The following is a 57671-nucleotide window of genomic DNA, read 5'->3' as shown; positions in this document are numbered from 1 at the left end:
GTGAAAGCTACCCCGAGGGACTTGCCTTCCTGCAGGCGGCGGGGTTCACAAGAAACTACACGGCGGCTGCAATGAACCGCTCGCTCATCGATTTCCGCGTACCGCCGGACGTAGCGGAGCTGAAGCGGCAGCGCGAGAACGAGGGCTTTACGTTTGGAGCGGCTTCCGACAGCGATCTGGTGGAGCTGATTTCTTTTGCCACGGACGTATTTAATCCCGATTGGGGCCGGGCGATCCGCGAGGGGCTGCTTCAGCGCTTGAAGCTGGATCAGATTCTGATTGCGAGGGACCGGGGGAAGCTGGTCGGTTTTTGCCTCCATGGCGGGTACGAAGGGGTTGCCGAGCGCTTCGGCCCGTTTGGCGTCGATCCTTCCATGCAAGGCAAGGGGCTTGGAAAAATTCTGCTGTACGACTGCCTGGCCCTAATGCGGGCGCAGGGACTCCACGGCGCCTGGTTTTTGTGGACCGGCGAGCAAAGCCCGGCAGGGCATCTGTATCGGAGAGCGGGATTTCAGATCACACGCCGGTTTGACATTATGAGCAAGTCATTGCATTAGATCGTACGCGAACGATAAGGGGAGGACTTATGATGACGGAAGCGAACCAGCACCACATTCTGGCGATCGGCGGTCACGCGGGAGATATGGATCTGACAGCAGGCGCGGTTATTGCTAAATATACGCAGGCAGGACATAAAGCGACATTTTTGCATCTGACACCTGGAGAAAAGGGGCATCCCCGTATGACTCCCGAAGATTATGCAAAGCAGAAGATAGAGGAGGCGCACCAATTCGCTGATATCGTCGGGGCCGATGTCCGGTTTCTTGCCTATAAGGACGCAGAGCTTCCGCTCAACGAGGAGGTCAAGTACCAGGTTGCCGATGTCATCCGGGAAGTGAAGCCGGATATCATCATTACCCATTGGAAAGGGAGCATTCATAAAGATCATTCCAATACGCATTACATTGTGGAGGACGCCCGCTTTTATGCCGGCCTGAAGACGATCGAGCGCGAGCTGCCTTCGCATTATGCGCAGCATTTGTACTACGCCGACAACTGGGAGGATCCGTACGATTTTCATCCCGAGGTGTTTATCGATATTCCGGATGAAGCCTACGAGACATGGGTCAAGGCCATGAATGTATATGCCTATGCGCGCGGAGAAACCTATGGCTTTCCGTTTATTGAATATTACAAGGCGCTGACCATCGTTCGGGGTGCCCCGAACAACTTCAAGCGGGCGCAGGCATTCGCCGTACCGCAAGGGGCTTTAACAAAACGATTGCAATTTTTCTGAATGAGGATTATGCAAAAATCCAAAAGAGCGACTTTCAATCAGCGATATATTGAGCGAAACGGTTTAATTCGTCTATATATCGTACCCGGGAGCGGCTGGAATCAAATTTTGCATAATCCTGAAAAAATATGCTATACCATCCATCGATCTGGAAGATTAACTAATAAAATCGTAAAAAAATTGTGAGAAATGACAAATCACTCGCTGACATAGTTCTTATCTTCTGGTATAATGGTCTCTGTTACGGGGGAACACGTACGGAATCATATAGAGAATACAACAAGGGAGGCCTTCCATTTCGGAAGGCCTCTTTTCCTTTTTAAGTCGGCAGGGTGCCGTTCAGGGACTGGAAGCCCGTATGGATCCGTAATGGAGCATGTGCTTGTTCACTTGTTTAAAATAGGTATTTCTCCAAGCAAATTTTTCAAATATATGGCGTCCCACGGCATATGCTCCGTTATACCTAGTCCTACGACATCCGTTTCCTCAGATAGCTCTTTCAATAGTTTAAGCAGTTGAGGCAGTTGCATGGTTCCGGCAGGAGACAGATCAAAGGGATCTTCAGGATTTGCGAATAATAGAGAACGAAATGCTTTTGGATCAAGCACGTCTAGATCAAGATGAATCGCCAGGTGCTTAATGCCGTGCTCTTTGATCCATTTTTTGATCGGTTCCGTACTGTTCGCTAACTCTTCAGAACTGGCCGTTCGAATACCTAATCGTTGGATGACCTCTGTATCTGCTTCTGCAGTAGTTATTCCCAGTCTTTGAAATGCCTCTGAAATCACTTCCGCTTCTTGCTCTGTAGGCGCCGCTAATCCGGCGATAAAGACATGATCAGGCTTTAGCGGGACTTTTACATGTTGTGCGAAATCCTTATCTCCTTCTCCCAAAAGATTTCCGAGCGGCAGCGCATGTCCGTTATCGTACCCGACGTAATTAACCAAATCAGAGTGAGCATCGATCCAAATTAAACCTAATTCGCCGCCATATCGTTCGTTTAAATAGGCAAACGGGGCTTGTTCCACTAAACAGTCGCCGCCAAACATGACAATGCGATCCGGTTTATGAGCATCAATGAGATGCTGTGCGGATTTTAATTGTTCGAGCAGCTGGGTTCTTCCATGCATGCCGTTCTCCTTCTCAAGCGGAGTTCCATCATATGCTTGAACAGGCACATGAATAAGGGGCTGGTCATTGTCGGGAGCCAGCCAGGCAAGCAGCTCTGCTCCAAAAGAGTAGTTAGGGTTATTGCCTCCTTGCCATTGCGGCATTAACAGACGAATGGTTTTTTGAGTCATGTTTTTATCTCCTTTACTTCAAAGTAAGGCAAGTATAAAATGAGCACAAATAAAAATGTAGTACGCACAAATATGATAGGTACTACCCGAAAGGATAGTGTGAAGATGAGCATGGCTGAATATAAAGGCAAGGTGAAGCATATTCAAGACACGCCATTTGGTTACACCTTGTCGGTGATTGGCGGCAAATGGAAAATGGTTATTATTTACCTTTTGGCAGAAAACCAACCGGTCCGGTTCAATGATCTGAAAAGGCAAATAGGAGCGATTACTTATAAAACATTGAGCTCCCAGCTAAAGGAACTGGAGGCGGACGGGTTGGTGAACCGGAAGGAGTATCCTCAGGTTCCGCCTAAAGTCGAGTACAGTCTTACTGCTAAGGCGGAAACGCTATTACCGGTATTGGAAGGATTATGCGAGTGGGGAGAGAAGAATCGCAGCCATTGAATCAAGGAGGCCTGCGAAGCCTCAAGAGAACGATAATCAGCGTACGGTACCGGATGCAGTAGGAGCCTGACCTTCCTCGAGTCCATTTCGCACTTGAAATTCATGAAATCCATGGTATGATTTAATTAAAGAATCTTGAATTAAAGATAATTAGTAAATGCTTTATGGGTATTCTATGAAAATAAGCTGAATGGACCGAAAGGAGATTTGTCATATGGAGCATCAACATATTTATCGGAAGGGCACGTCCGCCGAGGCGCCGACCCTGCTGCTGCTGCACGGTACCGGGGGAAACGAGGAGGATTTGCTGCCGCTGGCCGAGATGGTGTCGCCGGCCTCGAACGTGCTGGGCGTCCGCGGGAATGTGCTGGAGAACGGGATGCCGAGATTTTTCCGGCGTCTGGCCGAAGGCGTTTTTGATGTGGAGGATCTCGTAAAACGGACCCAGGAGCTGCATGCGTTTCTGGACTGGGCGGCGGAGAAGTATGAATTCGACCGCAGCCGGATCGTGGCCATCGGGTATTCCAATGGCGCGAATATCGCGGCCAGCCTGCTCTTCGACCGGGGGGATGCACTGCAAGGGGCAATCCTCCATCACCCGATGGTTCCGCTTCGCGATAAGACGCTGCCGGATTTGAGCGGCGTGCCGGTGTTCATTGCGGCAGGACGGCGCGATCCGATCTGTCCTCCGCAGGAGACGGAGGATCTGAATGAGCTCCTGAGCGGAGCGGGCGCCGACGTGAAGCTGCACTGGGAGAACGGCGGCCATCAGCTGAGCCGGTCCGAGGTCGGCATGGCGTCCTCATGGTTTAAAGAGAAGTTCCTGCAAGGGGAGCAAAGGTAAAAATTAAAGGGAATCTGATCAAAATACCGTCAATGCGTTGACGGTATTTTTTTTATACTGAAACCATCCGAAACAATCGAGGTGGTCGGACATGGCACGCACAATGAAAAGCTCGCCTCCTCCGGGCCTGCACGAGGCCGGCAACAACAGGGCCGGCACCAACAGGCGCAGGGGCTTCGGAAGGAGTCTCCGGCGGGGAGAGCAGCTATGGGGAATGGTTTTTATCAGTCCGATGCTGATCGGCGTCATGATTCTGGTCCTGTTCCCGATTATCGCAACGCTGGTGCTCGGTTTTGCCGATTGGAATTTCGTGCAGGGCTGGGACGGCATCCGGTGGGTCGGACTGCAGAATTTCCGCAGTCTGCTCGAGGATGATATCTTCTTAAAGTCCATCCGAAACAACATGATCTTTCTGCTGACGGTCCCGATCTATATGATCATCTCCATGGCGCTTGCGATCCTGATCGACCGGCATGTGTACATGAAGGGATACTTCAAGGTCGCTTACTTCATGCCGTACATTTCGAACATCGTCGCGGTTGCGGTCGTGTGGCAGGTGCTGTTCCAGCCTTCCTACGGTCCGATTAACGAGGTGCTGCGAAGTATCGGCATCGCGAGCCCGCCCAAATGGATCGCCGATCCGAACTATGCGCTCGTCTCGATCATGATGATCTCGGTGTGGATCTCGATCGGGTTCAATCTGATTATCTACATTGCCGGCCTGCAATCCATACCGAAGGACCTGTACGAGGCTGCCGAGATTGACGGGGCGAATGGATGGACCAAATTCAGGCGGATTACGCTGTCGCTGTTGTCGCCGACATCCTTTTTCCTGCTGGTAACGGGAATCATCTCGACCTTCAAGGTGTTCGACATTATCGCTGTCATGACCCAGGGCGGGCCGATCGGATCGACGACGATGATGGTCTGGTATTTGTACGACACGGCGTTTGTGAATTTGAAGGTTGGGTATGCATCGTCCATTGCGGCCGTGCTGTTCGGCTTCGTCATGCTGATCACGCTCGGGCAGTGGGCGGCCCAGAAGAAATGGGTCAACTACTAGAGAGGAGGAGGAAACCATGCACACGCTACTTCGGGCCGACTGGCGCAAGGCGTTCGTGACGGCGGTCATGTTCGCGGTCAGCATCCTGTTCCTGCTCCCTTTTGTCTGGATGCTCATCACTTCCTTCAAGGTGGAAAAGGACGTCTTCGTTTACCCGATCCAATGGATCCCGAGGGAATGGAACGCCATTGAAAATTACAAGGAGGTGTGGTTCGGCGATTACCCGTTCTACCTCTACTACTGGAATTCGATCAAGGTCAGCCTGCTGACCACCGCGATTTCGGCGCTGGTGTCGGCGCTGGCGGCCTACGGCTTCTCGAAAATCCAGTTCGCCGCAGGAAAATGGCTGTTTCTGATCGTACTTTTCACCTATATGATTCCGGGTCAGGCAATCCTCATTCCGCAGTTTATTTTGTACCGCAATATCGGTCTGTTCGATAACCATTTCGGCCTGATCGTGCTCGGCAGCTTTAGCGTGCTGGGAACGTTTATGCTGCGGCAATTTTTCATGGGCGTGCACCAGGAGTTTATCGAATCCGCGAAAATCGACGGAGGCAGCCATCCGCGCATTTTCTGGTCGATCGCGCTGCCGCTGGTCAAGCCAGCCGTTGCAACCTACGCCATTCTCCGGTTTATCTGGACTTGGAACGACTATCAGAATCCGCTGATTTTCCTGCGCACCGACGGGCTGTTCACCATTCCGCTGGCGATGCAGAAATTCACGTCATTAAGCGGCGAATTCTATTCCCTGATCATGGCCGCTGCGGTCTCGGCGATTTTTCCGCTGCTCATCGTGTTCATCATCGGGCAGAAGAGCGTCATTGAAGGCATTGCTTTAGGAGGCGTCAAGGGCTAAGGCCGAATCGGCCGGCCTGCAATAGATCAACAGCTACGACCCATCATCACGGGATCCAATCGAAAACATGGGGAGGTTGCAATCGAATGTTGAATAAGAAATGGCAAGCCGGCTTGCTGGCCGGCACGCTGCTGCTCGGGCTGCTGTCGGGGTGCGGCGGCGCGAAGGAGCAAACGGCGCAGGGAGAGAGCGGGCAAGAGGGCGGCAAGATCAATCTCAGACTGTATACGTACGGCACGGAGGAAGCTTACAATTGGAAGGAGACGCTGGCGGCGTACGAGGCGAAGACGCCCGGCGTGACAATCGAGCTCGTCCAGCTCAGCGAGAAGGGGGACACCCAGGAGGCCTTCAAGAAGCTGGATCTCGAAGCGGCATCGTCGGCGCAGATGGACATCCTCATGTTCAGCGACCCGGCCGGTTATGCCCAGCGGGTGGCGCTTGGGATGGCGGAGCCGCTGGATGAATATATCGCCAAGGACGGCTTCAGCGTGGAGGAGGACTACAAGGTCGACACCCGTCTGGATGGAAAAGTGTATGCGCTTCCCGGTAAATTCAATCCGTGGTACGTGCTGCTGAACAAGGACCATCTTAAGGAGGCGGGGCTTGCCGTTCCGACCGATTGGACCTGGGACGACTATGCGGATTACGCGAAAAAGCTGACCCAAGGCGAGGGCTCTGCCAAGCGTTACGGAACGTATTTTCACGGGCCGCAGGGCGGCGGATGGCTGGAGTTTCTGAAGCTCAAAATGGCGAACCAGCCGCAGGACACCGACTTTTTGAAAGCCGACGGCACCTCCAATCTGGATAACCCGACCTTCCGCGAGACGCTGGAGCTTCGGGTGCGCATGGAGAAGGAGGATCAATCCTCCGTGCCGTACACAGACATGATTTCGCAGAAGCTGAATTACCGGACCCAATTCTTCAATCAATCGGCGAGCATGATCACGATCGGCAGCTGGATGAACACGGAGATCGGAGGAACCGATAAAGTGCCCCTTGAGTTCGAGGTCGCCGTCGCCCCGTTCCCGAAAAACAAGGAGGGCGATCCGACCGGACTTACGCCGGTAACGACCGACTACGTAGCTGTTGCCGCCAAGTCCAAGCATAAGGAGGAGGCTTACAAGTTCGTCCGCTGGTACACGACCGAAGGTCAGGTTGTCCAAGGCAAGAACATTCCGGCATGGCAGGGTGTCAAGAGCGAGCAGGTCGAGAAAATCATCGACACCATTCTCGCCGGAACGAAAAGTCCGGAGAAGGTCGACAAGAAATCGCTCATCGATACCCTGGTTGCTTCCAAGGCTTCCGCCATCGTTCCGCCGGCTCCGTATCAAGCCGAGGTCTATGAGGCGATTAACGAGGAGTACGAGAAGCTCATTCTCGGAAATCAGGATATCGATCAGACGATCCGCAATTCCCAAGAACGTGTGAACAAAATTATCGAATCTAACCAAAAATGATCTGATATAATGACAGAAAAAACCAAAGGGGCGAAATCTTCGTCCCTTCTTGGCATCAACAGAAAGTTTGAGGATCTCGGGGTGAAGGACATGTTGACCCGGCTGAAGAGGTGGGTGCCGAGCTCCATCCGCCATAAGCTGATCTGGGCGTCGGTTGCCTGCATCGCGGTGCCGGCACTCGTCAGCTTAATACTCTACAATGCGATGACGAAGGAGGCTTTGAAGGAGCAGGCCGTACAGAATGCGAATGACGCGCTCCAGCTGATCCGCGGCTCGGTGACGAATCTGCTCTCAAGCAAGCTGAATATCGCCAATTACATTCAGGTGAATTCCACGTTGAACTCGTATTTCAAACAGGTCGCCTCCGGCAATGAGGAGGCCGATCCATACGATCGGTTCGTGGAATCCCGACGTGTGCTGGAGCATATCGAAAGCTTGACGGTCGTAGGCGAGCCCAGCTATGTCACGGTGCTGCTGACCAGCGGCGCCTATTACATGAACTATTCCGTAAGCGATTACAATCCGCTTGATTATATGGACCAGCCCTGGTTCGACCGGATCCACCGGCTTCAGGGGCTGGAGTCGCTCTGGGTTGGACCCGAGGAGACGGTATTTCGCTCCGACCGGATGGATCATCCGTATCAGCTGTCCGTCGTTCGAACGCTCCGGCTTCCGGATTCGGATATCTACGGGTATGTCATCGTAAGCTTTACGGAGGATCAAATCAGCCGGATCTTCGACTCCCTATCCGAAGGGAGCGACGTGCTGATGCTGGATGGCAGCGGCATGGTGGTATCCTCCCATCATCCTGAACGTATCGGTACGAAGTTCCCGTACGTGGAGGAATGGAGCGGATCGGCTCCTTACGCGATCATGCCGATGGACGGCGAGAAGCATTTAATGGTGGAGCAGGATATCCCCTTTGCCGGGTGGCGGCTGGTGCTGATGCAGCCTTATAAGGATGCGATCGTTAATATCAATGCGATCTTTAGCCGCGCATTTCTGCTTCAAATGGGCTCCTTTCTGGTTTTTCTCATGCTGCTGATCGGACTTGTACGTACGTTTACGAAACCGCTGGTCCGGCTCGGCAAGGCTGCGGCTGCCGTTCAGCGGGGAAACCTGGAGGTGCGCTCGCATGTTCGGGGCAACGACGAAATCGGGCGTCTGGGGCATCTGTTTGACGATATGCTGAGCCGCATCCAGACCATGATTTTCGAAATATCCGACAATCAATCGAGAAAACGAAAGGCTGAGCTGAAAATGCTGCAGGCGCAGATTCATCCGCATTTTTTGTTCAATGTTCTGAATTCGATCCGGATGAAGGTCATGAAGCGGGGGGACCCGGAAAGCGCCAGAATGATCGGCTCGCTGTCGATGCTGCTCCGGATGACGATCAGCCGGCAGGAGGATGAGATCGCCCTCCACGAAGAGCTTGAGCTGATCTCTCATTATCTGGCGCTTATGAATCTGCGACAGAAGGAGGAGGTCAGGCTGGAGCTTGACATCGCTTCGGAGGCTCTGCTGCTGAAGGTGCCCCGCTTCTTCCTGCAGCCGATCGTGGAGAATGCGCTCATCCACGGGCTGAACCGGCGGGCAAGGGTCATCTCGATCACGGCTGTGGTGGAGCCGGGGGGCATCATCCTGCGCGTGAAGGATGACGGTGCCGGCATGGACCCTTCGGTGCGGGAGCGGATCGCCCGCAGCTTGCGCCTCGGCGCGGGCGACGCCATTGCTGATGCGGAAGATGCCGCACGGGGCAGGCCGAGCGCGGTCGTCCCTGAAGGCTTCCAAGGGCAAGGGCAGACAGGGACGGGAGATCGTACGGTGACTGCGAGTTCTTCCGGCGCTGCCGGTGGCGATATGGCCGGTTCAGGTTCGGATAGGGGTTCGGATGCGGGTTCGGATTCGGATTCTCAAGCGCTTCGCACATCGTCTCCCATGGATGCGCCGGGGAGCGGCTTTTCCGGCATCGGCCTGTCCAACGTCATGGAACGAATGCGGATGGTGTTTGGTTCCGGGTTTCAATGCGCTGTTTACAGCGAAGAGGGTCAAGGGACGGTGATCGAAATGTATATACCGGAAAGAGGGAATGCCGATGTATAACGTGATGCTGGTCGATGATGATTATCCGGTGATCGAGCTGCTGTCGGAGACGATATCGTGGGAGGAAATGGGCCTCCGGCTGATGGGAAGCTACGACAACGGATTAAGCGCCTGGGAGTTTGCCAAGACGCAGCCGCCGGACATTCTGATCACGGATATCGGCATGCCAAGGATGAACGGATTGGAGCTGTCGGAACGGATTCGCGAGGTGAAGCCGGATGTGCGCATCGCCATTCTGTCCTGCCACAGCGAATTCCATTATGCGCAGCAAGCGATACGGCTAAGCATCCAGGATTATCTGCTGAAGGAGACGCTGGACCCGAGCGAGCTCGCCCGGCTGCTTGTGCGGTTCAAGCAGGGGATGGATGAGGAAGCCGAGCAGGGCTGGGAGAAGAGCCGGATGCGGCATCTGGCTTCCGAAGCTCAGGAGCTGCGGCGGGAGCAGCGCATGAAGGATTTCGTGCAACAGCCGCTTCTGTCCCCGGAAAAATGGCGGCATGAGCTGTCGGAATTCGGCGTGCTCCGGGGGAATGATCACTGCCTTCCCGTGATCGGCTATCTGGAGGAGCTGCGGCAGATCAAGCAGCGCTTCGCTTCGGAGCAGACCCTCCACTTCGCCCTTGGCAATGTGCTGCGCGAGGTGCTGGGGAGTCTGAAGCCGGAGGCCGTGCATATCCGGTATGACCCAAGATGCTCGCTGTTGCTGTTCTCCTACCGCCCCGGTCTCCGGCATAACGTTTACGATGAGGTCGGAGCCTGTCTAAGACAAGTGCAGTCCACGCTCTTCCGGATCCTGAAGATCCGCATGTCCTTCATCATCGGGACCGGCTGCGACAGCCCTCAGTCGCTGAAGCTGGGCCTCGGGGAGCTGCTGGGCAGCGAGCATCAGCGGTTTTATATGGAGCCCGGGACGATCGAGAAAATCAAGCCGAAGCAAGGCGGCGCCAAAGTGGGCAGCGCCTCCGGCCTGTACGACTGCTATGAACAGGCCAGCCGGGAACTGCTGGAGATGCTGCTTGGCAAAGCCGGGCCGAGCGATGAGGACACGGCGGACCGGTGGATCTCGCGCATCCGCGAAGCCGAGTACGCTCCCGAAGCCGTCAAGGACTGGCTACTTAAGCTCATGCTTGATCTCAAGCTGAAGCTGAGGCTCCATCTGCTGCCATCCATGCCGCAGACCTATGCGGCCGATACGCTGCATAAAGAGATGATGGACATGGATGCTTTGAGCGAGCTGCATGTCTGGCTGAAGGCGTATCTCGCATCGACGGCCCGCGAGGCCGGCAGAGGATGGGGAGGAAGCCGAAGAACCGAGGTCGCCGAGGCATGCAGGTACGTGTCCCTTCGGCTGGACCAGCGGATCTCGCTTGATGAGGTTGCGGGCTTCCTGCACCTGAATCCAAGCTATTTCAGCCGGATGTTCCGGAAGGAGACGGGAATCACCTTTATTGAGTATGTCACCCGAATGAAGATGGAGCGCGCGAAGGAACAGTTGCTGCGCACCGACCATACCGTCGGGGAAATATGCGAGAGCCTCGGCTATGATAATGTAAGCCATTTCGCGAAGACGTTTAAGTCCCATGCCGGGGTAACCCCGGTGGAGTATCGGAGCCGCTTGAGCGTTTGATTGTTTTGAGCATTTTAAGCGTTTGATGAAGGCTGGACGAAAATTGGAGGGGGAACGGTACACATGGAGAAGAATCGGGAGCTTGGCTCTATCGTTCGCGGGATGGCCCCGGCGGATCTGCGGCTCTATTACCCGGGCGGAGATCAGCGACGCTTCTGGCAAGGCGTCCTGAGCCATCCGGCATACCGGAGCGCGCTCCGGGAGATCGAAGAGGAAGGCGTGCGCTTGTCGCAGGATTCGATCCCCCAGCTGACCTATGGGCTGTTCGCGTTGTATGAACGGCAGGGGACGAGGCTCGAGTATGAGCGGGTTTACTTCGAACGCAGACGGAGAATGAACACGTTCGCGCTTCTGTCGCTTCTTCACCCGGAGCGGGAGGATTATTTGACGTCTCTGCACGACATCCTGTGGGCAATATGCGACGAATATACGTGGTGCCTGCCCGCGCATGTGGATGCCTCGTCTGCGGAGAAAATCCGGGGGACCATCGATTTGTTCAGCGCCGAGACCGGGTTCGCCTTGAGTGAAATCCGTCTGCTGCTCGGAGATATGCTGCCACCGCTGCTTCATTCAAGGATAGCTGACGAAGTGAACGAGCGGCTGTTCAAGCCCTTTCTGGATCACATGCACGGCTGGGAGACGGCGACCCACAATTGGTCCGCCGTGTGTGCGGGCTCTGTCGGCTCGGCCGCGCTATTGCTCGTGCAGGATTCGGAGCGGCTAACCCAAATCCTGAAGCGTACAGAAGCGAGCATGGCTTGCTATCTTCAGGGCTTCGGTGCGGATGGCGCTTGTCTGGAGGGTCTCGGCTACTGGAATTACGGCTTCGGTTATTTCGTTTATTATGCCGATCTGCTGCGCAAACGCAGCCGGGGAGCGATCGACTGGCTCCGGGAGGAAAAGGTTTCGAAAATCGCTTTGTTTCAGCAAAAATGCTTCCTTGGCGGCGGGGCGGTCGCAAACTTCTCCGATTCCCAGCCGCGTGCTGCCGTCCAGACCGGCTTGTCCCACTACTTAGCGGGAATCTATGAGGCGTTCGAATCTCCGCCCCTCTCCCTTTCGGCGGGGTATCGGGAGGATCATTGCAGCCGCTGGGCACCGGCCCTGCGGAACCTCATCTGGCTGGATCCCGGGAGAACGGGAAAGGAGTGGGGGGAGGCCGACTATTATTTGGAAGACGCCCAGTGGCTCATTTCCCGGGTCGCGTCCGGTCATGAGCGATACGGGTTCGCGGCCAAGGGAGGACGAAATGACGAGCCTCACAATCATAACGACCTCGGGCACTTTATCCTGTACGGTGCGGGGGAAGTATGGTGCTCGGATCTGGGATGCGGGGAATATACGGCCGACTACTTCGGCGAAGGGCGGTACGGCTATGATTGCAACGGTTCCCAGGGGCATTCCGTGCCGGTGATCAACGGCCGGGGGCAGAGCGAGGGGCCGGACAGCGAAGCGATCGTGCTCGAAGCGTCACTGGAAACGGAAGAGGATCGGCTGCGGCTCGATTTGACGAAGGCATATCGCGAACCCGAGCTGCTTGGACTTATACGGACGATGGTATGGAACAAAAGGAGGCCGCAGCCCGAGCTGACCGTCATCGACGAGTATCGCTTCAACCGGCCGCCGGACAGCCTGCTTGAGCGGATCGTTACCCGGGTGAAGCCGGACATCCGGCTCGTGGACGGGGAACATGCGGTCGTTCTGGGGGGCAGTAAAGGGAAAAGTGGATTGGTCATCCGATATGACGATGGTCGGCTGACGGCCGCCGTTCAGGCACGTACGTATCGTGATCATTACGGCAAGGAGGCGTTGTGGTATGCGGTTGATTTTGAGGTGAAGCAGCCCGAAACGGTCATGGCGCTGGCATTCGAGTTTCGATTCATTTAAGTCAAAATAGGCGAAGGAGAATGAAGATGAAGACGGAGGCGGCATTGGATTGGAAGACGGAAGCATGGATGAAGGCGCTGACGAAGACGCAGCGGAACGTCAAGCGCATTGGAGACGGCTTCCCGCATGCGAGCCAGAACGGAAGGTATGAGCTGGAGGCGCCGCATTGGTGGACTGCCGGCTTCTGGCCGGGCATGCTGTGGTTGCTGTACACCGGCAGCCGGGACGAGGAGCTGCGCGCTGCTGCAGAAGCCTGCGAACGGCGGCTGGATGACGTACTGAACGATTACGTGCGGCTGGATCATGATCTCGGTTTCATGTGGACGCTGACCAGCATGGCGTCCTATAAGCTGACCGGAAACGAGACGTCGAAGATTCGGGCGCTGAAGGCGGCGAATTATTTGGCCGCACGCTTTAATATTAAGGGCCGGTACATCCGGGCGTGGAACCCATGGATAGAAGGGGAGGACAACGCCGGGCTGGCGATTATCGACTGCTCGATGAACACGCCGCTGCTGTTCCTGGCTTCGGAGATCAGCGGAGATCCGCGGTACCGGCATGTGGCGGAAGCGCATATGGATACGGTCGTTCGTGACTTTGTCCGTCCGGACGGATCGGTCTATCATATTATCCGGTACGATCCGGCAACCGGCGAACGCCTGGAAGGCCTCGGCGGGCAGGGCTATGCGCCGGAATCGGCCTGGTCCCGGGGAACCGCCTGGGCGCTGTACGGCTTGACGCTCGCCTATCATCATACCGGAAAGCAAATTTATCTGGATACAGCGAAGACGGTCGCGCATTTCTTCCTGGCGAATCTGCCGGAGGATCATGTGCCGTATTGGGATTTCCGCGCACCGGATGAAGCGAGGATTTACCGCGATTCTTCCGCCGGCGCGTGCGCGGCCAGCGGTCTGCTGCTGCTCGCGGAGAAGGCTGGGGCCGTGGAGGCATCCATTTACCGAACACCGGCTCAGCGAATTCTTGAATCGCTGTACCGAAACTACGGTGCTTGGGACGATGACAACGAGGAGGGCTTGATCCTCCACGGAACAAGCCATGTGCCGGAGGGGCGCAATATCGACGTGCCGCTCATCTATGGGGACTACTTCTTTGTGGAAGGCTTGGCTCGGCTTCAGGGACAGGGGCCGTTTTACTGGGAGTAGCTTTATTAGGTAGCCGCGCCGTGCGTACGGCTTCCTATGGGTACGGTGTGTGGACGGTATGGTGTATGGTCTGAAGTAAAGCCGCTGCCCGGCCATATGCCCGGGCCCGGAAAGATGAAGCTTGGCGAAGGAGCGTGAAGCAAAATGAGTCTTCAAGGTAATATGAGCATAGATAGGACGAACTGGGCAGCCGGCGCTGGCCTGCACCCTGTTGCGGGGAATCCGCTAAAGACCCGGCAGGATATGTACCGTGCTCTCGGCGAGCTCCTTGCACCCCTGCAGCCGTATTACAGCAAAGGGTACGCGAGACTGTCAATCGGGAGCACAGGCACGGGGTATTCGGCGAATGTCGCCGAGATGGAGGGCTTCTCCAGGGTGCTCTGGGGACTTGTACCAGCCATTGCCGGCGGAGGTCATGAGGAGCTGTGGGAGCGGTGCCTGGACGGCATCCGCACAGGCACGGACCCGGAACATGAGGAGTACTGGGGAGAGGTCACCGATTATGATCAGCGGCTTGTCGAGATGGCGGTATTCGGTTTGGCGCTGGCACTTGTGCCGGACCGGATTTGGCATCCGCTGAACGAGCGGGAGCAAGCCAATCTGTACCAATGGTTGAATCAGATCAATAGGCACCCTTGTTATGACTGCAACTGGCTGTTCTTCAACGTGCTGGTTAACATCGGCTTCCGGAAGGCGGGCCTTCCTTACGATGAGGAGCAGGTGGAACGAAACCTGAACCGGATCGACGAATTCTATCTGTCAGGCGGGTGGTACAGTGACGGTATCGGTGGACACTGCGATTACTACGGGCCTTTTGCGATCCATTATTATGGTCTGGTCTATGCCCGGCTCATGGCAAATGAGGACCCGAAGCGCGCCGAGCGGTATCTGGAGCGGGCCGCTGCCTTTGCTTCGGACTTTGTCTATTGGCATGCGCCGGACGGTGCCGCCATCCCCTACGGCCGGAGCCTGACCTACCGGTTCGCGCAATCCGCCTTCTGGTCGGCGGCGGCATTCGCAGGTATGGACGGATTCAAGCCGGGCGAGCTCAAAGGCCTTGTACTGAGAAACCTCCGATGGTGGTTCCGGCAGCCGATCTTCGACCGCGGCGGCATCCTAACGATCGGGTATGCCTACCCGAACCAGATCATGTCCGAAAATTATAATTCGCCAGGCTCCTCCTACTGGTCGCTAAAAACCTTTCTCGTACTGGCGCTGGCCGAAAATGACCCGTTCTGGACAGCGGAGGAAGAGGAGCTTCCAGCGCTGGAGCGTATCTCCGTGCAGGAGCCGGCGCATCTGGTCGTCTGCCGGGAGCCGGAGACCGGTCATGTGACGGCTTTTAATACGGGGCATTTGTCCTCCAATGAGCATACGCACACGTCGGCCAAGTACGAGAAGTTCGCCTACTCAACTGCCTTCGCGTTCAGCGTTCCGCGTGCGGAATGGGGGCTCTCCCAAGGTGCCTTCGATTCCATGCTCGCCCTCAGCGAAGGGGATCAACTATTCAGGGTAAAGCGAAAGTGTGAGGAAGCATGGATTCAGGATCAGGTGTTGTATGCCAGATGGAAGCCTTGGGCGAACGTTGAAGTCCGTACCTGGCTGGTGGCGGGACTGCCTTGGCATATTCGGATTCACCGGATTCACACGGAAAGGCCGCTGGAGGCGGCTGAGGGAGGTTTTGCCTTAGGGCTTGGCGAGCGTGGTGTGGGCTTGACGGAAGGCGGGGGGGCTATCGTTGAGGGTCGAAGGGCTGCGGCCTCTACCCTCTGGGGCGGAAGCTCCGTGCACGGCCTGCTCGGATTTGACGCGGCTGAGCTGATCTATCCGCATGCAAACACGAATCTGCTGCATCCCCGCACCGTTATCCCAACGTTAAGAGCAAGGCTTGATCGAGGCACCCATTGGCTGGTTTCGGCCGTATACGGAAAACCGCGGGATCTTGGATCGACATCCGAGCAAGCGTGCCCTGGACCACGCTCCCATGGTGTCCATTCGGAGGTTATTGCTGGCAATGATCCTGCTGCGAAGCAGCAACGTTTCTCGTTGGTTGCAGGTGCTGATCAAGGTGCGGGTCAGGCTGCCGCGGAGAAGCTTGGAGTACGCATCGGGCAGGGGAACATTATTATCACTTCTCTGTCGGGAACCCCGATTACGATCGCGATGGATTAGGCGGAGTGTCACTGTCCAAACCAGATTACGACTACGATGGATTAGCGCAACGTCTCTAGCGGGTTGCAGGCATTTCACCTCTTGGCCGTTTATTTACAGTACGGGTGAGGTTACCCTTCCTGCAAAAAATATGTATGTATCGGGCCGGGGAACTCTCCGGCCTTATCTTTTTTTTGGAAGCTATCTGTTCTTTGAGAAATGGGGGATTGGAAATGTTTTTAGCATCTGCTGCACCTTGTTTTTCGCCTAGGTCAGAATCGTGCGTATGCGGGCGATCAAAATTGCTGCTTAGTCAACGAGGTCAAGGAGTCTCTTGTATTCCCCGATGGATATTATTAGAGGGACCAGCGGATTCCGGGCTGAAATTCGTGTAAAATGACCCGAGAAATTACGATGAAAAGTGTTACAATAGGAGAAATAAAAAAAGTTCAAGGGTAGAGATAAAGGCGATTTTGCCGCCCGGACGGTGAAGTGGAGTGAGAGAAGTGAAGGAATTGCAAGCTGAGCGCAAGGCCGTCAGCATGGAAGATATCGTACGCGCGCACCATGTGCTTCGCGAAGTGATCGTCCGCACCCCGTTGCAGCGGGATGCCGTATTATCAGCCAAATATAATTGCGATGTGTATTTGAAGCGAGAGGATCTGCAGGTGGTCCGGTCATTCAAGATCCGGGGCGCTTACAATATGATTCGCAGCTTGTCCGATGAGGAACGTCGTGCTGGCATCGTATGCGCCAGTGCCGGCAATCACGCGCAGGGCGTGGCATTCTCGTGCAATGCGCTCAACATCAAGGGCAAGATTTATATGCCAAGCACCACCCCGAACCAGAAGGTGAAGCAGGTGAAGCGTTTCGGCGGGGACAGTGTCGAGGTGATTTTGACGGGGGATACGTTTGATGATGCCTATCATGAAGCGATTAAGGCTTGCGAGGAGCAAGGAATGGCCTTTATCCATCCGTTTGACGAAGCGAAGATTATCGCCGGGAACGGAACGATCGGCATGGAGGTCATGGAGGACCTTGATGCTCCAGCTGATTATGTATTTGTGACCATCGGCGGCGGCGGACTTGCGGCCGGGGTGGCGACCTATGTGAAAACGGTGAGCCCATCGACACAAGTCATCGGTGTTGAACCGCTTGGCGCGGCCTCCATGCTTGAGTCGAAGAAGCAGGGCGAGGTTGTCACGATGGACGAAATCGACAAGTTTGTGGATGGAGCTGCGGTCAAGCGCGTCGGGCAGCTGACCTATGATATTTGCAATGAGCTGGTGGACGACATCGTGATGGTACCGGAGGGGAAAGCCTGCACAACCATCCTGGAGCTGTACAACGAGAATGCAATCGTTGTTGAGCCTGCCGGTTCGCTGGCGGTGGCTGCACTGGACATGAACCGGGATAAGATTCGCGGCAAAACCGTTGTGTGCATCATCAGCGGCGGAAACAATGACATCGACCGGATGCAGGAGATCAAGGAGCGATCCCTGATCTATGAAGGGCTGAAGCATTACTTCATGATTAATTTCCCGCAGCGTGCCGGGGCTCTGCGCGAATTCCTCGAAGAGGTGCTCGGCCCTGACGACGACATCGCCCGGTTTGAATATACGAAGAAGCACAACAAGGAGAACGGGCCTGCGCTTGTAGGCATAGAGCTGCTTCGTCCGGAGGATTACGGCCCTCTCATCGAGCGGATGCAGCGCAAGGGTCTTGACTACACCGAGCTGAACAAGAACATGAATTTGTTCAACCTGCTGATCTGATGCGGGTTAGGTAAAAAAGGAAGCCTCGCGTTGAAAACGTGAGCTTGATGGAGCGGGGAAGGGGCAACCGCTGGTGAGCCAGAGGCGGAAAGTCCCTTTTGGGGACTTGTTGGTGCGTCGCGGCGGGAATTTCCGTGAACAAGTCCCTTTTGGGGACTTGCTGGTGCGTCGCGGCGGGAGATTCTGCAAACAAGTCCCTTTTGGGGACTTGTTGGTGCGTAACGGCGCGAAGTCCCGTGAACAAGTCCCTTTTGGGGACTTGTAAGTGCGTAGCGGCGGGAATTTCCGTGAACAAGTCCCTTCTGGGGACTTGTTGGTGCATCGCGGCGTGAAATCCCGTGAACAAGTCCCTTTTGGGGACTTGTTGGTGCATCGCGCGGCGCGAAATTCCGCGAGCAAGTCCCTTTTGGGGACTTGTTGGTGCATCGCGGCGTGAAATCCCGTGAACAAGTCCCTTTTGGGGACTTGTAGGTGCGTCGCGGCGGGAGATTCCGCTAACAAGTCCCTTTTTGCAGCTAGAATAAAAAGTGGACACCCCTTAGTGATAAAACGATAATGAAACAAAGCAGACGAGAGGGTGTCAAAAAAAATGAGTGGCAATAGACAACATTACAACGAGACATTTAAGCGTGAAACCGTAAAGTACGTGCAAGAACAGTCGAAGACGCTGGAGCAGATCGCCGATGAGTTGAACATTAATCCAGGCACATTACGCAACTGGGTCAAAAAGTATCGAACATTCGAGCACGAGCCTGTCAATCATGGGGAAACCTTACGTCAGCAAACCCAACTTATCGAAGATCAGAAACGCGAAATTGATGATTTGAGAGAAGAAATTGCGATCCTAAAAAAGGCCATGCACATCTTCAGCAAAGAAAAGAACTAAGGTTCCAGTTTATCGAAGATCATCGCTCCGAGTTTCGATTGGAGAAGATGTGCGTTCTCTTTCACGTGTCTCGGAGCGGTTATTACAAATGGCGTACCTCTGAAGCTTCTGAACGGGAAAAACGTAAGGCAACGCTGGCTGAACGTGTGAAATGGCACTTCTATGACTCCGATGAAACCTACGGCAGTCCCCGAATACGAAACGAGCTGGTGAAGGAAGGATGGACGGTATCGGAACGTACGGTGGGCCTCATTATGCGCGAACATGGCCTTCGTTCATGCATGGCCCGTAAGTTCCGAGTGGTTACGACCGATTCCAAGCATGATCTCCCGATTGCCCCTAACGTGTTGGAACAAAATTTCAAAGCCACAAAGCCCAACGAAAAGTGGGTCGCTGACATCACGTACATCCCCTGCCGCCAAGGGAAACTCTACCTTGCGAGCATCCTGGATCTGTACACCAAACAAATCGTCGGTTGGAAGCTAAGCGATCGGATGACCACAGACCTTACCCTCGATGCCCTAAAGATGGCGTATGCTGCTAAGAAGCCTCCGAAGGGATTGATTCACCATTCCGACCGCGGTTCGCAATATGCCGCGCTAAAGAGTACCGTGAACAGTTGAAGCAATTTAACATGAAGCCCAGTATGAGCCGCAAAGGAAACTGCTACGACAACGCCTGTATTGAAGCGTTTCACAGTATCCTAAAGCGAGAATTCATTTACAGCAAACCTAAGTTTAAAACAAAAGAGGAAGCCGGGCAGAAGCTGTACCGGTACCTTGAATTTTTTTACAACCGAAAACGTTCTAACAGTACGATTGGGTATATGTCCCCGGTGCGTTTTGAGCAGTGCTATTACGAGTGCATAGCTTAGCTTAGAGGTGTCTACTTTCTTGACAGAAGAGCATTTGGGGACTTGTTGGTGCGTAGCGGCGGGAAATCCCGCGAACAAGTCCCTTTTGGGGACTTGTTGGTGAGTCGCGGCGTGAAATCCCGTGAACAATTCCATTTTTGGAACTTGTAAGTGCGAAGCGTTGACTTGCGCTCACATTGAAAAGCCGGATTCCCCTTCCAGGAATCCGGCTTTTTGGTTGTACTCAAAGTGCTTAGCATAATGCAGTTAAACCAATTGGACACATAACAATTAGAACTTAAATCAGCAATTGGTATTCGTTTTCCTAAAGTGTAGGTAAGGTTCTTAAACTCAGCGAGAAAAAACCTTTCTTATCACACTGATTATTCCAGGAACAAGAAAAAAGATGCCAAAAAAGACAGTAAGTAAATTATATTGGGGCGTTTCGTAGAAATTAAACCATTCAGTGAAAATAGTAGAGTCAAGAATCCTTCCAAATAACGTTCCATCCGTATCTCTGTAGTTAAGTATCCAACCTGTTGCTTCAGATGTGAAAAAGAACATTTGTGATAATAAAAATACGCCAATAGTAGATACCCAATAGCTTTTCAAAAATGGTACAATCGTTTGTTTCCTAACCAAAGTAATCCCATCCTAATCAAGTTACTATTCTCTATATATTACAAAATAAATATGGCTATTTAAGAATTAAGTTCCAATCGCTTATTCCAGCGGGAACTCCTTTTGGCGGTAGTCCTCGACTTCCTTTGTCAGCTTGTCATTGTTGCTTTTAAGGACGTCGGACCAGGCTTTTAGCTTTTTCAGGAACGGGCTGTTCTCGATGTCATTGCGCTTCAAGGCTTGATCCAGCGCTTGGCGCACCTCGGGATCAAGGAGATTATCTTCATAAGCGAAGAGCGGCGTGTTGTTGTAGCCGTAGAACAGGCTGAACTCCATGAACCACAGCATGCGCTCCACTTCAGCGGCCCGGTTTGATTTAGGATGAGCTTTTAGGAAAGCTTCCTGGACCAGCCCCCGATCAATGACGTCCGACCAAGGAATAATGAGTGCACCATCGCTGACGGATACCTTCTCGGATTCAACCACCATGATGTCGATATAGGCTTGAATATCTTTGTTAATATACGGCTTGTAAGACACCAGCGACTTATAGTCGACGATCGGGAATACAACGCCTTCGGTCGTGAACAACCGGTAGCCGCTGTCGCGCAAATTGATCAGGACTTGTCTGAGATTGTCGTCCTTCGTGCGGCTGAGCGTAGCGCTGATGGGCTCATTGTATTTGTAAATGTTCATTAGTTTGTCTTGGATGCCGGTTTTATAGACGATGTCGGTCTTGGCTGACAGCTGCTTTTTCATCGCATTCTCCAGCTTCAATACAAGCATGGTCGCCTGATAACGGGTTACGCTGCGGATATGCTTGGTGATATACGTCTTGGCGTATGCGACGTCTTTCTCCTTCAGCAATTTGCTGGCCTTGTTGTATACGGCATTGCCGAAGGCAGTGGCTTTATTTGAGGCGGCTGTTGAAGCTGATTTGGTTTCCGAAGAAGGGGCTGCTCCCGCAATGATTCCCGTCTGAAGGGATAGAGCAAGGGCAAGGATCGCAGCCACGGCGGACTTTTTGGATTTCATAAAGAGATTTCCTCCTTTTACCACGCATTACCCTTATCCTACCACCTTCTACCGGACATTGGTTTACAATATTTTTGGAAAATATTAAAAAAATCTTCATGAACTATAACGAAATTGCGGCGATTTTGCATTATTTGCTCGAAAAAAACAGCTTCGTTCCCAAGAGTCCGATGACAAAAATGACAAGGCTGACCCAAGGCTGAATATGAAGCACCGGGAGCAGCCGCCCCAGCCACACGCCGCCGACAAGAATGACTACAGCGATAACGACGTAAATGCCCATATGGCGGATATTGATTTTGCGCCGCTCTTCTTCCGGCTGGAACGTTCCGTTCTTCATCCATTTCATTATTAATTGAATCAAGATGTAGGAGCCTCCGGCCAGGAGAATCAGCGTTGAAACCCGTACCTGCGTCATCCGTTCCACCGGACCTCCCGTCCAAGTGACAATAAAACCAACGATCGCCTGCACGAAAAAGAACCATGTCAACGAGATCCAAGGAATCATAACGTGAAGCTGCAGTTTGTTGAGGCCCTTCATAGGCGGCAGCTGCTCAACCAGGTCTTTGCAATAGGCTTCCGGATCGCTGCCGAAGACTTCTTCCGCAGTCTTTCCTTTAGCCTGAGCATCCAGCAGATGCTGGCCGATTTCCAGCAGCAGCTCCTCGCCCTTCGCTTCATTGACGGAACTGCTTCGTATATAGACAACCATGTCCTGATAATATGACAAATTGCCGGGTGTCATCGCATCCTGAAGCCGGTTGTTTTCCTTGATCATTTGTTTAATCTTCATGCTTTTTGTCCTCCGGAAGTTAAAATAAAGTCCACGCTCTCTTTAAGCGTTCCCCAATGCTGCTTGAATTGTTGGAGCGTCTCCTGTCCTTTGCCGGTCAGCCTGTAGTATTTGCGGGGTGGTCCGCCTGCACCCGGCTCGGAACGAAGGGTGCCTTCGATTAACGCTTCTTTCTGCATTCGAAGCAGGAGCGGATAGATGCTGCCCTCGCTTACAAACGTCAGTCCGCTGTTCTCCAGCAAGGTGCTGAGCTCGTAGCCGTACACTTCCCGGTGCTCCATAAGCGCCAGAATGCAGCCTTCGAGAATGCCCTTGAGCATCTGGCTTTGTGTTGTCATAGATGGTGGTGGTCTCCTTTTCCGACTAGGTTGTTATGCAAGGTAGGTGGGTACGGCAGAGAATCCGGATTTCAGTAATCCTCCGGCTGATTTGCTACCTTATGTTAACCGCTACCTTGTTATGCAACCCATCTTAGCATGACTTGACTTGCAATGCAAGATAGTTGCTCAAATGGCTAACTGCTATGTGCTAGCTGGAAGGACAGGAATAATACGCGGCTTCGTTAAAAAGGTTGATGGGCTCATCCTCCGTTATCGAGCCTCTCGTGGTCGAGCCACTGTCGTCGAGCCACTGTCATGGAGTTGGATGGTCGAGCCATGTCGTCGAGCCACTGTCATGGAGCTGGGTGGTCGAGCCACGTTGTCGAGCCTCTCCGATGTCGAGCGTCCATCGTCGAGTCTCCGAACTGACGATCACAAGAAGCAAGGCGTGATGGGATCCGCATCAGCTTCGATAGATTCGAGTTATTGACACACCTTGATTACAAATGTAGTATTCAATTTAGATTACATTAGTAATCTGTTTTTGGGAAGGCGTTTGAAAAGGGCTACGGCAAGAGAGCCGAAACTCCGGCAAGCTCAAATCTAAGGGCAACATTCTATCAAGAATCGGAAAAGAGGGGATTTCATGCGTTGTGTTCGATATGTGGGCTGTATCGTCATCATCCTGATCATGTTTACGGGCTGCAAAGAGAAAGAGACCCTCCCGGAAGAGGTGTTCGATCGCTACATCGGGCTCTGGCAGCAGGGACAATATGAAGCCATGTACGAGCTGGTCTCCAAAGCGGCGAAAGAGGCGATTCCTGCAGAGGCGTTCGCGGCTCGCTACCGTTCCATTTACGAGGGCATCGGCATGAGCAATCTGAGCGTGACCGCGCTGCCTCAAGCCGGCGAGCCGGCGACTGACGATGGATTAAGCGAAAAGACGTTTGCATATCAGCTTAAGATGAATACGAGCGCAGGCCCGATTGACGTTGAAGGGGCCATGCGCGTGGCGAGGGACCAGGAGACGGGTGAATGGAAGGTGGATTGGAAGCCATCCCTGCTCTTCCCATCGATGGAAGAAGGGGATAAGGTGACGGTTCGCACGCTGCAGTCGAGGCGGGGGGAAATCTATGACCGGTCGGGCAACGGGCTTGCCGTCAACGGAAGCATTGAAGTGATCGGGATCGTGCCGGGTGAACTTGGAGAGGCCAGGGAGAAGACGATTGCCCAGCTTGCGAAGCGGCTTGAAATCCCGGAATCGTTCATTCGGGAAAAACTCGCGGCTTCGTGGGTCAAGGATAATGTGTTCGTGCCGATCGTCAATGCGACGGGGGATCGGGCCCGCCTTGATTTTAGCGATTTGCAGGGTGTAACGAAACGGGACAAGAGCGCCAGGGTCTACCCCTACGGGGAAGCGGCCGTTCATTTAACCGGATATATCAGGCAAGTCACGGCGGAGGATATGGAGAAGCATAAGGACAAAAACCTGGAATCCGACGACGTGATCGGAAAATCCGGACTCGAACAAATTTACGATGATCGGCTTAGAGGAAAGGACGGCGTCCACATCTCGATCATCGCGGCGGACGGAACGGTGCGTGAGACGCTGGCGAAGGTCGAGCCGGCAAACGGCGAGGATATCCGCCTGACCATCGATGCCGGCCTGCAAGAATCGATGTATCGCTCACTGGATGGAGACGCGGGAACGGGGGCGGCCATTCATCCGCAGACGGGGGAGATTTTGGCGCTTGTCAGCAGTCCGGCATACGATCCGAACCTGTTCATCCAAGGATTATCGGAGGAGCAGTGGAAATCGTGGAACGAGGACCCCAAGAAGCCGTTATTGAACCGATTCACGAAGCTGTACGCTCCCGGTTCGGTGTTTAAGCCGATTACCGCTTCCATCGGATTGCAGCTTGGCGTGAGCTCCGTCGATGAGGTCAAAACGATCGAGGGACTGCGGTGGGCCAAGGACGGCAGCTGGGGGAGCTATTACGTGAAACGGGTGAGGGACGTACCCGTCGAGGATCTTACCGACGCGATCGTCAATTCCGACAATATCTATTTGGCCCAGGAAGCGCTCGAGATGGGGGCCGAAGATTTCAGCAGGGAGGCGGAGAAATTCGGGTTTGGCGCATCGTTGCCGATTGACTATCCGTTCCCGAAGGCAAGCCTGTCGAACGATGGCATCACGAACGAAATACTGCTGGCCGATTCCTCCTATGGACAAGGGGAAGTCCAGATGAGCCCGCTGCATCTGGCCTTGTCCTACACCCCATTCATCAATGAAGGGAAGCTGGTTGCGCCCGTATTGGAGCTTAAGAAAGACAAGGAGCTTCAGGGGGAAGCGCAGGGAGAACGGGTTCTGACCCCGGACACGGCCGAAGCCATCCATCGTATGCTGCTTAGGGTCGTCGACGATCCCAAAGGGACAGGGCACGGGGCATATATCCCGGGCCGCAAAATTGCGGGGAAGACCGGCACCGCAGAGCTGAAGCGAACGAAAGCGGAAAGCGGGCAGGAGAACGGGTGGTTCGTCGTTTATGATGCAGACGGATTCGATTTTCTGATGGCCGTTATGATCGAGGACGTGCGCGATCGCGGCGGCAGCGGCTACGTCGTTCGCAAAACCGCGCCGGTGGTAAAGGGTTACGTGGAGAACCGGCACTAACGTCCGGTTTGAAAAATTGGAAGAGACATGCGATATTAAGATCAGCAGCCGGATCGGACCGTTTGTATCCATCCGGGATTGGACCGCGGAAGGTATGCGGCATGGCCGCCTTCAATCTGCGGTGGAGTCAAAATGAATCGGGAAGTGATGAAAGTGCCTGAGCAAGTGCCAAAAATTTCGGAAGCGGAATGGGAAGTCATGAACGTGCTGTGGGAGAGATCTCCGCTTACCGCCAGCGAAGTCATTCAAGCATTACAGGAAAAAACCGATTGGAAGCCGAAAACAATTCGTACCTTGCTCGACCGTCTGGTCAAAAAAGAGGTGGTCGGCGTCAACCAGAATCAAAAAGTGTACACGTTCACGCCGCTGTATTCCCAGAGCGAGTGTCAGCGGGCTGAGGCGAAGTCGTTTCTTAATCGCATCTATGGCGGGACGATGAAATCGATGCTTGTTCATTTTTTCGAAGAGGAGTCGCTAACGGAAGAGGAGATCAAGGAGCTGCGTAACATGCTGAACGAGAAATCCGACAAGCGGTAACCGATGACTTTGCGCAAATAGCGGTCTAGCCGCTGCCTATCCCGGCGCGCGGTGTAATGATGACTGCCGCACGATGCTAAAGCGTCGACGCTTGGACGACAAGCCAGCGGTCGAGGATCGGAAATAGGGGATAAACGATTCATGTAAAGCCAAGGAGAGTTCGTTCTGAAGGTTGGAACGAGCTCTTTTTTATTGGAAAAATAGGGTTCAACTTGCACGACTGAGCGTTTCAAAAAGAGATCATGCGGAGCATTTGACAACAACAGATTACAAATGTAGTATAATGAAATAGATTACATTAGTAATCCAACTGATTGGAAAGGGGGACTAAGATAACATTCGCACCATCCTAGATCAAGCTGAAATGAGGATTGCATATGTTAAAAGCAAAACATTCATATCATTTTCGGACCAAGCCGAAATGGACCATAGTACCGATTGTGCTAACCGCTATACTTATGCTTGCCGGTTGTATGAAGAATGAAGCTCCAGCCGCCGAGACCGGGAAGGAGGTTCCGCCTCCGCCGTCTACCGTGGAAGCAGCAGCAACCGATCCGTTGTTTGAAAACCTGGAGAACGAATATGACGCGAGGCTCGGCGTTTACGCCATCGACACGGGATCGGGGGAGACGATCGCTTATCGGGCGGATGAGCGTTTTGCGTATACGTCGACCTTTAAGGCGCTGGCTTCGGGCGCGGTGCTTATGCAGAATTCCGTCGAGGATATCGACGAGATGATCTCCTACTCCGCTGAGGACCTTGTGACCTATTCGCCTATTACGGAGAAACATGTTTCGACGGGGATGACCCTTAGAGACATTATGGATGCAGCCATTCGCTATAGCGACAACACGGCCGGCAATCTGCTGCTTAAGCAGTTGGGCGGACCGGACGGCTTTGAGGCGGCTTTGCGGCAAATCGGCGATACGGTTATCCAGGCCGATCGTTACGAAACCGAACTGAATGAGGCTGTGCCTGGGGATGACCGTGATACAAGCACGGCACGAGCTTTAGCCACCTCGCTCAACGCTTTTGCCCTTGGCGATGTGCTTCCAGAGGATAAACAAACGATACTCACGGACATGCTGCGGGGCAACACGACGGGCGACGAGCTGATTCGCGCGGCCGTGCCCGAAGGCTGGGTCGTCGGTGATAAGACGGGGGCAGGGAGTTATGGAACGCGGAACGACATCGCCATTGTCTGGCCTCCGGAGGGCGATCCGATCGTGCTCGCGATTTTATCAAGCCGGGATGCGCAGGATGCAGACTACGACAATGCGCTGATCGCTAAGGCAGCGGAAGCTGCGCTTTCGGCCCTGAGGGATTGATTTGATATATCGCCCGGGTCATGCGATAGTGGTAGTATCTCGTTAAGGAAGAAGGGAGAGCGGCGACATGTTGTTTTCGATGCTGGTCGCAGGCTGTATCATATCTAGTATTTCCGCAGCGGGAATGATGGGCGTCAAAGCCGTGTTTCGAAAACAACTTACCGCAAGGTGGCACTACCGGATTTGGATGCTGTTATTGGTCGCGTTAACGATTCCTTTTATGCCGGGGCATTTATTTCAATTCTCATCGTGGGTTCCCGGTTTGGGCGGGCCGCAGCACCGTGACTTAGGCGCTGCCGGGGACGGGGCCGGATTGCAAGAGGCTGCTAATGCGAATATGCTGCAGGACTTCACCATCTCCGTGAACCGGGGGACGCCGGAGTTTCTGCAAACCATGACGGTAGGTATATGGTTCGCAGGCATGCTTGTTTTTGCCCTGATCATCACGCGCGCTTGGCTGAGCATCAGACGGATGAAAAAAACGGCCCGCCCCGTATCGAATGCGGATGTGCTGGCCGTATTGGAGGAGTGCAAGCGGAAGCTTCGTATCACCCGGGAAGTGATGGTGTTGGAGTCGCCGCTTGTTCAATCGCCCATGCTGGCCGGCGTGCTGAAACCTTCCCTGATGCTGCCGTCCCGGTGCATGGATTGGCTTTCCATGGATGAAATCCGATATATCTTGCTGCATGAATTAAACCATTGGAAAACGAAGGATAACGTTACGAATTACGGGATCGTGGCGTTTCAAGCGGTCTACTGGTTCAACCCGCTCATCTGGATGGCTCTGAAGCAGATGAGGCTGGATCGTGAAATCGCCTGCGATCATGCCGTGCTGCAATCCTTGGACGAACGCTTCCATAGCGATTACGGGCAAACGATTCTCCGTTTTGCGGGCCGAGCATCGCACTCCGTGCCTTTCTCGCTGGCGAGCCCCTTTGTGGGCCCGAAGAGCCCGATCCGACATCGCATCGAAACGATTGTCCGGTTTCGGGCGGACTCCAGGCGGCAAAACATCAAGAGTCTTGCGGTCGTTGCGCTTGCAGCTCTCATGGTGGCAAGCCAGCTTCCCGTCGCAGAGGCCATGAACCGGGACGATTCGCGATATGATTTTACGGGTGAACGTACCGAATACGAGGATCTGAGCGCCTATTTTTCGGATTATGAAGGAACGTTCGTGCTGTACGACCTGAATGCTGACCAATACCGCATCTATAACGAATCGCAAAGCACGCGGAGAGTGTCTCCGGACTCTACTTATAAAATCTACAGCGCTTTGTTCGGACTAGAATCAGGGGCCATTTCGGCCGAACGCTCGACCATCGAATGGAACGGCCAAAAATACCCGTACGATGCCTGGAATAGGGACCATAACCTGTTTACGGCGATGGATAGCTCGGTCAATTGGTACTTCCAAGCGATGGAGAACCGGATGGACCGGGGCGAGCTGCAGGGGTATCTCGAGCGAATCGGGTACGGGAATGCCGATCTATCCGGCAGGTCCGGGCCGTTTTGGCTGGAATCGTCATTAGCGATATCGCCGGTTGAGCAGGTTCAATTGCTGAAGGCGCTCTATACGAATCAATTTGGATTCGACGATAAGCATATCGAGACGGTGAAGCAAGCGATCCAACTGCAGGAAAGGGGCGGTGCCCGTCTGTTCGGCAAAACCGGCACAGGCACGGTCAATCATAAAAACACGAACGGTTGGTTTGTCGGTTACGTCGAGAACGAGGGCAACACTTACTTTTTTGCAACGAATATTGCGCATAAAGATCAGGCGAGCGGGAGTAGGGCGGCCGAAATTTCATTGCGGATTTTGAAGGATAAAGGCATCTACTGAAGCAGGGAATAGAAGGGGTGTTTTTTCAGTCAAGTCGCTGCTCATGAGTCGAAAAAAACGCCGCCTGATCTGCAGCTTTATCATGTCACAAGCCGTGAAGCCGCATAAACTAATTCTCGATGCTTCCAATAAAAGCAGGAACGTTGCACCTTGTATTGGACCGGATATATAACCCCCTTCAATTTCTAAGTTGAAGGGGGTTGCTTTCTATATAGAAAAGGTTTCAGCAGCGCCATGGGCGTCAAGGCCGCGAAATCCTTAAAGATCATAGCCCACCTTTTCGCAGATCCGCCGGGTTTTTTAGCATATTTGGGAGCGGGAGTATAATTCCGCCTCTCGTACTTCAAAATAATAAGCATTCAGAAATGACCATACAGGCCTCGCCGAACGGGGCGGAAGGAGGATTTTCAGATGAGTGCTTACTTTGACGAACAGTATAACAGGAATGAAACCGTATCCTCCGGATACGCCTTGGAGTTGGACCCGGACTATGCCTCCGGGGGACAAGAAGGCGCAGAACCCGCACAGGATGCAGTGCACCCGAATCGGACAGGGATGGCGGATCCGTCCCTATGGAACGACGGGGCGGATGGAGAGAGCTGGCTGAACGGCTGGGATGGCCGCGAGGAGACCCATGCGATGTTCCGCCAAAGCTATGAGTAGGACGAAGGATATAAGCCAGCATTCAGGGTGATTACCTTACACAAGCGGTAGCCGCATACCTGGGGTTCGATTTTTGTGAATTGTTGACAACCCGCGCATCACGATGCTAAGATAAGTTTAATTAATTCATATTAAACTTATCGGAATTATTATAGTATCTAAAAAGCGTCTGATTTCGCGGGGAGGAATTAGGATGGAGCGTCAAATTACGATCCGGCATCGTCAAGAGGAGCTGACAGCAACAATACATTATCCGCAGAAGGAGGCGGATGCTGGCAGCAGCCGGGTGCCGCTGATTATTATTTGCCACGGGTTTGTGGGGAGCCGCATCGGGGTTGACCGCCTGTTCGTCAAAACCGCGCGTGAACTCGCCCAAGATGGGCATATGGTCATTCGGTTCGATTATATCGGCTGCGGCGAGAGCTCGGGCAGCTACGGCAGCGAGGGGCTGGAGTCGATGATCGCCCAGACGCGGACCGTTCTGGATTATGCGCTCAGCTGCACGGATGTCGACCCCCAGCGAATTACGCTGATCGGCCACAGCCTGGGCGGCGCGGTAGCGCTCCAGACCGCCGTGCGGGACCGCCGGGTGAAAAATCTCGTGCTATGGTCAGCGGTAGGCTATCCTTTCAACGATATCGTGAAAATCACGGGCCGCGACGTATATGACACCGCCGTCAAATCGGGTGCTGCCGATTATTTGGGGTACTCGTTCACTCCGGTATTTTTCGAGTCATTGGCGCAGGGCCAGCCGTTCCAAGAGGCTCTGAAATTTACGGGCAATGTGCTGGTCATTCACGGCACCTCGGATGACATTATCCCGGTGGACTATGCTTTTCTGTATCAAAAGGTGTTCTGGATGCGCTCGGAAGGCCGGTGCGATAAGGAGATTATTTTTCAGGCGGATCACACCTATTCTGCCGGCCCGCAGCGCGAGCTGCTGCTGAAGCGAACCCGGGATTGGCTGGACGAGCAAGAGCATATTCAGCAGGAATGGCAGCATTGGAGTATTTGAGGAAGTTATTTGGCATATTGGGCAGAATAACGGTACAATAGAGTTGTCCCTTGATTTTGAAGCTGGAGGTGGCATCCATGACGTTACCTGCTCTATTTATTGCACACGGTTCGCCGATGATGGCGCTGGAGGACAACGAGTATACCCGTTTCCTCGCACGTCTGGGACGGGAACTGCCGAAGCCCCGAGGCATTGCGGTATTCTCAGCTCACTGGGATGATCCGGATCAGCGCCTGACTGACGATGCCGAGCATGGCACGATGCATGATTTTTATGGATTTCCCGAGGAGATGTACCAGATCACCTATCCGGCCAAAGGCAGCGCGGAGCTGACGAATCAGATCATGCAGCGCTTCGAGGCAGGCAATCTGCATGCCAAACCGGTTACCGGCAGGGGATTGGATCATGGGGCCTGGGTCATTTTGCGCCAAATGTATCCGGATGCGGATATCCCTGTTGTTGCCCTTTCCATCGATTCCAAGCGCTCGCCCAGCGAGCAGTACTCGATCGGCGCAATGTTGTCCGATCTCCGTGAGGACGGCATTCTTATCATCGGCAGCGGCGGCCTCGTGCACAATCTGCGGATGGTGCATCCGAGCGACGAGCCTGATGATTGGGCGGTACAGTTTGATGAATGGATAGCGGAGCAGCTGGAGACGTGGAATCTCCATCAGTTATTCGCGTATGACAAGAAAGCGCCTCATGCCCGCGAAGCCGTACCTTCTTATGGGACGGAGCATCTGGTTCCCCTGTTCTATGCGATGGGGGCTGCGGATAACGGCCGCAAGGCGGAACGGTTGTTTCAATCTTACCAATATGGCAGTTTAAGCTTGAACTGCTGGTCATTTCAATAAAAGGAGAAGCCGGGCTTGGCGATCAAGCCCGGCTTTATTGTGCTTTGGGGGCTCAAGGGGAGCGGGAGCATGAGCCGGTGCACTTGGGGGTGTCGTCCGGTCCCCCGTCTCTTCGCTCGCTTGTTGTCCGCCCTTTGCATGAATGTATATTGTGTAAAGGTAGCAAAGGACTCCCAAAGAGCGACCGCTGTCGCTGCTCCGAGACGGGGGCCCTCCCTGAGGGTGCACCGGCCCAGCTCCGTAGGGTGTAAGCCGCCCGGGAAGCACAAAAGGTGCCCGGCTTGAGAAGCTAAGCCGGGCTTTGGGTGTGGGCGGGGAAGAGGGGGGGAGCATGAGCCGGTGCACTTGGGGGTGTCGTCCGGTCCCCCGTCTCTTCGCTCGCTTGTTGTCCGCCCTTTGCCTGAATGATGATGGTATAAAGGTGGCAAAGGGCTCCCAAAGAGCGACCGCTGTCGCTGCTCCGAGACGGAGGCCCTCCCTGAGGGTGCACCGGCCCAGCTCCGTAGGGTGTAAGCCGCTCGGGAAGCACAAAAGGTGCCCGGCTTGAGAAGCCAAGCCGGGCTTTGGGTATGGGCGGGGGAGAGGGGGGAGCTGAGCCGGTGCACTTGGGGGTGTCGTCCGTTCCCCCGTCTCTTCGCTCGCTTGTTGTCCGCCCTTTGCATGAATGTATATTGTGTAAAGGTAGCAAAGGGCTCCCAAAGAGCGACCGCTGTCGCTGCTCCGAGACGGGGGCCCTCCCTGGGGGTGCACCGGCGCAGCTCCGTGGTGTGTAAGCATCACGGGAAGCACAAAGGAGCCCGGCTTGAGAAGCCAAGCCGGGCTTCGGGTGTGGGCGGGGAAGAGGGACAGTGCTGGTAGCGATGAAGGTTGCACTAGAAGAGTCTGGGCCGTTCAGGAGGAGCATCGTGTTGGTTGCTGTGAAGTTGTGAAGGAGCTTTAGGCCGGTGCACTTGGGGGTGTCGTCCGGTCCCCCGTCTCTTCGCTCGCTTGTTGTCCGCCCTTTGCATGAATGTATATTGTGTAAAGGTGGCAAAGGGCTCCCAAAGAGCGACCGCTGTCGCTGCTCCGAGACGGAGGCCCTCCCTGGGGGTGCACCGGCCCAGCTCCGTAGTGTGTAAGCATCACGGGAAGCACAAAGGAGCCCGGCTTGAGAAGCCAAGCCGGGCTTTGGGTATTGTGCGGGTGGTTATGCCATTGCTGGTGGTGGGGCGGGATGTCCAGGGGAGCTGACTGGTCGTCTGGAATTGTGTCGTTATGCTCCCTGGGCATTGTGCTCGCATATTGTCGGTACGAATTTTTCTAACTCGCCCCGTCCCTGCAGCAGTGGATGCCGGTTAAGCGGTTTGCTTTGTCAGAGGTGTTGGGGTTGTGCCGCCGTCATGGCGGGTCGTTTTGTGTGTCCATTTGTTCCACAGGCCGCGGAGGTAAGGGATTACCCAGCGGTCAAGACCGATTTTACCGGCGTTCGCTGCAGCAACCAGGATGAACATTTGCAGCAAGAGCATTTGCGCATTCGTGCTCACGGTGCCCGAGAAGAGGAACGCGGCGTTCATCACGATGCCCATGAGGGCTGCGAAGGTGGTGAAGGTCCCCAGGATCAGCCCGAGGCCGACGAGAAATTCACCGAGCGGGACCATGACGTTGAAGACCTTAACGCCCGGCAGCGCCGCGTGCTCGAGGAAGGCCGCCCACCAGCCTTGTACGGCGGGATGGTCACCGGTCGCCTTGGCGATCGCGCCTTGCAGGAAGCCTGCAGCCTCGAAGCCGCCGGTCAATTTGCCCCAGCCGGCCACCATCCATTCATAACCAATGTAGACCCGGATGAAGGTCAGCAGCCACATTGCAACTTTGTTTGTTCTCAGCCAATTGTTAAACATATCAACCACTCCTTGGGAAGATGATTTTTTATTGAGTTCATTGTTGTTGCTTGCCCTCGACCGGCTTATTGGTGTTCATCTGGTTGAGGGAGGAAGATGATCATCTCTTTCTGATTTCATTATAAGTGAAACAAATCACAATATATGTGATTAAAATCACATTCGTGATAAAAATCATAATTATATTAAAAAAAAGAAATAACCCTGCGCTCTTTGAGAGGAGCACGCAGGGTTACGTTGGCTACGCCGTTTGATTATTCATAAGAGGTTCATGATAACTGACATTCATTTTACGGGCAAACTTCCGTTTAAGGAAGGGCATAAGCCAGCGGTCCAGCCCGATCCTCCCGGCATTGGCCGCAGACAGGATGAGAAGAAATTCAAGCAGCAACAGCTGGCCGTTCGTACTGATCGAGCCGGAGAAGAGATAGGCGAAATTCATCACCAGTCCCATCAGCGCGGCAAAGGTGGTAAACGTCCCGAGGATTAAACCCAGCCCGACAAGAAACTCCCCAAGCGGGACGATGATGTTGAAGAACTTTACGCCCGGCAGCGCCGCATGCTCCAGAAAGGCCGCCCACCACCCCTGCACCGGCGGGTGCTCACCGGCTGATTTGGCGATCGCTCCTTTCATAAAGCCGCTGGCATCGAAGCCCCCCGTCAGCTTGGTCCAGCCTGCGGTCAGCCACTTATACCCGACCCATACCCGGATCATCGTCAATACCCACATTGCGATTTTGCTTGTCTGAAGCCAGCTCATCCACATCCAACACCACTCCTCCATGAATAATCATTCTATATTTTGTTTTCGGATTTTTGAGAAAATGAAAATAATTACCGCAGAAAGCGTGAACGCATCAAGGATTTTCGTTCACGCTGGGAAAGTGATTAGCAATGTATATTTTCAAAAATCCGTATTAAAATACATTATTCACTTCCACCTGGCTTATGCCTGTGCGTTTTGGAATGCGATCCGGACATACCAAAAAGTGATGAAGAACCGTGGTTCTCCATCACTTGGATGCTGCCTAATTGAGTTGCAGCCGATTAAGCCGTTTGCTTCTTGAGCGGCGTTGGCGTCGTGTCGCCATGGCGGGTCGTTTTGTGTGTCCATTTGTTCCACAGGCCGCGGAGATATGGGATTACCCAGCGGTCGAGACCGATTTTACCGGCATTCGCTGCAGCAACCAGGATGAACATTTGCAGCAATAGCATTTGTGCATTCGTGCTCACGGTGCCCGAGAAGAGGAACGCGGCGTTCATCACGATCCCCATGAGGGCGGCGAAGGTGGTGAAGGTACCCAGGATCAGCCCGAGGCCGACGAGGAATTCACCGAGCGGGACCATGACGTTGAAGACCTTTACGCCCGGCAGCGCCGCGTGCTCGAGGAAGGCCGCCCACCAGCCTTGTACAGCGGGATGGTCACCGGTCGCCTTGGCGATCGCGCCTTGCAGGAAGCCTGCAGCCTCGAAGCCGCCAGTCAATTTGCCCCAGCCGGCCACCATCCATTCGTAACCGATGTAGACCCGGATGAAGGTCAGCAACCACATTGCCACTTTGTTTGTTCTCAGCCAATTGTTAAACATATGAACCACTCCTTAATTGAGTTATTTTTCGTTTGCATTGTTGTCTGTTCATGGATGTCGTTGTTGTTAAATGGCTTACTGGTGACTTCTAATGTTTGCTTTCTTGTTGTTCACTTTCTTGCTTTGTCTTGCTTGGTGCTGTTTGGTTTAAGTGATCACCTTTCTTACACTTTCATTATACGTGAAATTATTCACAATACAATGTGATAAAAATCACAAATTTGTGAACATAGCATTCTGCCTCTGAAATACATTGCATACTGCCCTTCAAATAGGCTGAAATACGGCAGCGGCTCCTTAAATGGTTTGAAACCTTGCGCGGTCTGCCCCTAGAATCGGCTGATGAAATAAGTGAATGTTCTACTACAGGGAAAGGGAGGTAATTGTAGGGCATCAATGACAGCAGCCAAATGTTCGTGGTCCCACCCCAAGCAGGCTTGCGGAGAACTTATCAAGTTATCTCCGATAGAAAGGCTTTGCCGGAGGACGATCGAGTTATCTTCCATAGAAAGGTAGGCTTGCGGAGAACCTATCGAGTTATGAATCAACCGAGATTACAAGACTTGATCGATGAATGACCTAGAGCCAGGCGCCTTACGAACGGTTCTTTATTACAGACAAAGCGCAGCGTTTATGATTAAATGTAAATTAAAGTTGAATTGTCGGTTGGAAATTTCGGGTAATAAGTATTTGGGAGAGTCCATAGGGGGAAATGATATGCGCAGTAAACATCGACTTGGCAAATTTGCATGGAGGACAAGCTTCATGGCGATTGCGGCCGTCCTTGCATTGTCTGCTTGTGGTGGGAAGCCGCAAGCAGAGCCGGTAGAGGGACCGGAGGTACAGAGTCCGGTACAGCCTCCGGTGGAGGATGTGAAGGAGCCGGCAGCACCGGCTCCGTACAGGGCGCCTTTAACCGGGCTGGCGGTTGAGGCGCCGGTCACGCAGCGGCCGCTGGCGGTTATGATCAATAACGCGCCGGCGGCACGGCCGCAGTCGGGGCTGAGCCAAGCCGATATCGTATACGAGGTATTGGCCGAGGGCGGCATTACGCGATTGATCGGGATTTTCCAAAGCCAAGAAGGCATCGAGCAGATCGGGCCGATCCGCAGCATTCGTCCTTATCTGATCCGTCTTGGCGAGAGCTATGGCGGCGTTCTGGTTCATGCCGGCGGCAGCCCCGAGGCTTATTCGATCATTCAAAAGCAGGGGAAGCAGGATTTGGACGAAATCGGCAATGCCGGTGCTTTTTTCTGGAGATCGAAGGACCGTAAAGCGCCGCATAATCTGTATTCCAGCGACGAGAAGCTGCGTCAAGCTGCTGCTAAGATGGGCTATGATCAGCAGGTTCAGATTCCGCAATACAGCTTCCTTACGGAAGAGCCTGCAGGAGGCACGAGTGGAACGAATGGCACCGATGGCACCCCATCCTCCGGTGGAACTGCGGACGGCACGGAGGGTTCGACGCAGCAAGACGGAACGACGAATAGCGGGACACCATCTGGTGATGTTGCGGAAAATACAAGCAATGCGGAGCAATCTTCAGCATCTGCGAACAGCGCAGGCAATGCAGGACAACCGGCAGATGCCGGGAATGCAGCCAGCGAAGCGGGGTCCCAAACGGAGGCAGCCGGAGAAGCCGCGGGCAAGGTGGACATTACCTTTTTGCTGAACAGTTATGTGGTTTCCTATGAATACGATGAAGCATCGAGCACGTATAAGCGATCCATCAATGGGTCTCCCCATGTCGATCTTAACAACAATGAGCAGCTGGAAGCTGCCAATGTGATTGTGCTCGGAGCCGACCATAAAGTGCTGGATGATATAGGGCGTCTAGCCGTGGATGTAGAAACCGGGGGCGAGGCCATGCTGTTCCAACGGGGCGAGGTGATCCGGGGGCAGTGGGTCAGAGCCGCGAATGATGCGATCCGGTTCGTCAAGGACGGGGCAGAGGTGGCGCTTGTTCCGGGAACGACATATTTCAACATTGTGCCTAACTCTCCATCATTTGAGAGCCATGTGAGCATATCCAATCCATAATTCATGGGCGGCGGATAATATATCCTTATACGGGGATGTTAAGTATCAGGCATAAAGGTGTGGAGCAGGCTAGGGATGCGCTTCCTTGTTAGTTTCTTACTTTTTTGAGTGTTAGTTTTCTATACACACCCTGCGGCGGATGTGATAAGATATTCAAGGTTGTCTATCTTTTCTTTCGTTCGCGGCAATTTATCCGTAAAGGGGTTAAAGAGTATGAAAATGAAGAAAAAGGATATATTTTTCCAATGCCTGGAGAATATGGCCGACACGGTGGTTCAAGCTGCAGATTATTTTTCACAGCACGTTACCAATCTTCAGGATGTGCTAGAATTCGCCAATGAAATGAAAAAATTCGAGTCCCAATGTGATACTTATACCCATACGATCATCACGGAGCTCAACAAAACATTTATAACGCCGATCGAAAGAGACGACATCATGGACCTGGCAACCAGCATGGACGATGTGATGGACGGGCTCGAGGCCACCGCATCCCGGTTTTATATGTACCAGCTCGGACAGCCTGACGAATACATCGTGCAGTTTGCAGAAATTCTTCGTCAATCGGCCTACGAAATTCAGAAAGCCATTCATTTGCTCTCGCAGAAAAAACTTCTTGCGATCCGCGAATATACGATCCGCTTGAACGATCTGGAGAACCAGGGCGATGAGCTGCTGCGTATCTGCATTAAGGATCTGTTCGCGACCGTTTCCGATCCGATTCTGCTGATCAAGAAGAAAGAGATCTATGAGCGTCTTGAGACAACCACGGACACCTGCGAAGACGTGGCGAATATGCTGGAATCCATCATTATGCGTAACTCGTAAGGGAGTCCTGAACTATGGATATCGTAATCATTCTCGTTGTTTTCCTGGCACTCGCCTTCGACTTTATTAACGGGTTTCACGATACGGCTAATGCTATTGCTACCTCGGTATCGACCCGTGCCTTGAAGCCTCGAGTTGCCATTCTGCTTGCAGCCTCGATGAACTTCGTTGGCGCGATGCTGTTCACAGGCGTTGCCAAAACGATTGGCGGCAGCATTGCAGACCCCGCTACACTGGATAACGGAATCGAGGTTGTAATCGCGACGCTGTTGTCGGCGATTATCTGGAACCTCGTGACCTGGTGGTTCGGCTTGCCTTCATCCTCCTCGCATGCTCTGATCGGTGCATTGACCGGTGCGGTCTTCGTCGGAGCGGGTAGCGATAAGCTGAATTACGGCGGCTTTACGGATATCGTATTGGCGCTTGTCCTTTCGCCGATCATCGCATTTGTGGTCGGTTATCTGGTGATGCAGCTGCTGAAAGTCATCTTCGCAAAACGCAGTCCGCACACCGTGAATAAGGGCTTCCGCACGATGCAGATCTTTACGGCTGCGCTCCAATCCTTCACGCACGGCACGAACGATGCGCAGAAGGCGATGGGGATCATTACGTTCGCTCTCGTGACTTCCGGTCATCTCTCGGAGATGGAAGTTCCGTTCTGGGTTAAGCTGGCGGCTGCAACCGCGATGGCATTGGGAACCTCGATCGGCGGCTGGAAGATCATCAAGACGATGGGAACAAAAATTTTCAAAATCGAGCCGATTAACGGATTCGCCGCAGACTTCTCGGCAGCCTCTGTTATTTTCTCGGCGACACTGCTTCACTTGCCGATCAGTACGACCCATGCGATTACATCGGCAATTCTCGGCGTAGGCTCGGCGAAACGCTTCTCCGCCGTGAAATGGTCCCTGGCAGGGCGAATTGTCGTAACCTGGTTCATCACGATTCCGATTACGGCTGTGCTGGCGGGACTTATCTTTAAAATTTTCTTCTAGACCAATACTTACTTACAGATAGATAACGGATAGATGTGGAGCCAATCAGCATACGATTGGCTTTTTTTAATAGACGATTACATATCTGCAGAAGGGAGGACGCCTATGATTCGCACGTTGGCCATCACGCCGAGCTATGAGCCGGTGCTGGGACTGTCGCTGGCCGAGATGAATATGGCGGAATACGCCTGGGTCTGGGTGGATTTCAGCGAACCGACGCCGGAGGAGGCGCGGATGCTGGAGACGTATTTTCATTTTCACCCGCTGGCCATTGAGGATTGCCTGCATTTTCTGCAGCGTCCCAAGCTGGATTATTACGATGAAATGCAGTTCTTCGTCCTGCATGCACTGCATCCGGATACGCTCCAGGCGGTGGAGGTGGATCTGTTCCTCGCGCCAAGGCTCGTCGTGTCGTTCCACCAGCAAAATCTGCCGGAGGTAAATGATGCATGGGACCGGGTCGTGGAGGCTGCCAGGAAGGGAGCGGTTGGCGAGGATGGCCCCAGCTTCACCGCTTATACGATTATGGATAAGATGGTGGATCAATATTTCCCGAGCTTGTACGCGATTGAGGACGAGCTGGCGGATCTGGAGAATGAAGGTGAACGGGAGTCGGTGGAGGAGCTGATGAATCAGGTGTTTGCCCTTCGGTCACGGCTGCTTCGCCTCCGGCGGACGGTTGTGCCGATGCGGGATCTGCTCTATCGGATTATCAACTCCCAGCATATGAAGCATCATGTGCACCTTGCTTATTTTTCCGATATCTACGACCACCTGCTCAAGCTGTCCGACATGATCGAGACCAACCGCGAGATGACGGCGGATCTTCGCGACAGTTACATTTCCGTAAATTCGAACCGGATGAATCAAATCATGAAGACGCTGACCGTGATCACCACGATCTTCATGCCGCTGACGCTGATTGCGGGCATTTATGGCATGAATTTTGAGGTGATGCCGGAGCTGCAATGGAGGTATGGTTACTTTGCCGTGCTGGTTCTGATGTTCCTGCTCGGCGGCGGCATGGTGATGTGGTTTATACGCAGGGGCTGGTTTAAATAGTGTTATTTTCTGGATGATATTCCGGGTTAACAAAAAGAGTGTAAGAGAAGAACTGCGCCGGGTGACAAGCTTACAATTGCTTGAGACAAGCCGAAAGACGGAATCTTAGGCTGTGTATGTGACCCTTGATCGTCTGAGACTAAGTTCCAGCGCACACATCTTCGGAGCTTGGCTGCCGGGGTTTATGGATGGTCCATCACGGGTAAGGCTTCCTGAGGAGGGAGTTACGATGGTACCCGGTCTGAATCGACAAGGCAAACACCATAGAAAACGACACCTGAACCTGTCCGTACGTACCGGAAGGCTGCGCCGGCTGCTCCGACTGTCGCGGGCGCGAAAGCGCCGGCTAACCGTCACCAGCCGTTTCGAGGCAGGGATGATGCTTAGCGAGCTGCTGACCGGACTGCTGTTTATTACTGGCAGCATCTTAATGTTCTACCCGGGGACAAAACGTATCTCCACCGTGCTGTACCTGCTCGGAAGCATTATGATGCTGCTGCGGTCGGGCATTCGAGGCTCTTATTGGTTCCGGTTAAAATCGCTCGAGCATTCAGCCGATCAGGAGAGCAGCTCCGATCAGGATTGGTCGCGTTGAACAGCGTAAGCGACATACGGTAAAAAGCTCACGCCATTGAAGCATCTTTCAAGCCATGCCCTGATGTCCACGTTAGACGGGAATGCTCTACCCGGCGCAAAAATATGCTCCAGCCCTGAGCTTTCAGGGCTGGAGCTGTTGTTCATGGAGCGGTCATGTACTGCCGCCTAACCTGACTATATCCGGGTAAGCCGACGGTGCCCTGCGCGCCCTAAAAATGCAAGGGCTCTGCGGGGGGATTGCATCGCCCTCGCCTCGGGGCGCCTTTCGGCTACCGCCGGCGTCTGCGTTTGCTGGAGCCGGACGACTTGCGCGAGCCGGTCCGGCGTTTGCCGCCTCCGGATGAACGTCGTCTTGGCGGCGTATACTCGTAATTGCCGCCGGAGTCGGCGTAATCAGCCGATGGCGGATTGTTTTTCTTCTTGAACGCTCCTGCCAGCAGGGACACCATCGGCGCGAGCTGCTGGAAGCCCTGCATGACCTTTTGAACCTTGCCGAGATTGTTGACGATGCCGTCAATGCCTCCCATCCGGTCGATAATGTTTTTCAGATCGCCCATGTTCTTCAGACCCAGGCCTCCGAGGAGGCCTCCTAATCCTCCGCTTCCGCTGCTGCCTCCTCCGCCGAGAAGGCCGCCGAGGCCGCCGTTCGAATTGTCGGACGGCGCGAACGACGAAGCAGTAGCTTCCGTGCCGGGTACCGGCGCTAAGGCCGGAACCGAATCGGTGTATGGATATAAAGCGGATGGATTAGCATCTGGATACTCGCTGTAGGAATTCAGGCCGGGATACGGTGACGATTCCTGGGGAAGTGATTCGTTCAGCGAGCGGTAAGTACTGCGATGGGAAGGACGTTGGGAAGAAGGTCGACGGTGATAATAGTGGGAATGACCAGTCATCATATCACTTTCCTTTGTAAGTTAAGATACTATACTGTATGTTCCGGGCGGGCGATGGGTTTAGGCTATTGTCCCGATTTTCGGGATAGGAGCGGAATCGGGCGGATGCCTACGGGAATGATGTGAGGGGACAGCTGCGGATTATGAGGGAATATATGAGATCTAGGTTTAATTCATCTCGTTTAGGTTCATACCAAAGATTATAATGTATGGTCGTCCTGTAGTGCGTGAAATCGTTAATGCTTGAAAAGACTGTACCCGCTCGGGTACAATGGGAGTGCGAGTGTTATACACAGTAACAATAGGGGATGATAATTCAGTGCAGCTGAAGAAACTTAATGATAAGAGCATTGATCAATTATTTGAGGCTATATTAACCTTGAAGAACGTGGAAGAATGCTATGTATTTTTCGACGATCTCTGCACCGTTAACGAAATCCAGTCCTTGTCCCAACGGCTCGAGGTGGCTCGGATGCTGGGCAAGGGATGCACATACAACCAGATTGAAGCAGAAACGGGAGCCAGCACCGCGACGATCTCGCGGGTGAAGCGTTGTTTGAATTATGGCAATGATGGGTATAAAATGACTTTGGAGCGTCTCGGGCGTTAATGATGGCACAGCCGGGCGTGCTCGTGATCAGTCATGGCTCCAGAGAGCAAGGATGGGTGTCGCTTGTGGACGAAGCCGTCGGCAAGCTGGCAGCCCGCATGGATATGCCGGTCGTAGCTTCATACTTGGAATTGGTAGAGGGCCGTCTGATTCAGGACGGCATTACGGCTTTGGAGGACCAGGGTGTTACGGACATTGTGGTCATTCCTCTATTTGTGTCATCAGGCAGCACACATGTCGACGAAATAGCTTATGCTATAGGAGCGAAGGCGGTTCCGGAGCTGGAAACGGATCTTGAGCCGTTCCGGGTCCGCGCCGCCGTTCATTTCGGCACGCCGATGGACGATCATCCGGACATCGCCGCCATGGTGTGGGATAAGGTAAGCGAGCTGTCCGTTCAGCCCGAGAAGGAGGTCATCCTTCTCGTGGGACACGGCAGCAGGCATGATGGATTTCGCCGCCGCTGGGAGGAAGGCATGTCCCGGCTTGCCGGGCGCGTTGGCGCCTTAAGCGGCACAAGCGTCGATTATGCCCTGCTGAGCCCCGGGAATGTCCGGGAGAAAGCATTGCAATGGAAGGAGCGCGGCTGCGAGGTGATCGCGGCTCCGCTTTTTTTAAGTGAGGGGTATTTTACAGAGAAGGTCATTCCGGACAGGATTCAGGGGCTCTCGTGCCGCTATTCCGGCAAAACCCTGCTTCCGCATCCGCTGCTGTCGCACTGGATGGAGTCCCAGGCCCATCTGATGATACAATCCTTGAAATCATGAGTAGGTGGCGTATCGTTAATGAGAAATGCAAGATTAATTTATAACCCGACCTCAGGGCGGGAGGAAATGAAGCGAAGATTAGCTGATATTTTGCACCGTCTGGATAGCGCGGGCATTGAAACCTCCTGCCATGCAACAACCGGGGAGGGGGATGCGACCCGTGAAGCGGCTGATGCCGTGGAGCGGGGGTACGATCTTGTGATTGCGGCCGGCGGCGACGGCACGCTTAATGAAGTGATCAACGGGATGGCGGGAAGGGATAACCTGCCGCCGCTTGGTATTTTTCCGCTGGGGACAACGAATGATTTCGCCCGTGCGCTCGGCATCTCGAGGAACTGGGAGGAGTACTGCGACCTGGTGATCCGGGGCGAGACCCGCCCGATCGATGTCGGCAAGGCGAATGACCGCTACTTCATTAATATCGCCGGGGGCGGTACGCTGACGGAGCTTACGTATGAGGTGCCTAGCAAGCTGAAGACGATGATCGGGCAGCTGGCGTATTATTTGAAGGGGATCGAGAAAATGGTCAGCCTTACGCCGCAGGAGCTCATCATCCAAGCCAGCGGGCAGGAGATCATTCATGACGAGTTCATGGTGTTCCTCATTGCCAACAGCAACTCGGTCGGCGGCTTCGACAAGCTCGCACCTGGCGCCAGCATCGATGACGGACTGTTCGACGTCATTGCCCTGCGCAAGTGCAACCTGGCGGAGTTCGTGCGTGTAGCCACGCTCGCGCTGCGCGGCGAGCATGTGAATGACAAGAAGGTGTTGCATTTCCGCACCGACTACATGGAGGTTACGTCACCGGGACAGGTGCAGCTGAACCTGGACGGCGAGTTTGGCGGCATGCTGCCGGGCACGTTCCGGATTTTGCCGCAGCATCTGCGGATTTTTGCTTGATGCCGGTAGGTAGTGGTGCAGGGTGGGCTTTAAGGAGCCTGGTTAAGGACTGGCGGGACGGTAGACGTTAAATGAATGAAAGCAAGAGATGGCGAGACATTTGTCGTTGAGTGAATGGCGTAAGCGGCGCATGATGTTCGTGCCCGGGTCTGTGCGGTCTTGTGCGGATGCTAGCCGGATGCTTTAGCCGATTCAGCGCATCCGTCTCCCGGCTCTTGTAAGTAAATGATTGGATTTTGCAGGCGATGCCGATTGAATATGGAAGGAAGCTCCCGTATAATGATGGACGGAGCTTTCGCAGGCAAGCTCCCTTGGGGGAGCTTTTTGTTGTATCCGGGAAGAAGCTGCTCGTTCGGCAATCTCATGGGTCTCCCCCATGGGAGATATTATGGATGCCGGGCGATATGGGAATAGATGAAGAAGACGAGTAACCGTACGTATAGATCGATATAGAAGCTAAAGCGGAAAGAAGTGAATGTCACATCATGAACAAGAAGCGCAGCAGGCGCGATTCGCGCCGCAGCAGCAAGCCGGCCGGAGCCTCGGCGGCCATCGCCGATCTGCCGGTGGCGAAGAATGACGAGGTTATCCTCGAGATTATCGGGATGACCCATGACGGCGAGGGCGTCGGTCGCGTCGAAGGATTTACGCTGTTCGTGCAGGGAGCCTTGCCGGGCGAGAAGGTCCGGGCGAAGGTGCTCAAGACGAAGAAGCAGTACGGATATGCCAAGCTGCTGGAGCTTGTCGAGCGCAGCCAGCACCGCATTGCTCCGCCTTGCCCGATCTATGACCAGTGCGGCGGCTGCCAGCTGCAGCATATGGATTACACCGCACAGCTGGAATGGAAGCGGCAGCTTGTGATCGACAATCTGGAGCGGATCGGGAAGCTGCGGGTGGTGCGCGAGGGGAGCGGAGTTGAAGGAGCTTCCCCAGCAGCGGGTGGCATGAGTGGACAGGCAGATGCTGCGTCTGCTGGTCAAAATTCGTCGGATCGCGAAGCTCAAGTCAGCGCCGACAAAAACAACAGAACCGGACTACATCAAGAGCCGGGCGACGGTATCATCAGCACCGGACTACATGATGAACCGGGCGCAGACATCATCGTGCGTCCGACGCTCGGCATGAACGAGCCTTGGCGCTACCGCAACAAATCCCAGGTGCCGATCGGCGTGACTGAAGGCGGGCTCATCGGCGGCTTTTACGCCCGCGGCAGCCACCGGATCGTCGATATGGAGACCTGCCTGATCCAGCATGAACAGAACGACGAAGTGGTGCGCCGCGTTAAGGCCATCGGCCGCCGGCTCGGCATTACCGCTTACGATGAAGAGAGCGGACAAGGCCTCCTGCGCCATGTCGTGGTGAAGATCGGCTTTGCCACCGGCGAAATGATGATCGTGCTCGTCACGAACGGCGAGCGCATCCCGCGCATGAACGAGTGGATCACGGCGATCCGCGAGGAGCTGCCGGCCGTGGTTAGCGTTTGCCAGAATATCAACACACGCAAGACGAACGTGATATTCGGAGATGTGACCCGCGTCCTGTGGGGACGTGAAGTCATCCATGACTATATCGGCGACGTGAAATTTGCCATTTCCGCACGCTCGTTCTACCAGGTCAACCCGGCTCAGACCGAAGTGTTGTACGGGAAGACGGTGGAGTATGCGGGGTTAACCGGGGAGGAAACCGTCATCGACGCTTATTGCGGCATCGGGACGATCTCCCTGTTCTTGGCCCAGCATGCCAAGAAGGTGTACGGCGTCGAGATCGTGAAGGAAGCGATCGAGGATGCGCGCGCGAACGCGGAGCTCAACGGCATGGCGCACGTCGAGTTCGAGGTCGGCGCCTCCGAGGACGTCATCCCGCGCTGGAAAGAGCAGGGCATCGAGGCAGACGTTATCGTCGTCGACCCGCCGCGCAAGGGCTGCGACCCGCGTCTCTTGGAGACGATTCTTCAGATGAAGCCGGAGCGGGTTGTTTATGTAAGCTGTAACCCGAGCACGCTAGCAAGGGATCTGCGGGTGCTGGAGGATGGCGGATACCGGACGGTAGAGGTTACACCGGTGGATATGTTCCCGCATACGGTGCATGTGGAGTGCGTAATAGGAATATGTCGAGACGATACGTAGAAGTGCTGAATTATCAGTATTCTGCAAAGTATGCTTCGTTTACGACTAATGGAAAGGACTACAGGAATAAGGTGTTAAACGATAAAATCGAGGTTTCTATTGTTCTCGACTTGGAATGGATAGATACACCTAGTGATTTTTAATTGAAAACAAGAATATCCAAGAGAGCGTCCTTATCGGGGCGTTCTCTTTTTATATAGATATTTCTTCAAAGAGCCGGCTGTCCCTCTCAGGCAGCCGGCATTTTTCATGAAAGGAGGAACAGCGAATGACGAAGGTGATTGCTCTTGCCAATCAGAAAGGCGGTGTCGGCAAAACGACTACGGCTGTTAATTTGGGTATTGGCTTGGCGACTGAAGGTAAAAAGGTTCTTCTAGTGGATGCGGATGCACAAGGCAATTTGACAGATGCGTTGGGTTACCGCGAACCGGATAATTTGTCAATTTCTTTGGCTACACTGCTCGTTAAAAATATGTTGGAAGAATCGTATCCGCCCCAAAAAGGCATTTTGCACCATCCCGAAGGGATTGACCTAATGCCCGGTAACATCGAATTGTCTGCTGTTGAAGTCTCGCTTGTCAATACAATGAGCAGGGAAACGATCTTGCGCTCCTATATAGACAAGGTGAAAAAGGACTATGATTATGTCCTTATTGACTGTATGCCCAGCTTGGGCATGTTGACCATCAATGCACTGGCGGCCGCTGATAGCGTCATCATTCCGGTTCAGGCGCATTATTTACCGGCGAAAGGAATGACGCAGCTTTTGCAAACCATTTCCCGCGTTCGCCGCCAAATCAACCCGAAGCTACTGGTAGATGGCGTGCTGCTGACGATGGTAGACAACCGGACCAACTTTGCCAAGGATATTTCCTTTGTTCTTCGGCGTGATTATGGAGACAAGCTGCGTGTGTTTCAATCGGAAATTCCGCTTTCCATCCGTGCGGCGGAAGCGAGCGCCAAGGGGAAGAGCATTTATAATCATGATCCGAGCGGCCAAGTAGCCCAAGCATATACGTCTTTTACAAAGGAGGTGCAGGGTATTGGCAAGGCAAGACGACAGACGCGCCAGTATCAAGCTGACCACAGTCGATGATTTATTTTCGACCGATGAGAGCCGCGCCGATGCACAGAGGGAAAAAGTGATGGACATCCCGTTGTCCGAGATCAGCGATTTCCCCGATCATCCATTCAAAGTAAAGGCGGATGAAGCGATGCTGGAAATGGCGGACAGCGTAAAACAATACGGCGTATTGGTTCCTGGACTAGTACGTCCGAAGGCAAATGGCGGGTATGAGATGGTCGCCGGACATCGGCGGAAAAAGGCGAGCGAGCTGGCGGGTATGGAAACGATGCCTTGCATTGTCCGTGAACTGGACGACGATCAAGCGACCATTATTATGGTGGACAGCAACCTGCAACGGGAACATATCGCTCCTAGCGAGAAGGCGTTTGCTTATAAGATGAAGCTGGAGGCGATGAATCGTCAGGGGCAACGTACTGACTTAACTTGTTCCCAAGTTGGGAACAAGTTTGAAGGAAAGAAATCTAGCGAGATATTAGCAGAACAAATGGGAGAAAGCAAAAATCAAATATTTAGATACATTCGCTTGACTCATTTGATCCCTTCCATTCTTGAAATGGTAGATGAAAAACGGATCGCGTTTAATCCGGCTGTCGAGTTGTCTTACTTGGCCGAAAAAGAGCAGCAAGACCTTTATGAAACGATACAGTCCGAAGACTGTACGCCTTCTTTGTCACAAGCGCTACGTATGAAGAAACTGAGTCAGGGCGGACGGCTCAATATGGATGTTATCTTCTCGATTTTGACGGAGGAAAAGCCCAATCAGAGGGAAAAAATGCACATTCAGCGGGAGCGCATTGATCGCTTTTTTCCTAAAGATTTTACTGAAAAACAAAAGGAGGACCTTATTGTCCAATTGCTTGAAAGCTGGCATCGCAAGCGGCAACGCGAACATGAACGATAATCTTAAGCAACATGAACAAAAATAGCCATTCCTTACTCTCCATTGCGAGGGAGTTTTTTTGTGCCTACGAGGAGGTGACTGAGATGCTCTTTACGGAAGGTAAATGGCGAAAATACGAACGGTTAATGAAAGAAAGGCCCGGCTTCGACCGTAGAGAACCGGAGGATGAATCGGAACGTTCCAACACAGCTAAAGGGGAACGGAGAAAACGAAGGCGAGACAAGCGGAAAAGCAATAAGAACGAAGGAAGCTGAAATTCATTGGTATAGAAAGGAGTCGTGAGCATGTCTTGGACCTATCGTCATCGCAAGATGCTGGTGATCGCTGCCATTTTGATCGGAATTCTTTTGCTCGTGTCGGCTGCCATTTTTCACTTGATGAGACAAGCTGAACAACAGCAGGAACATCAGGAAGTGATCGCCCATTATGAGAGGCAAATAGAACAGTTAACAGCGACTAAAGAAGAATCGCTGCAAACGGTATGGACCGTGGCTCGAACCATTCCGGCCGGTGACCAGATCGAACCGGAAGACGTCACGGCGATGACCCTGCCGACCGCATTGGTTTCGCCCGAGATGATCGCTAAGGAAGAAGAGGCGGTCGGTAAACACGCCAAAGTTGAACTTCGCCCGGGAATGCCGCTTCTTGCTTCTGTGCTGTATGAAGGCAACCCGATTGCAAAGGATGTGCGGACACAAGAGTTTCAAATTATCCAGCTTCCGTCGCATCTGGAAAAAGCACAGTATATCGATGTGAGGATCAACTTCCCGACTGGCGAAGATTTCGTTGTGCTTGCCAAAAAGCAGGTGCTTGATCGCGAGGGAACCGTCATTTGGCTGGAGATGAATGAAACCGACCTGCTGCTCACATCAAGTGCGATCATCGATGCCTATTTGCAAGGCGCAAGATTATACGCAGTGCCCTATATCGAACCGGGACTGCAAGAGGCAGCGACGGCGACTTATCCGGCCAATCCGATGGTGTTGGATTTATTGGAGCAAAACCCGAACCTGGTTGAGCAGGTTTCTACTGAGCTGGCTCGTCAGCAACGCGAAAGGTTGGAAAGCAACTTAAATGAAATGAGTGAAGCGGACAAAATGCGGGTGATGTACGGAAATGTCACCGTTCAGCAACAACTCATGAATGAACGGGCCGCAACACAGCAAAGCAATGCTGCTCAGCAAATGCCACAGCCCCCTAGTTTCCCGGAGCAGGATGACCAAAAGTCGGTGCAAGTAGAAGATGAACAGCCGCCTTCTTCCCTTCCGGTCGTGGTAGAAGAAGAAGCACCCGAAGCGACGTTGCCCGAACCACCGCCTGCGTTCGAGCCAGAATCAGAAACGGACCCGGATTATTCAGAAATCTTCAATCAATAAGGAGGAATCATGAAAAAGATTGTATTTTTAGGAGCGCCAGACAAAAGTCATGTGCTGTTATTACTTGGCAAACTCCTGGCCGCGATGGATTACAAGGTGCTAGTGGTGGACTCTACCCTAGCGCAAACGACACAGGGATATTTGCCGCAGGAAGAATTTCGTGCTCCGCTCTATGAGTTTGAAGGCATAGACGTGGCCTGTGGTTTTATATTGTATTCGCAGGTGGAACGATACTTGTATCAGAAAGCAAATGGCATGGATTACGATGTGATGCTGCTGGACACCGACCATACCGAAATGGTCAAAGGGCGGGAGTTACCCCATTACGACAAGCGGATCTGGTGCAGCAATTTCAACCGATTGACCATGCAGCGAAATGTCGAATTGATGCAGCGGTTATGCTTGCATGAAGCACAGAATCAACCGGTATCGTTTTACAAGATGATGCTATCCGTTGTTCCTCTGACTGTCACCGAGGCGTATCTCGATTCCGCCTTTGCTCAGCAGACCATTCGCTGGGAGGAAGCGGTTTTTCGTTTTCCGCTGGATGAGCATGATGTATCCGTCGAGCTGGAAAACCAGCATCATGGCCGCATCGATGTGAAGGGACTATCGGGAACGTATCGTCGCACGATATGGGAGATGGCACAACAGTTGTTTGAGTGGGACGACAAAACCGTTCGCAGGGCATGGAAGCGACTTCGCCAAGAACGCGCTGCCTTCCGTCGCTAATCAAGCTGATCAAAATGATTGAGAAAAGGAGGGGACACGGTGACGGGACATACAATCGTGTTTTGGAGTCCGGTATCGGGAACCGGGACAACGAGCAATCTGGCAGCGACTGCCTCGGTCATGGGACTGGAGTATTCGGCACATATGTTGCTGCTGGGTCATTGTGAAAGTCACGATATCGCCTTGAAGCAATGCTTTTATCAAACGCATGCCTCTCGGGAGATGGACATGGATGTCTCAGTCAATATGGGGGTAGATGCGTTATTGCGACTGCTGCAAAACCGAAAATTGCACCCCAACATGATTCGGGATTACACGCTGCCTTTGTTAAAGGACAGGCTCGACTTGCTGCCGGGTTCAAGCAAGCCGGATGATCGTTTTATTGACATGGCCACGCCTTGGATGGAATCGCTGCTAAGCATGGCGAAACGGATGTATGATCTTGTGTTTGTGGATGGCGGCAGCGGAAATTCATCGGAATGGACCAACGGTTTACTGCGGCTGGCGGATGTGCTGGTGGTGTGCCTCCCGCAAAATCGGTTGGCTGTCCATCGTTTTTTTCGGATGGATGAACTTCAAGCGATGCTCGCAACTAAAAAGCATGTGCTCGTATTCGGAAAATATGATCGGTACTCATCTTTGACCCATAAAAATTTGTTGCGTCCTTATGGACGGCGTTTACAAACATGTTCGGTCAGTTACAATACACGGTGGTTGGATGATGGACAAAACGGGCAGGCGATTTCTTACATGTATCGCAATCGGCAAGTGCCGCGGGAACATGAAAACTATCTGTTCATGCGAGACGTGCGAGCGTTGGCACTTGCGTTGATTGAACAAACGGGCTTGCACAATGCCTTTTTCGGCGGGAAGGAGACCACGATATGATGGGCGTGTTACATGGTCTGTTGATCGGAGGCATTGTCTTAATAGGCGTATTGTTCCTGTATTTGCGCATGAGCCGAACCTTGCCGGAACGCCAGCAGGAATCGCCGGTGTACACGTTGAAGGCGATGGAAGAATACGTCAAAAGAGCACTGCATGACGTGATAAGCGCCAATCTGACGGATTACGGTCTATCAGAAGAAGAGTACCGGCGACGGAAAAACAAGCGGGCCGAGATGAAAAAAGCGCTGCGCGGATGCACGTCTGGTGATCTGCGTGACAAAATGTATGTCAAGCAATATATAACCGATTTGCTTGCACAGCACTATACGTTGGATCATGAACATCTGAACCGGTTGATCCCGTTTGATTGCCCTGAATCGTTGTCGCATCAGGATCGGTTTGACATCTTGCTTCATGTATACAAAAAACGTCACGGCTATCATGCGCTTAGTGAACTCATACGCCGCTATGATCTGGATCGGCCCAAGCCGGATGCCCATGAAGAACAGGAGCTGTCTTACCGTATTACGTCTGAGGAGATCGGCGAGATTTATGAACAAGAGGACGTCCAGCTATCGGAAGAGGATAAACTGCAAATCGTGGTGCAGCGCATTTACCAGCACTACAAAGGCTTTAGTGTCGTGGACGAACTGCGCGATATGCGCATTGACGGCGTGTCCGGCGGAGTTTCCGGTTTGCCGCCTTCCGTATGGGAAGAAACATGGGATTGGGAAGGGGATGTTCAACTCGGCGAAGTGCCGCGCGCGCATGACAGTGTGTGGGTTTTTTATGAGGGGAAATCCATCCACCTTAGTTTCCTCTCCTTTGGATCGGAACTGGAACTGCGGCGCGTATGCCAAAACATCTACAAGCATAATTTTCCCGGCCAGTTGTCCGAAACGACCGGATACAAGGTGAATGAAATGGCCGACGGTTCTCGTGTCGTGGTGCTGCGCCCCCGATTTGCCGAGTCGTGGGCTTTTTTTGTGCGCAAATTTGATGTGCAAAATGCCACTTTAGAACAGCTGATTCGCGATGAACATGCGGAACTGCCGATTGCTCTGATTCGCTATCTTGTGATGGGAGAGCGCATTACGGCGATAACCGGCGCGCAAGGCAGCGGGAAAACGACGCTGCTTATGGCCATGGTGCGTCATATATCCGCCCTGCTCCCGATTCGCGTTCAAGAGATGAGCTTTGAACTGCAACTGCGCAAAATTTATCCGAATCGTAATATTCTCAGCCTTCGGGAAACTGAAACGATCTCCGGTCAGGCCGGGCTGGATATACAGAAAAAAACGGACGGCTCGGTCAACATTTTGGGTGAGGTGGCGACCGACCCGGTAGCGGCCTGGATGATCCAAATGGCGCAAGTGGCTTCACTTTTTACGTTGTTTACCCACCACGCCAAAACGTTTCGCGATTTGGTGTTGTCCTTGCGCAATTCATTGCTCAAAACCGGCGTGTTTACCAATGAACAGGTGGCAGAACAGCAAGTGGTCAGCGTCATCAACTTTGATATTCACTTAAAACGGGATGCGGACGGTCGCCGCTATATCGAGCGCATCACGGAATGCGTACCGCTTGCACAGGAAATGCCTTACCGGACAGACTTTCGCGAGAAAAAGACGCTGGATGAGAAGATGGATGCGTTTATGGAGACGGTGACGGACTACTTCCATCGCTCCACGGATCGGAAACTGTATGAAGCGCGAAATGTCATTGAATATCGGGACGGCCGTTATGTTGCGGTTCATCCGTTGTCCGAACAAAGCCGCAAAGATATTACAGAGCGGCTTGCCGGTCCGGACCAGGCAGCTTTCGAGGCGTTTTTGTGTAATTGGGGGGATGGCGATGAATCTTGAGTGGCTTTCCCTGCTGCTTGGCGGAGCGACGCTGTTGTTTCTTGGGGCGGTCTTAGCGTTTCAATTTTTGTCCCGCTATGGGGAAGCCGGGGCAGCACGAAAGTATGAAGCCTTGCGCCAACCTGCCAAAACGAGCAACAAGCAGGCATTGCACAACGGCATGCAACAACTCTATACCCTCTGCTCTCGTGTACCGCTCTTGCGTACCTACTTACACTTCATTCGTCGTCGTTTGGTCATTCTCCACCTGGGCGATGAGTGGAAGCTGCGTCTGGAGACGATGCGGACGGCGCTTTGGCTCTGGGGCATGTTGCTTGCAGCGGCTGTGCCGATCACGCTTTGGGTGCGCGATGTATTTACACTTGTCATGCTGATGATTGGCGGTTGGGTTTGCCACGGCATGTTAACAGACGTATTCGTACAACGGTTGGAAATGCGATTGTTGCGTCAGCTACGCCAGTTTTTCGGGGATGTCCGTCATCATTATCACCGACACGGAATGGTAGAAGAAGCGATTTACGAAGCGACGGATGAAGCGCCGTATGAAATGACTTTGCACGGCCAGGAAATCGTTGAAGTGTTGACCGACAGCCACGCGGAAGAACGACTGGAACAATACTTGGAAACGGCTCCGAACCGTTATTTGAAAGGTTTGGCCGGATTGTCGTATCTGGTGAAGGAATACGGAGACAAACAAACGGATAGCGGATCATTGTATTTGAAGGCATTGGGAAAATTGGCCGGTGAATTGAACTTTGAATTGTTGCGCCGGGAACGCCTTGGTTTTTTGCTGCATGGGCTGTCCGTTATTGCCCTGCTTCCGCTCTTGTTTACCCGTCCGATTGAAGCATGGGCCAGCTATTATTTTTCGGCGATGGACGCCTTTTACAGCAGTGTGATGGGTTGGAGCATAAAGCTCGCCTTGATGGGGGTCGTTTGGCTCTCCTATGTTCTGCTTCGTCATATTCAGAGCTTGGAGACCTCGCCGAAAATCACCAACCGAAAGAGATGGGAGAAATGGGCGCACGGCCGGGGCTGGATGCGTTGGCTCGTTCACCGATTGGGTCCTGCTCCTGGCTCAAGGGAAGCGGAACGGATGGTGAAGCTACTGAAAGAAACGGCTTCTCCTCTACGGTTGGAATGGTTTTATGTCCAGCGAATCGTGGCGGGAAGCATGGCTTTTCTTGCAGCAATGGGACTATTCATAGCTTTGCCTTATGCGGATCGGCATCAAGTGCTATATGCGCCGGTGTATGCCAATACGTTGTTTGGTCAAGCGACGCCTGAGGAGCAGGAAAGAGCGCTGGAAGCAGCCGCGCTGGATCGGAGAATCATCGAACAAGTAAAGGGGGTGAGGCCTACAGAGGAGTCGCTCTTGGAGCTGTTGCGAAAGGAGACTGGAGGAGAACGTTCGGATGAAGCGCTTCGCGCGGATACACAGCGCATTATGGGCAAGTTGGAGAAACTCGACAGGCAATACGTCAAATGGTGGCAAGCACTATTGACCGTTTTGGCGGGCTGGGTCGGCTACTGGGCGCCGGTCGGCATTCGCCTGTTTCAGCGCAAAATGCGGCAAATGGAAATGAAGCATGAAGTGGATCAATTGCAGGCGGTCATTGCGATGCTGGCCGATATGGATCGCATGTCGGTAGAGCATTTGCTAATCTGGATGGAGCAGTTCGCCCGCGTGTTCGAAGAGCCGCTGCAAACATGCCTGCTCCATTTTGATCAAGGCGCTGAACAGGCGCTGGAGCAGCTCAAGGAGGATGCGCCTTTTCAGCCATTCGTGCGCATGGTGGAAAAGCTGGAACTGGCGGCAAGCACGCTGCCGATTCGAAAAGCGTTTGATGATTTGGAGTCCGAGTACGTGTATGCACAGGAAGAACGCAAGCAGGAGTACGAACGATTGATTGAGCACAAGGCGAGATGGGGCAGAATGATCGGGTTCACACCAATGATGGCGCTTATTTTCGGTTATCTGGTCATTCCGCTTATTGTTGTCAGCTTGAACCAAATGTCGGTGTACTACGAGCAATTGCAACGCATTCAATAATTCAACTTTAGTGGTGCTTTCCATGTTGGAAAGGACCGTTTTTTATTTCTACATTTAAAGGAGAGATCGACCATGTCCAATGCACAAAAGGCGCTGGTAATGGCGGCGGGCATTTTCCTCGCAATTGCGCTCATTACCCTCGCCGTCGTGTTGTTTATTTCCGCGCAAGATTCAACAAAAGCAGCTCAAAGCAATTTTAGCAATATCCAAACGGAATTATCGCAGACGGCCTTTACAGTGTACGACAACACGACACTTTCGGGCAGTCAAGTCGTCAATGCACTGCGCAAGTTTTCGGATCAGGAACAGTTTGGCATCCAAATAATCACCGGGAAAAACCCGACCGGGCAGTGGTATGGCAAAGTCATCAACATTGGCGTTCCGATGGACAGCATTACGTATGGATCGGTCGTTGGCGATGCGCCTGGACGTCTGGAGCATACCGTCGATGAAGCCAATGTGAACTATGTTAATCCAAGCGGAAAGTTTCAGGCGAAATTGGTGCTGGATCGCAGCAACGTCATTCGCGGGATCGTGTTCCGCCAACAATAAGGCACGAAAACGAAATGAAGCCAAGGGGGGGGCCGTCTAGCTGGCGCCCCCTTTTGCTGAAAGGAGGAAGCCATTGGATTACGCGACGCGAACGATGTTGGAGGTGAGTGCATCCTGTCTCCTGTTTTTGATCGCCGTGGTTAACGGGCTATGGCTGTTTCAAAACGGCGCGACGCTTGCCGATACGGCCTATCTCGCCGGTATGACGCAGGACCGGACCATCCGGCAAACGTTGTCTCCCTTGTCCGGTGATGGCAGGATGTCGGGAACCGAAGTGTTTCAGGCCATCGCGCGGTTGGAAGAAGGAGATGCGGAAATCGTGGTGGATGGCGTCCGATACGCATCACCGGTGAACCGGGAGCAATGGTTTTCAGACAGAATCCAACTCCATGGCCGATACAGCGTCTTGCACGAACGTGACACGGACGGGCGGCTGTTGCGCCTGGTAGTCGTCACACGTTGAGGAGAATGCCATGAACAGTTATATCAAGGTGTTTGCGATACTGCTTGCCGTACTGCTGCTTTACATCTACCCGATTTACACAGCGTTCCAGCAGCAGGATGATATTTCAGAATTAGTCGTCCTGCGGGCGACAACGGCGTTTGTGGATGCGGTACGTGACAAAGGATATATTTCACCGACCATGTATACCGATTTCAGACAAACTATTGAGGCGACGGGCCTTGATTTCGATGTGCAGATGGAACATGAAAGCAAGAAATATGTGCCGGTATATGACGATCCGACCAGGCCAGAAACGTTCCAGGGTACGTATGAAGTGCATTACGATGCGTTTTACAACGCTCAGATCTTGCCGGTGCTGTTTCCCGGTAGCTCTGCCCCCAGAGACGACCCGTCAAGAAGGTACAAACTGCGGGTGGGCGATACGTTCACCGTCACGGTCAAAAATGTGAGCCGTACGCCCGGCACGGTCTTGTTTGATTTTCTGAACAGCACCGTCAGCCCGAACGATAAAATATTCATTCCTTATGGCGGGGTGGTACGCAATGAAGTGGATTGAATGGGCTGTCGTTGGTGTGCTGATCTTTTTCCCGTTTGCCACAATCAATCAGATTGACGTAGAACTGATGCGTCAAACGATGCTGCTCGAACTGCGTTATGACGCTGCCATGGATGCAGCGGTGGATGCGGCGGCACAAGCACTCATCATCAATGCAGATCAGCAGCATGAGTCACGCTACGAGTCGGTCAAGCGAGTGGCGGTCAACACGGAGGAAGCGCTCACGGCGTTTTACCGGACGTTGTACACCAATTTCGGCATATCCGGCGATCCGGTTGCGCAACGGGTTTTGAACCGTTACATTCCGGTGATTGTTGTCATTGGATACGATGGGTTTTATGTTTATGCCGAGGATGAATGGACAGATCGTAACGGCCAAACGGTCATGGCACCGGCTTGGGGAACCAAACGGCCGTATGCGTATACCGATTCAAGCGGCAACAGCTATTCCTTTACGTTGGATGAACAAGTGCTGGTGTATGCTGCGGCAACTCGCAGTTGGCATGAGGGTTTTCGTAGGGACATTCAGGCGGAGGCCAACATTCCGTTGTTACGAGATGCGGCGTTATTTCATGAAGTGCGGCTCAGCACCATCGTGGGCGCAATACAGGATGAGCTGTCCTATCGGATCAACAAGCATAACGAGGTCGCCCTGCGAAATGGTCTTTCCTATACGTTTACACTGCCGTCCATCCCGCTAGAGGAATGGCACAACACGATTGCCGATGTAGGCGTTGTGGCTTTTATGCAGGGAATTCCGATGGGACGCAAGGAATATAACAACTACGCACTGGGCGGCAGCCGCGTAATGAAGCAAACGGAGATTGTAGGAGCGATGAAAGACAATATGAAAGTATATTATCGCAGAAGCTGTCCGTACTCCTATCCGATAGAAGAAACGTTCGCAAGCGAAAAAACGGCGGCGCAACAGGGATATATGCCGCTTTCTTGTTCCTCTTTCTAAGGGTGGACAGTCTGACTCATGCACATTATGCTAGTAGTAACAGTACAACCAGTCCAGTCAGGATTACTTGAATAAGAGGTGAAATGAGTGAAGAAATGGTTTATGGCCATGACGATTGCCGTCCTGGTTATCAGCTTGTTCGGGGCTACGGCAAGTGCTGCCAGTCTTCCTCCTACGTTTGTAAGCGTGGTGCTGGACGGCAAGAAAATATGGTTTCCCGATGCCCAAGCTTATGTTGATGAGAACCAGCGGACATTAGTGCCGGTTCGCTTTGTCGCAGAGTCGCTCGGTGCCAAGGTTGGCTGGGAAGCTCAGAGCCAATCGGTGCCGATTGAACGGGACGGCCAGCAGATTCGACTTCAAATCGGTTCAAATATTGCGCTTGTCAATGGACAAGAGGTCGCTTTAGATACGCAAGTGGTAACCAAGGACGGCCGGACGTATGTGCCGTTGCGCTTTGTCAGCGAGGTGCTGGGCGCAGAGGTGGAATGGGACGGCAGTACGTCAACGGTGACAATTCACACGAAGGACATCTCTGAGAGCGACACGGATAAAT

Annotated in this window: 54 protein-coding genes (2 of these 54 cut by a window edge); 44 read left to right on the top strand and 10 right to left on the bottom strand. The window is 53.3% G+C overall.

The window, feature by feature from the left end; genetic code table 11:
• Both MKX76_RS18520 and MKX76_RS18515 read left to right on the top strand, forming a co-directional pair.
• Positions 1-557, top strand: the 3' portion of a protein-coding gene (locus MKX76_RS18520) for a GNAT family N-acetyltransferase (protein ID WP_210095585.1). It extends 403 nt beyond the left edge of the window; 557 of the gene's 960 nt are visible here — the last part of the coding sequence; the start codon falls outside the window, past its left edge; its stop codon occupies positions 555-557.
• Positions 558-586: 29 nt separating this feature from the next.
• A complete protein-coding gene (locus tag MKX76_RS18515; protein WP_245256221.1) occupies positions 587-1297 on the top strand; it encodes a PIG-L deacetylase family protein in 711 nt (236 codons plus the stop codon).
• A gap of 386 nt (positions 1298-1683) precedes the next feature.
• On the opposite strand, the gene MKX76_RS18510 is transcribed toward MKX76_RS18515, so the two are convergent.
• Positions 1684-2598: an arginase family protein gene (locus tag MKX76_RS18510; protein WP_007132709.1), complete on the bottom strand. Its 915-nt coding sequence runs from the start codon at positions 2596-2598 to the stop codon at positions 1684-1686.
• A 105-nt stretch (positions 2599-2703) separates the two neighbouring features.
• On the opposite strand from MKX76_RS18510, the gene MKX76_RS18505 reads away from it, so the two are divergent.
• The 14 genes from MKX76_RS18505 (at position 2704) to MKX76_RS29780 (ending at position 19731) form a co-directional block, all read left to right on the top strand.
• Positions 2704-3045, top strand: coding sequence for a winged helix-turn-helix transcriptional regulator (locus tag MKX76_RS18505; RefSeq protein WP_007132708.1), 342 nt, complete (start codon positions 2704-2706; stop codon positions 3043-3045).
• 214 nt (positions 3046-3259) lie between these two features.
• Positions 3260-3889, top strand: a complete 630-nt coding sequence (locus MKX76_RS18500; protein ID WP_007132707.1) for an alpha/beta hydrolase — start codon at positions 3260-3262, stop codon at positions 3887-3889.
• A 91-nt stretch (positions 3890-3980) separates the two neighbouring features.
• Positions 3981-4952, top strand: coding sequence for a carbohydrate ABC transporter permease (locus tag MKX76_RS18495; protein ID WP_341034395.1), 972 nt, complete (start codon positions 3981-3983; stop codon positions 4950-4952).
• 16 nt (positions 4953-4968) lie between these two features.
• Complete coding sequence (locus MKX76_RS18490) at positions 4969-5808, top strand: carbohydrate ABC transporter permease (protein ID WP_007132705.1); 840 nt, start codon at positions 4969-4971, stop codon at positions 5806-5808.
• Positions 5809-5894: 86 nt separating this feature from the next.
• On the top strand, positions 5895-7265 hold the full coding sequence (locus MKX76_RS18485; protein WP_007132704.1) for an ABC transporter substrate-binding protein: 1371 nt from the start codon (positions 5895-5897) through the stop codon (positions 7263-7265).
• 90 nt (positions 7266-7355) lie between these two features.
• Positions 7356-9368 (top strand): sensor histidine kinase, encoded by a 2013-nt coding sequence (locus MKX76_RS18480; RefSeq protein ID WP_341035060.1) that lies wholly within the window; start codon positions 7356-7358, stop codon positions 9366-9368.
• Positions 9361-10995, top strand: a complete 1635-nt coding sequence (locus tag MKX76_RS18475; protein ID WP_341034394.1) for a response regulator transcription factor — start codon at positions 9361-9363, stop codon at positions 10993-10995. The genes MKX76_RS18480 and MKX76_RS18475 overlap by 8 nt, the downstream gene beginning before the upstream one ends.
• 63 nt (positions 10996-11058) lie before the next feature.
• Complete coding sequence (locus tag MKX76_RS18470; RefSeq protein WP_341034393.1) at positions 11059-12882, top strand: heparinase II/III domain-containing protein; 1824 nt, start codon at positions 11059-11061, stop codon at positions 12880-12882.
• 26 nt (positions 12883-12908) lie between these two features.
• On the top strand, positions 12909-14045 hold the full coding sequence (locus MKX76_RS18465) for a glycoside hydrolase family 88 protein (protein WP_341034392.1): 1137 nt from the start codon (positions 12909-12911) through the stop codon (positions 14043-14045).
• Between the two features lie 162 nt (positions 14046-14207).
• Complete coding sequence (locus MKX76_RS18460) at positions 14208-16217, top strand: DUF2264 domain-containing protein (RefSeq protein WP_341035059.1); 2010 nt, start codon at positions 14208-14210, stop codon at positions 16215-16217.
• Positions 16218-16702: 485 nt separating this feature from the next.
• On the top strand, positions 16703-17971 hold the full coding sequence (gene ilvA / locus MKX76_RS18455) for a threonine ammonia-lyase IlvA (protein WP_007132698.1): 1269 nt from the start codon (positions 16703-16705) through the stop codon (positions 17969-17971).
• 589 nt (positions 17972-18560) lie between these two features.
• A complete protein-coding gene (locus MKX76_RS18450) occupies positions 18561-18857 on the top strand; it encodes a transposase (protein WP_007131733.1) in 297 nt (98 codons plus the stop codon).
• Positions 18858-18868: 11 nt separating this feature from the next.
• On the top strand, positions 18869-19480 hold the full coding sequence (locus MKX76_RS18445) for an IS3 family transposase (protein WP_341035058.1): 612 nt from the start codon (positions 18869-18871) through the stop codon (positions 19478-19480).
• A gap of 11 nt (positions 19481-19491) precedes the next feature.
• Entirely contained in the window at positions 19492-19731 is a 240-nt protein-coding gene (locus tag MKX76_RS29780; protein ID WP_425262134.1) for an IS3 family transposase, read from the top strand.
• 330 nt (positions 19732-20061) lie between these two features.
• Here the strand turns inward: MKX76_RS29780 and MKX76_RS18440 are convergent, their stop codons facing one another.
• The 4 genes from MKX76_RS18440 to MKX76_RS18425 form a co-directional block, all read right to left on the bottom strand.
• Positions 20062-20352 carry a YfzA family protein gene (locus tag MKX76_RS18440; RefSeq protein WP_210095616.1) on the bottom strand — a complete coding sequence of 97 codons (291 nt, stop codon included), beginning with the start codon at positions 20350-20352 and terminating at the stop codon, positions 20062-20064.
• A gap of 81 nt (positions 20353-20433) precedes the next feature.
• Positions 20434-21366: a hypothetical protein gene (locus MKX76_RS18435; protein WP_210095617.1), complete on the bottom strand. Its 933-nt coding sequence runs from the start codon at positions 21364-21366 to the stop codon at positions 20434-20436.
• A gap of 130 nt (positions 21367-21496) precedes the next feature.
• On the bottom strand, positions 21497-22159 hold the full coding sequence (locus MKX76_RS18430) for a DUF1129 family protein (RefSeq protein ID WP_007130999.1): 663 nt from the start codon (positions 22157-22159) through the stop codon (positions 21497-21499).
• Positions 22156-22497 (bottom strand): PadR family transcriptional regulator, encoded by a 342-nt coding sequence (locus MKX76_RS18425; protein WP_007131000.1) that lies wholly within the window; start codon positions 22495-22497, stop codon positions 22156-22158. The genes MKX76_RS18430 and MKX76_RS18425 overlap by 4 nt, the downstream gene beginning before the upstream one ends.
• Positions 22498-23125: 628 nt before the next feature.
• On the opposite strand from MKX76_RS18425, the gene MKX76_RS18420 reads away from it, so the two are divergent.
• The 7 genes from MKX76_RS18420 (at position 23126) to MKX76_RS18390 (ending at position 31390) form a co-directional block, all read left to right on the top strand.
• On the top strand, positions 23126-25153 hold the full coding sequence (locus MKX76_RS18420; protein WP_213615014.1) for a penicillin-binding transpeptidase domain-containing protein: 2028 nt from the start codon (positions 23126-23128) through the stop codon (positions 25151-25153).
• Positions 25154-25306: 153 nt separating this feature from the next.
• Positions 25307-25690: a penicillinase repressor BlaI gene (blaI, locus tag MKX76_RS18415; protein WP_040739251.1), complete on the top strand. Its 384-nt coding sequence runs from the start codon at positions 25307-25309 to the stop codon at positions 25688-25690.
• A gap of 377 nt (positions 25691-26067) precedes the next feature.
• On the top strand, positions 26068-27018 hold the full coding sequence (gene bla, locus MKX76_RS18410) for a class A beta-lactamase (RefSeq protein ID WP_007131003.1): 951 nt from the start codon (positions 26068-26070) through the stop codon (positions 27016-27018).
• 67 nt (positions 27019-27085) lie between these two features.
• Positions 27086-28858 carry a BlaR1 family beta-lactam sensor/signal transducer gene (locus MKX76_RS18405; RefSeq protein ID WP_007131004.1) on the top strand — a complete coding sequence of 591 codons (1773 nt, stop codon included), beginning with the start codon at positions 27086-27088 and terminating at the stop codon, positions 28856-28858.
• Positions 28859-29269: 411 nt separating this feature from the next.
• Positions 29270-29521, top strand: a complete 252-nt coding sequence (locus MKX76_RS18400) for a hypothetical protein (protein ID WP_007131006.1) — start codon at positions 29270-29272, stop codon at positions 29519-29521.
• A 193-nt stretch (positions 29522-29714) separates the two neighbouring features.
• The gene (locus tag MKX76_RS18395) at positions 29715-30536 is read left to right on the top strand and encodes an alpha/beta hydrolase family protein (RefSeq protein WP_007131007.1); all 822 of its coding nucleotides are present in this window, start codon (positions 29715-29717) and stop codon (positions 30534-30536) included.
• A 77-nt stretch (positions 30537-30613) separates the two neighbouring features.
• Positions 30614-31390: a DODA-type extradiol aromatic ring-opening family dioxygenase gene (locus MKX76_RS18390; RefSeq protein WP_007131008.1), complete on the top strand. Its 777-nt coding sequence runs from the start codon at positions 30614-30616 to the stop codon at positions 31388-31390.
• Positions 31391-32724: 1334 nt separating this feature from the next.
• Here MKX76_RS18390 and MKX76_RS18385 read toward each other — a convergent pair.
• The 3 genes from MKX76_RS18385 to MKX76_RS18375 form a co-directional block, all read right to left on the bottom strand.
• Complete coding sequence (locus MKX76_RS18385) at positions 32725-33267, bottom strand: DoxX family protein (protein ID WP_251536271.1); 543 nt, start codon at positions 33265-33267, stop codon at positions 32725-32727.
• Positions 33268-33508: 241 nt separating this feature from the next.
• Complete coding sequence (locus MKX76_RS18380) at positions 33509-34033, bottom strand: DoxX family protein (RefSeq protein ID WP_028407130.1); 525 nt, start codon at positions 34031-34033, stop codon at positions 33509-33511.
• 281 nt (positions 34034-34314) lie between these two features.
• On the bottom strand, positions 34315-34854 hold the full coding sequence (locus MKX76_RS18375; protein WP_007131012.1) for a DoxX family protein: 540 nt from the start codon (positions 34852-34854) through the stop codon (positions 34315-34317).
• Positions 34855-35571: 717 nt separating this feature from the next.
• Here MKX76_RS18375 and MKX76_RS18370 point away from each other — a divergent pair.
• The 5 genes from MKX76_RS18370 (at position 35572) to MKX76_RS18350 (ending at position 40374) form a co-directional block, all read left to right on the top strand.
• Entirely contained in the window at positions 35572-36894 is a 1323-nt protein-coding gene (locus MKX76_RS18370) for a DUF3048 domain-containing protein (RefSeq protein ID WP_445669846.1), read from the top strand.
• Positions 36895-37107: 213 nt separating this feature from the next.
• Positions 37108-37722 carry a DUF47 domain-containing protein gene (locus MKX76_RS18365; protein ID WP_028406869.1) on the top strand — a complete coding sequence of 205 codons (615 nt, stop codon included), beginning with the start codon at positions 37108-37110 and terminating at the stop codon, positions 37720-37722.
• A 14-nt stretch (positions 37723-37736) separates the two neighbouring features.
• Positions 37737-38717, top strand: coding sequence for an inorganic phosphate transporter (locus MKX76_RS18360; protein ID WP_007131015.1), 981 nt, complete (start codon positions 37737-37739; stop codon positions 38715-38717).
• Between the two features lie 105 nt (positions 38718-38822).
• Positions 38823-39779, top strand: a complete 957-nt coding sequence (corA, locus tag MKX76_RS18355; RefSeq protein ID WP_007131016.1) for a magnesium/cobalt transporter CorA — start codon at positions 38823-38825, stop codon at positions 39777-39779.
• A 229-nt stretch (positions 39780-40008) separates the two neighbouring features.
• Positions 40009-40374 (top strand): YrhK family protein, encoded by a 366-nt coding sequence (locus MKX76_RS18350; RefSeq protein ID WP_007131017.1) that lies wholly within the window; start codon positions 40009-40011, stop codon positions 40372-40374.
• 271 nt (positions 40375-40645) lie between these two features.
• Here the strand turns inward: MKX76_RS18350 and MKX76_RS18345 are convergent, their stop codons facing one another.
• Positions 40646-41272, bottom strand: coding sequence for a hypothetical protein (locus tag MKX76_RS18345; protein WP_007131018.1), 627 nt, complete (start codon positions 41270-41272; stop codon positions 40646-40648).
• Positions 41273-41591: 319 nt separating this feature from the next.
• Between MKX76_RS18345 and MKX76_RS18340 the strand changes: the two genes are divergently transcribed.
• Genes MKX76_RS18340 through MKX76_RS18330 form a run of 3 tightly spaced genes read left to right on the top strand, consistent with a single transcriptional unit; the run spans position 41592 to position 43549 of the window.
• On the top strand, positions 41592-41882 hold the full coding sequence (locus tag MKX76_RS18340) for a YerC/YecD family TrpR-related protein (protein ID WP_028406870.1): 291 nt from the start codon (positions 41592-41594) through the stop codon (positions 41880-41882).
• A 2-nt stretch (positions 41883-41884) separates the two neighbouring features.
• On the top strand, positions 41885-42649 hold the full coding sequence (locus MKX76_RS18335; RefSeq protein ID WP_028406871.1) for a sirohydrochlorin chelatase: 765 nt from the start codon (positions 41885-41887) through the stop codon (positions 42647-42649).
• Between the two features lie 18 nt (positions 42650-42667).
• Entirely contained in the window at positions 42668-43549 is an 882-nt protein-coding gene (locus tag MKX76_RS18330; RefSeq protein WP_007131021.1) for a diacylglycerol kinase, read from the top strand.
• A 170-nt stretch (positions 43550-43719) separates the two neighbouring features.
• On the opposite strand, the gene MKX76_RS18325 is transcribed toward MKX76_RS18330, so the two are convergent.
• Entirely contained in the window at positions 43720-43914 is a 195-nt protein-coding gene (locus MKX76_RS18325; RefSeq protein ID WP_028406872.1) for a hypothetical protein, read from the bottom strand.
• Positions 43915-44034: 120 nt separating this feature from the next.
• On the opposite strand from MKX76_RS18325, the gene rlmD reads away from it, so the two are divergent.
• From rlmD to MKX76_RS18260, 13 genes are all read left to right on the top strand, one after another.
• Entirely contained in the window at positions 44035-45675 is a 1641-nt protein-coding gene (rlmD, locus tag MKX76_RS18320; protein WP_341034388.1) for a 23S rRNA (uracil(1939)-C(5))-methyltransferase RlmD, read from the top strand.
• A gap of 268 nt (positions 45676-45943) precedes the next feature.
• Positions 45944-46771: a ParA family protein gene (locus MKX76_RS18315; protein ID WP_341034387.1), complete on the top strand. Its 828-nt coding sequence runs from the start codon at positions 45944-45946 to the stop codon at positions 46769-46771.
• Positions 46719-47663: a ParB/RepB/Spo0J family partition protein gene (locus MKX76_RS18310; protein ID WP_341034386.1), complete on the top strand. Its 945-nt coding sequence runs from the start codon at positions 46719-46721 to the stop codon at positions 47661-47663. Before MKX76_RS18315 ends, MKX76_RS18310 begins: the two co-directional genes overlap by 53 nt.
• Positions 47664-47947: 284 nt before the next feature.
• The gene (locus MKX76_RS18305; RefSeq protein ID WP_341034385.1) at positions 47948-49039 is read left to right on the top strand and encodes an SAF domain-containing protein; all 1092 of its coding nucleotides are present in this window, start codon (positions 47948-47950) and stop codon (positions 49037-49039) included.
• A 9-nt stretch (positions 49040-49048) separates the two neighbouring features.
• Complete coding sequence (locus tag MKX76_RS18300; protein ID WP_341034384.1) at positions 49049-49771, top strand: hypothetical protein; 723 nt, start codon at positions 49049-49051, stop codon at positions 49769-49771.
• A 144-nt stretch (positions 49772-49915) separates the two neighbouring features.
• Positions 49916-50659, top strand: a complete 744-nt coding sequence (locus MKX76_RS18295; RefSeq protein WP_341034383.1) for a hypothetical protein — start codon at positions 49916-49918, stop codon at positions 50657-50659.
• Positions 50656-52524, top strand: a complete 1869-nt coding sequence (locus MKX76_RS18290; RefSeq protein ID WP_283927142.1) for a pilus assembly protein CpaF — start codon at positions 50656-50658, stop codon at positions 52522-52524. The genes MKX76_RS18295 and MKX76_RS18290 overlap by 4 nt, the downstream gene beginning before the upstream one ends.
• Positions 52514-54577 (top strand): hypothetical protein, encoded by a 2064-nt coding sequence (locus MKX76_RS18285; RefSeq protein ID WP_341034381.1) that lies wholly within the window; start codon positions 52514-52516, stop codon positions 54575-54577. Before MKX76_RS18290 ends, MKX76_RS18285 begins: the two co-directional genes overlap by 11 nt.
• A gap of 72 nt (positions 54578-54649) precedes the next feature.
• Complete coding sequence (locus MKX76_RS18280) at positions 54650-55129, top strand: hypothetical protein (RefSeq protein WP_054819771.1); 480 nt, start codon at positions 54650-54652, stop codon at positions 55127-55129.
• 94 nt (positions 55130-55223) lie between these two features.
• Positions 55224-55592, top strand: a complete 369-nt coding sequence (locus MKX76_RS18275; protein WP_341035056.1) for a hypothetical protein — start codon at positions 55224-55226, stop codon at positions 55590-55592.
• 10 nt (positions 55593-55602) lie between these two features.
• A complete protein-coding gene (locus tag MKX76_RS18270) occupies positions 55603-56151 on the top strand; it encodes a hypothetical protein (protein ID WP_055109602.1) in 549 nt (182 codons plus the stop codon).
• Entirely contained in the window at positions 56138-57115 is a 978-nt protein-coding gene (locus tag MKX76_RS18265) for a hypothetical protein (RefSeq protein WP_293654454.1), read from the top strand. Before MKX76_RS18270 ends, MKX76_RS18265 begins: the two co-directional genes overlap by 14 nt.
• 87 nt (positions 57116-57202) lie before the next feature.
• On the top strand, positions 57203-57671 hold the 5' portion of the coding sequence (locus MKX76_RS18260) for a copper amine oxidase N-terminal domain-containing protein (protein ID WP_283927145.1). The gene runs 638 nt beyond the window's last position; only the first 469 of its 1107 coding nucleotides appear in the window; it begins with the start codon at positions 57203-57205; the stop codon falls past the right edge of the window.

It is taken from the genome of Paenibacillus sp. FSL R5-0810 (genome assembly GCF_038002285.1).
In the GTDB taxonomy this organism is placed as follows: Bacteria; Bacillota; Bacilli; order Paenibacillales; family Paenibacillaceae; genus Paenibacillus_AQ; species Paenibacillus_AQ lactis.
Note: the sequence above shows the minus strand (reverse complement) of the source record. Positions and strands in the feature narration are given on the sequence as shown.

Coding starts and splice junctions, on each gene's coding strand:
- MKX76_RS18375 (WP_007131012.1), bottom strand. CDS start 34,854: ATGTTTAACAATTGGCTGAGAACAAACAAAGTGGCAATGTGGTTGCTG.
- corA (WP_007131016.1), top strand. CDS start 38,823: ATGATTCGCACGTTGGCCATCACGCCGAGCTATGAGCCGGTGCTGGGA.
- MKX76_RS18465 (WP_341034392.1), top strand. CDS start 12,909: ATGAAGACGGAGGCGGCATTGGATTGGAAGACGGAAGCATGGATGAAG.
- rlmD (WP_341034388.1), top strand. CDS start 44,035: ATGAACAAGAAGCGCAGCAGGCGCGATTCGCGCCGCAGCAGCAAGCCG.
- MKX76_RS18510 (WP_007132709.1), bottom strand. CDS start 2,598: ATGACTCAAAAAACCATTCGTCTGTTAATGCCGCAATGGCAAGGAGGC.
- MKX76_RS18450 (WP_007131733.1), top strand. CDS start 18,561: ATGAGTGGCAATAGACAACATTACAACGAGACATTTAAGCGTGAAACC.
- MKX76_RS18480 (WP_341035060.1), top strand. CDS start 7,356: ATGTTGACCCGGCTGAAGAGGTGGGTGCCGAGCTCCATCCGCCATAAG.
- MKX76_RS18280 (WP_054819771.1), top strand. CDS start 54,650: ATGTCCAATGCACAAAAGGCGCTGGTAATGGCGGCGGGCATTTTCCTC.
- MKX76_RS18345 (WP_007131018.1), bottom strand. CDS start 41,272: ATGACTGGTCATTCCCACTATTATCACCGTCGACCTTCTTCCCAACGT.
- MKX76_RS18290 (WP_283927142.1), top strand. CDS start 50,656: ATGATGGGCGTGTTACATGGTCTGTTGATCGGAGGCATTGTCTTAATA.
- MKX76_RS18265 (WP_293654454.1), top strand. CDS start 56,138: ATGAAGTGGATTGAATGGGCTGTCGTTGGTGTGCTGATCTTTTTCCCG.
- MKX76_RS18420 (WP_213615014.1), top strand. CDS start 23,126: ATGCGTTGTGTTCGATATGTGGGCTGTATCGTCATCATCCTGATCATG.
- MKX76_RS18305 (WP_341034385.1), top strand. CDS start 47,948: ATGTCTTGGACCTATCGTCATCGCAAGATGCTGGTGATCGCTGCCATT.
- bla (WP_007131003.1), top strand. CDS start 26,068: ATGTTAAAAGCAAAACATTCATATCATTTTCGGACCAAGCCGAAATGG.
- MKX76_RS29780 (WP_425262134.1), top strand. CDS start 19,492: ATGAAGCCCAGTATGAGCCGCAAAGGAAACTGCTACGACAACGCCTGT.
- MKX76_RS18490 (WP_007132705.1), top strand. CDS start 4,969: ATGCACACGCTACTTCGGGCCGACTGGCGCAAGGCGTTCGTGACGGCG.
- MKX76_RS18470 (WP_341034393.1), top strand. CDS start 11,059: ATGGAGAAGAATCGGGAGCTTGGCTCTATCGTTCGCGGGATGGCCCCG.
- MKX76_RS18515 (WP_245256221.1), top strand. CDS start 587: ATGATGACGGAAGCGAACCAGCACCACATTCTGGCGATCGGCGGTCAC.
- MKX76_RS18330 (WP_007131021.1), top strand. CDS start 42,668: ATGAGAAATGCAAGATTAATTTATAACCCGACCTCAGGGCGGGAGGAA.
- MKX76_RS18370 (WP_445669846.1), top strand. CDS start 35,572: ATGCGCAGTAAACATCGACTTGGCAAATTTGCATGGAGGACAAGCTTC.
- MKX76_RS18380 (WP_028407130.1), bottom strand. CDS start 34,033: ATGTGGATGAGCTGGCTTCAGACAAGCAAAATCGCAATGTGGGTATTG.
- MKX76_RS18360 (WP_007131015.1), top strand. CDS start 37,737: ATGGATATCGTAATCATTCTCGTTGTTTTCCTGGCACTCGCCTTCGAC.
- MKX76_RS18405 (WP_007131004.1), top strand. CDS start 27,086: ATGTTGTTTTCGATGCTGGTCGCAGGCTGTATCATATCTAGTATTTCC.
- MKX76_RS18285 (WP_341034381.1), top strand. CDS start 52,514: ATGAATCTTGAGTGGCTTTCCCTGCTGCTTGGCGGAGCGACGCTGTTG.
- MKX76_RS18325 (WP_028406872.1), bottom strand. CDS start 43,914: ATGAGATTGCCGAACGAGCAGCTTCTTCCCGGATACAACAAAAAGCTC.
- MKX76_RS18295 (WP_341034383.1), top strand. CDS start 49,916: ATGTTGCTGCTGGGTCATTGTGAAAGTCACGATATCGCCTTGAAGCAA.
- MKX76_RS18385 (WP_251536271.1), bottom strand. CDS start 33,267: ATGTTTAACAATTGGCTGAGAACAAACAAAGTTGCAATGTGGCTGCTG.
- MKX76_RS18505 (WP_007132708.1), top strand. CDS start 2,704: ATGAGCATGGCTGAATATAAAGGCAAGGTGAAGCATATTCAAGACACG.
- MKX76_RS18270 (WP_055109602.1), top strand. CDS start 55,603: ATGAACAGTTATATCAAGGTGTTTGCGATACTGCTTGCCGTACTGCTG.
- MKX76_RS18275 (WP_341035056.1), top strand. CDS start 55,224: ATGTTGGAGGTGAGTGCATCCTGTCTCCTGTTTTTGATCGCCGTGGTT.
- MKX76_RS18335 (WP_028406871.1), top strand. CDS start 41,885: ATGGCACAGCCGGGCGTGCTCGTGATCAGTCATGGCTCCAGAGAGCAA.
- MKX76_RS18315 (WP_341034387.1), top strand. CDS start 45,944: ATGACGAAGGTGATTGCTCTTGCCAATCAGAAAGGCGGTGTCGGCAAA.
- MKX76_RS18460 (WP_341035059.1), top strand. CDS start 14,208: ATGAGCATAGATAGGACGAACTGGGCAGCCGGCGCTGGCCTGCACCCT.
- MKX76_RS18365 (WP_028406869.1), top strand. CDS start 37,108: ATGAAAATGAAGAAAAAGGATATATTTTTCCAATGCCTGGAGAATATG.
- MKX76_RS18390 (WP_007131008.1), top strand. CDS start 30,614: ATGACGTTACCTGCTCTATTTATTGCACACGGTTCGCCGATGATGGCG.
- MKX76_RS18475 (WP_341034394.1), top strand. CDS start 9,361: ATGTATAACGTGATGCTGGTCGATGATGATTATCCGGTGATCGAGCTG.
- MKX76_RS18300 (WP_341034384.1), top strand. CDS start 49,049: ATGAAAAAGATTGTATTTTTAGGAGCGCCAGACAAAAGTCATGTGCTG.
- MKX76_RS18425 (WP_007131000.1), bottom strand. CDS start 22,497: ATGACAACACAAAGCCAGATGCTCAAGGGCATTCTCGAAGGCTGCATT.
- MKX76_RS18430 (WP_007130999.1), bottom strand. CDS start 22,159: ATGAAGATTAAACAAATGATCAAGGAAAACAACCGGCTTCAGGATGCG.
- MKX76_RS18350 (WP_007131017.1), top strand. CDS start 40,009: ATGGTACCCGGTCTGAATCGACAAGGCAAACACCATAGAAAACGACAC.
- MKX76_RS18495 (WP_341034395.1), top strand. CDS start 3,981: ATGGCACGCACAATGAAAAGCTCGCCTCCTCCGGGCCTGCACGAGGCC.
- MKX76_RS18485 (WP_007132704.1), top strand. CDS start 5,895: ATGTTGAATAAGAAATGGCAAGCCGGCTTGCTGGCCGGCACGCTGCTG.
- MKX76_RS18400 (WP_007131006.1), top strand. CDS start 29,270: ATGAGTGCTTACTTTGACGAACAGTATAACAGGAATGAAACCGTATCC.
- MKX76_RS18395 (WP_007131007.1), top strand. CDS start 29,715: ATGGAGCGTCAAATTACGATCCGGCATCGTCAAGAGGAGCTGACAGCA.
- MKX76_RS18500 (WP_007132707.1), top strand. CDS start 3,260: ATGGAGCATCAACATATTTATCGGAAGGGCACGTCCGCCGAGGCGCCG.
- MKX76_RS18435 (WP_210095617.1), bottom strand. CDS start 21,366: ATGAAATCCAAAAAGTCCGCCGTGGCTGCGATCCTTGCCCTTGCTCTA.